At 67.6% G+C, this 56,293-nt stretch carries 56 protein-coding genes (1 of these 56 only partly in view); 34 read left to right on the forward strand and 22 right to left on the reverse strand.

Annotated features, from left to right (window positions below):
* Positions 1-89: 89 nt before the first annotated feature.
* Together rnr and AC07PU_RS13425 are read left to right on the forward strand one after the other, a co-directional pair.
* Positions 90-2,357 carry a ribonuclease R gene (gene rnr, locus AC07PU_RS13420; protein ID WP_495318053.1) on the forward strand — a complete coding sequence of 756 codons (2,268 nt, stop codon included), beginning with the start codon at positions 90-92 and terminating at the stop codon, positions 2,355-2,357.
* 65 nt (positions 2,358-2,422) lie between these two features.
* Positions 2,423-3,184, forward strand: coding sequence for an SDR family oxidoreductase (locus tag AC07PU_RS13425; protein ID WP_209541413.1), 762 nt, complete (start codon positions 2,423-2,425; stop codon positions 3,182-3,184).
* 7 nt (positions 3,185-3,191) lie between these two features.
* On the opposite strand, the gene AC07PU_RS13430 is transcribed toward AC07PU_RS13425, so the two are convergent.
* A complete protein-coding gene (locus AC07PU_RS13430) occupies positions 3,192-4,661 on the reverse strand; it encodes an NAD(P)H-hydrate dehydratase (protein WP_495318055.1) in 1,470 nt (489 codons plus the stop codon).
* Between the two features lie 32 nt (positions 4,662-4,693).
* Here AC07PU_RS13430 and AC07PU_RS13435 point away from each other — a divergent pair, with 32 nt between their 5' ends.
* Positions 4,694-5,125, forward strand: a complete 432-nt coding sequence (locus tag AC07PU_RS13435; RefSeq protein WP_495318057.1) for a hypothetical protein — start codon at positions 4,694-4,696, stop codon at positions 5,123-5,125.
* Positions 5,126-5,128: 3 nt separating this feature from the next.
* On the opposite strand, the gene AC07PU_RS13440 is transcribed toward AC07PU_RS13435, so the two are convergent.
* On the reverse strand, positions 5,129-6,382 hold the full coding sequence (locus tag AC07PU_RS13440) for a D-amino acid dehydrogenase (protein WP_495318059.1): 1,254 nt from the start codon (positions 6,380-6,382) through the stop codon (positions 5,129-5,131).
* Positions 6,383-6,827: 445 nt separating this feature from the next.
* Between AC07PU_RS13440 and rpsB the strand changes: the two genes are divergently transcribed.
* The 21 genes from rpsB to AC07PU_RS13545 all read left to right on the forward strand — a co-directional run bounded on the left by rpsB (position 6,828) and on the right by AC07PU_RS13545 (position 28,758).
* Positions 6,828-7,580: a 30S ribosomal protein S2 gene (gene rpsB, locus AC07PU_RS13445; protein ID WP_093342273.1), complete on the forward strand. Its 753-nt coding sequence runs from the start codon at positions 6,828-6,830 to the stop codon at positions 7,578-7,580.
* A gap of 79 nt (positions 7,581-7,659) precedes the next feature.
* Positions 7,660-8,583, forward strand: coding sequence for a translation elongation factor Ts (gene tsf, locus AC07PU_RS13450; RefSeq protein WP_093342272.1), 924 nt, complete (start codon positions 7,660-7,662; stop codon positions 8,581-8,583).
* Between the two features lie 102 nt (positions 8,584-8,685).
* Complete coding sequence (gene pyrH / locus AC07PU_RS13455) at positions 8,686-9,408, forward strand: UMP kinase (protein WP_057591659.1); 723 nt, start codon at positions 8,686-8,688, stop codon at positions 9,406-9,408.
* Between the two features lie 12 nt (positions 9,409-9,420).
* Complete coding sequence (frr, locus tag AC07PU_RS13460; RefSeq protein WP_093342271.1) at positions 9,421-9,981, forward strand: ribosome recycling factor; 561 nt, start codon at positions 9,421-9,423, stop codon at positions 9,979-9,981.
* Positions 9,982-9,989: 8 nt separating this feature from the next.
* Complete coding sequence (uppS, locus tag AC07PU_RS13465; protein WP_490878528.1) at positions 9,990-10,727, forward strand: polyprenyl diphosphate synthase; 738 nt, start codon at positions 9,990-9,992, stop codon at positions 10,725-10,727.
* A gap of 27 nt (positions 10,728-10,754) precedes the next feature.
* Positions 10,755-11,600, forward strand: coding sequence for a phosphatidate cytidylyltransferase (locus tag AC07PU_RS13470; protein WP_495318063.1), 846 nt, complete (start codon positions 10,755-10,757; stop codon positions 11,598-11,600).
* Positions 11,597-12,787: a 1-deoxy-D-xylulose-5-phosphate reductoisomerase gene (ispC, locus tag AC07PU_RS13475; RefSeq protein ID WP_398499079.1), complete on the forward strand. Its 1,191-nt coding sequence runs from the start codon at positions 11,597-11,599 to the stop codon at positions 12,785-12,787. The genes AC07PU_RS13470 and ispC overlap by 4 nt, the downstream gene beginning before the upstream one ends.
* Positions 12,788-12,826: 39 nt before the next feature.
* On the forward strand, positions 12,827-14,257 hold the full coding sequence (gene rseP / locus AC07PU_RS13480; protein ID WP_495318065.1) for an RIP metalloprotease RseP: 1,431 nt from the start codon (positions 12,827-12,829) through the stop codon (positions 14,255-14,257).
* Between the two features lie 39 nt (positions 14,258-14,296).
* A complete protein-coding gene (gene bamA / locus AC07PU_RS13485; protein WP_093342264.1) occupies positions 14,297-16,747 on the forward strand; it encodes an outer membrane protein assembly factor BamA in 2,451 nt (816 codons plus the stop codon).
* A complete protein-coding gene (locus AC07PU_RS13490) occupies positions 16,747-17,310 on the forward strand; it encodes an OmpH/Skp family outer membrane protein (protein WP_093342263.1) in 564 nt (187 codons plus the stop codon). The genes bamA and AC07PU_RS13490 overlap by 1 nt, the downstream gene beginning before the upstream one ends.
* A 14-nt stretch (positions 17,311-17,324) precedes the next feature.
* A complete protein-coding gene (gene lpxD / locus AC07PU_RS13495; RefSeq protein ID WP_495318067.1) occupies positions 17,325-18,302 on the forward strand; it encodes a UDP-3-O-(3-hydroxymyristoyl)glucosamine N-acyltransferase in 978 nt (325 codons plus the stop codon).
* A complete protein-coding gene (gene fabZ, locus AC07PU_RS13500) occupies positions 18,299-18,778 on the forward strand; it encodes a 3-hydroxyacyl-ACP dehydratase FabZ (protein ID WP_177239286.1) in 480 nt (159 codons plus the stop codon). The genes lpxD and fabZ overlap by 4 nt, the downstream gene beginning before the upstream one ends.
* A 10-nt stretch (positions 18,779-18,788) precedes the next feature.
* On the forward strand, positions 18,789-19,577 hold the full coding sequence (gene lpxA / locus AC07PU_RS13505) for an acyl-ACP--UDP-N-acetylglucosamine O-acyltransferase (protein WP_495318069.1): 789 nt from the start codon (positions 18,789-18,791) through the stop codon (positions 19,575-19,577).
* A 10-nt stretch (positions 19,578-19,587) separates the two neighbouring features.
* Positions 19,588-20,736 carry a lipid-A-disaccharide synthase gene (lpxB, locus tag AC07PU_RS13510; protein WP_203201197.1) on the forward strand — a complete coding sequence of 383 codons (1,149 nt, stop codon included), beginning with the start codon at positions 19,588-19,590 and terminating at the stop codon, positions 20,734-20,736.
* Positions 20,708-21,433, forward strand: a complete 726-nt coding sequence (gene rnhB / locus AC07PU_RS13515; protein WP_495318071.1) for a ribonuclease HII — start codon at positions 20,708-20,710, stop codon at positions 21,431-21,433. Before lpxB ends, rnhB begins: the two co-directional genes overlap by 29 nt.
* A gap of 4 nt (positions 21,434-21,437) precedes the next feature.
* A complete protein-coding gene (locus tag AC07PU_RS13520; protein WP_495318073.1) occupies positions 21,438-22,223 on the forward strand; it encodes a TrmH family RNA methyltransferase in 786 nt (261 codons plus the stop codon).
* Positions 22,224-22,455: 232 nt separating this feature from the next.
* The gene (carA, locus tag AC07PU_RS13525; RefSeq protein ID WP_093342253.1) at positions 22,456-23,664 is read left to right on the forward strand and encodes a glutamine-hydrolyzing carbamoyl-phosphate synthase small subunit; all 1,209 of its coding nucleotides are present in this window, start codon (positions 22,456-22,458) and stop codon (positions 23,662-23,664) included.
* Positions 23,657-26,905, forward strand: coding sequence for a carbamoyl-phosphate synthase large subunit (gene carB / locus AC07PU_RS13530; RefSeq protein WP_093342252.1), 3,249 nt, complete (start codon positions 23,657-23,659; stop codon positions 26,903-26,905). The genes carA and carB overlap by 8 nt, the downstream gene beginning before the upstream one ends.
* Positions 26,906-26,913: 8 nt before the next feature.
* The gene (gene kdoO, locus AC07PU_RS13535) at positions 26,914-27,783 is read left to right on the forward strand and encodes a Kdo hydroxylase KdoO (RefSeq protein ID WP_495318076.1); all 870 of its coding nucleotides are present in this window, start codon (positions 26,914-26,916) and stop codon (positions 27,781-27,783) included.
* A gap of 64 nt (positions 27,784-27,847) precedes the next feature.
* Positions 27,848-28,327 (forward strand): transcription elongation factor GreA, encoded by a 480-nt coding sequence (greA, locus tag AC07PU_RS13540; protein ID WP_057591673.1) that lies wholly within the window; start codon positions 27,848-27,850, stop codon positions 28,325-28,327.
* Positions 28,328-28,338: 11 nt separating this feature from the next.
* Positions 28,339-28,758 (forward strand): DUF4149 domain-containing protein, encoded by a 420-nt coding sequence (locus AC07PU_RS13545; RefSeq protein WP_093342249.1) that lies wholly within the window; start codon positions 28,339-28,341, stop codon positions 28,756-28,758.
* A gap of 13 nt (positions 28,759-28,771) precedes the next feature.
* Here the strand turns inward: AC07PU_RS13545 and AC07PU_RS13550 are convergent, their stop codons facing one another.
* Together AC07PU_RS13550 and AC07PU_RS13555 are read right to left on the reverse strand one after the other, a co-directional pair.
* Positions 28,772-29,491, reverse strand: a complete 720-nt coding sequence (locus AC07PU_RS13550) for a glycosyltransferase (protein ID WP_296801314.1) — start codon at positions 29,489-29,491, stop codon at positions 28,772-28,774.
* A gap of 41 nt (positions 29,492-29,532) precedes the next feature.
* Positions 29,533-30,012: a YhbY family RNA-binding protein gene (locus tag AC07PU_RS13555; RefSeq protein ID WP_093342246.1), complete on the reverse strand. Its 480-nt coding sequence runs from the start codon at positions 30,010-30,012 to the stop codon at positions 29,533-29,535.
* A gap of 87 nt (positions 30,013-30,099) precedes the next feature.
* On the opposite strand from AC07PU_RS13555, the gene AC07PU_RS13560 reads away from it, so the two are divergent.
* The 5 genes from AC07PU_RS13560 (at position 30,100) to AC07PU_RS13580 (ending at position 35,664) form a co-directional block, all read left to right on the forward strand.
* Complete coding sequence (locus AC07PU_RS13560) at positions 30,100-30,762, forward strand: RlmE family RNA methyltransferase (protein ID WP_093342245.1); 663 nt, start codon at positions 30,100-30,102, stop codon at positions 30,760-30,762.
* Positions 30,763-30,922: 160 nt separating this feature from the next.
* Positions 30,923-32,845, forward strand: coding sequence for an ATP-dependent zinc metalloprotease FtsH (ftsH, locus tag AC07PU_RS13565; RefSeq protein ID WP_057591678.1), 1,923 nt, complete (start codon positions 30,923-30,925; stop codon positions 32,843-32,845).
* Between the two features lie 71 nt (positions 32,846-32,916).
* Positions 32,917-33,771 (forward strand): dihydropteroate synthase, encoded by an 855-nt coding sequence (gene folP, locus AC07PU_RS13570; RefSeq protein WP_495318080.1) that lies wholly within the window; start codon positions 32,917-32,919, stop codon positions 33,769-33,771.
* 76 nt (positions 33,772-33,847) lie between these two features.
* Positions 33,848-35,185: a phosphoglucosamine mutase gene (glmM, locus tag AC07PU_RS13575; protein WP_495318082.1), complete on the forward strand. Its 1,338-nt coding sequence runs from the start codon at positions 33,848-33,850 to the stop codon at positions 35,183-35,185.
* On the forward strand, positions 35,182-35,664 hold the full coding sequence (locus tag AC07PU_RS13580; RefSeq protein WP_495318084.1) for a GNAT family N-acetyltransferase: 483 nt from the start codon (positions 35,182-35,184) through the stop codon (positions 35,662-35,664). Before glmM ends, AC07PU_RS13580 begins: the two co-directional genes overlap by 4 nt.
* Positions 35,665-35,734: 70 nt before the next feature.
* Here the strand turns inward: AC07PU_RS13580 and AC07PU_RS13585 are convergent, their stop codons facing one another.
* The 9 genes from AC07PU_RS13585 to lexA form a co-directional block, all read right to left on the reverse strand.
* A complete protein-coding gene (locus tag AC07PU_RS13585) occupies positions 35,735-37,006 on the reverse strand; it encodes an acyl-CoA dehydrogenase family protein (protein WP_093342238.1) in 1,272 nt (423 codons plus the stop codon).
* A gap of 172 nt (positions 37,007-37,178) precedes the next feature.
* Positions 37,179-38,267: a phosphotransferase gene (locus AC07PU_RS13590; protein WP_495318086.1), complete on the reverse strand. Its 1,089-nt coding sequence runs from the start codon at positions 38,265-38,267 to the stop codon at positions 37,179-37,181.
* A gap of 1 nt (position 38,268) precedes the next feature.
* Positions 38,269-38,988 carry a Crp/Fnr family transcriptional regulator gene (locus tag AC07PU_RS13595; protein WP_093342235.1) on the reverse strand — a complete coding sequence of 240 codons (720 nt, stop codon included), beginning with the start codon at positions 38,986-38,988 and terminating at the stop codon, positions 38,269-38,271.
* A gap of 77 nt (positions 38,989-39,065) precedes the next feature.
* A complete protein-coding gene (locus AC07PU_RS13600; RefSeq protein ID WP_203201183.1) occupies positions 39,066-39,845 on the reverse strand; it encodes an oxepin-CoA hydrolase, alternative type in 780 nt (259 codons plus the stop codon).
* An 8-nt stretch (positions 39,846-39,853) separates the two neighbouring features.
* Complete coding sequence (locus tag AC07PU_RS13605) at positions 39,854-41,374, reverse strand: 3-hydroxyacyl-CoA dehydrogenase (RefSeq protein WP_495318089.1); 1,521 nt, start codon at positions 41,372-41,374, stop codon at positions 39,854-39,856.
* Between the two features lie 168 nt (positions 41,375-41,542).
* Positions 41,543-42,700 carry an MFS transporter gene (locus tag AC07PU_RS13610; protein WP_296784624.1) on the reverse strand — a complete coding sequence of 386 codons (1,158 nt, stop codon included), beginning with the start codon at positions 42,698-42,700 and terminating at the stop codon, positions 41,543-41,545.
* Between the two features lie 4 nt (positions 42,701-42,704).
* Entirely contained in the window at positions 42,705-43,712 is a 1,008-nt protein-coding gene (locus AC07PU_RS13615) for a D-2-hydroxyacid dehydrogenase family protein (protein WP_093342231.1), read from the reverse strand.
* Positions 43,713-43,967: 255 nt separating this feature from the next.
* Positions 43,968-44,351, reverse strand: coding sequence for a hypothetical protein (locus AC07PU_RS13620; RefSeq protein ID WP_296784620.1), 384 nt, complete (start codon positions 44,349-44,351; stop codon positions 43,968-43,970).
* A gap of 177 nt (positions 44,352-44,528) precedes the next feature.
* Positions 44,529-45,203 carry a transcriptional repressor LexA gene (gene lexA, locus AC07PU_RS13625; RefSeq protein ID WP_057596370.1) on the reverse strand — a complete coding sequence of 225 codons (675 nt, stop codon included), beginning with the start codon at positions 45,201-45,203 and terminating at the stop codon, positions 44,529-44,531.
* Between the two features lie 72 nt (positions 45,204-45,275).
* On the opposite strand from lexA, the gene AC07PU_RS13630 reads away from it, so the two are divergent.
* Entirely contained in the window at positions 45,276-46,238 is a 963-nt protein-coding gene (locus AC07PU_RS13630; protein WP_495318093.1) for an asparaginase, read from the forward strand.
* A 73-nt stretch (positions 46,239-46,311) separates the two neighbouring features.
* On the opposite strand, the gene adk is transcribed toward AC07PU_RS13630, so the two are convergent.
* From adk to AC07PU_RS13660, 6 genes are all read right to left on the reverse strand, one after another.
* Positions 46,312-46,968: an adenylate kinase gene (adk, locus tag AC07PU_RS13635; RefSeq protein WP_093342226.1), complete on the reverse strand. Its 657-nt coding sequence runs from the start codon at positions 46,966-46,968 to the stop codon at positions 46,312-46,314.
* Positions 46,969-47,272: 304 nt separating this feature from the next.
* Entirely contained in the window at positions 47,273-48,040 is a 768-nt protein-coding gene (gene kdsB, locus AC07PU_RS13640) for a 3-deoxy-manno-octulosonate cytidylyltransferase (protein ID WP_495318095.1), read from the reverse strand.
* Entirely contained in the window at positions 48,037-48,219 is a 183-nt protein-coding gene (locus tag AC07PU_RS13645) for a Trm112 family protein (RefSeq protein WP_057596378.1), read from the reverse strand. Before AC07PU_RS13645 ends, kdsB begins: the two co-directional genes overlap by 4 nt.
* Positions 48,200-49,141, reverse strand: coding sequence for a tetraacyldisaccharide 4'-kinase (gene lpxK / locus AC07PU_RS13650; RefSeq protein ID WP_495318303.1), 942 nt, complete (start codon positions 49,139-49,141; stop codon positions 48,200-48,202). Before lpxK ends, AC07PU_RS13645 begins: the two co-directional genes overlap by 20 nt.
* Before the next feature lie 88 nt (positions 49,142-49,229).
* Positions 49,230-49,655, reverse strand: coding sequence for an ExbD/TolR family protein (locus AC07PU_RS13655; protein ID WP_490876803.1), 426 nt, complete (start codon positions 49,653-49,655; stop codon positions 49,230-49,232).
* A 55-nt stretch (positions 49,656-49,710) separates the two neighbouring features.
* Positions 49,711-50,343 carry a MotA/TolQ/ExbB proton channel family protein gene (locus AC07PU_RS13660; RefSeq protein WP_093342221.1) on the reverse strand — a complete coding sequence of 211 codons (633 nt, stop codon included), beginning with the start codon at positions 50,341-50,343 and terminating at the stop codon, positions 49,711-49,713.
* A 313-nt stretch (positions 50,344-50,656) separates the two neighbouring features.
* Between AC07PU_RS13660 and xseA the strand changes: the two genes are divergently transcribed.
* The gene (gene xseA / locus AC07PU_RS13665; protein WP_495318305.1) at positions 50,657-51,961 is read left to right on the forward strand and encodes an exodeoxyribonuclease VII large subunit; all 1,305 of its coding nucleotides are present in this window, start codon (positions 50,657-50,659) and stop codon (positions 51,959-51,961) included.
* Positions 51,962-52,020: 59 nt separating this feature from the next.
* Entirely contained in the window at positions 52,021-52,602 is a 582-nt protein-coding gene (locus AC07PU_RS13670; protein ID WP_208510907.1) for a superoxide dismutase, read from the forward strand.
* Positions 52,603-52,710: 108 nt separating this feature from the next.
* Here AC07PU_RS13670 and AC07PU_RS13675 read toward each other — a convergent pair whose 3' ends face one another.
* From AC07PU_RS13675 to AC07PU_RS13685, 3 genes are all read right to left on the reverse strand, one after another.
* Complete coding sequence (locus AC07PU_RS13675; RefSeq protein ID WP_093342217.1) at positions 52,711-53,181, reverse strand: DUF192 domain-containing protein; 471 nt, start codon at positions 53,179-53,181, stop codon at positions 52,711-52,713.
* Between the two features lie 104 nt (positions 53,182-53,285).
* Positions 53,286-53,480 carry a hypothetical protein gene (locus AC07PU_RS13680; RefSeq protein WP_093342215.1) on the reverse strand — a complete coding sequence of 65 codons (195 nt, stop codon included), beginning with the start codon at positions 53,478-53,480 and terminating at the stop codon, positions 53,286-53,288.
* Positions 53,481-53,648: 168 nt separating this feature from the next.
* A complete protein-coding gene (locus tag AC07PU_RS13685) occupies positions 53,649-53,972 on the reverse strand; it encodes a cell envelope biogenesis protein TolA (RefSeq protein ID WP_490876947.1) in 324 nt (107 codons plus the stop codon).
* 223 nt (positions 53,973-54,195) lie between these two features.
* Between AC07PU_RS13685 and icd the strand changes: the two genes are divergently transcribed.
* Together icd and tssH are read left to right on the forward strand one after the other, a co-directional pair.
* Positions 54,196-55,455: an NADP-dependent isocitrate dehydrogenase gene (gene icd, locus AC07PU_RS13690; protein WP_093342214.1), complete on the forward strand. Its 1,260-nt coding sequence runs from the start codon at positions 54,196-54,198 to the stop codon at positions 55,453-55,455.
* A 344-nt stretch (positions 55,456-55,799) separates the two neighbouring features.
* Positions 55,800-56,293 carry the beginning of a type VI secretion system ATPase TssH gene (tssH, locus tag AC07PU_RS13695; protein ID WP_495318099.1) on the forward strand. It continues 2,212 nt past the right edge of the window, so only the first 494 of its 2,706 coding nucleotides appear in the window; the start codon lies at positions 55,800-55,802; the stop codon falls past the right edge of the window.

A 56,293-nucleotide genomic window follows, 5' to 3' on the forward strand; every position in this document is an offset into this window, starting at 1 on the left:
ATCTGGGCCCGCATACTTGCCGAAGCAGGTACGCTTTGAATTTCAGGAAAGAAGGAGATCATATCAAAAATAATGTCACTTCCAGCGGCTTGCTGGATGAATTCGAAGGCTCGGTTCAGGGCCATCGCGACGGACATGGCTTCGTGCAACGCGACGACGGCGAAGCCGACATCTATCTGCCCCCCAACGAGATGCGCGCGGTCCTGCACAAGGACCGCGTCAAGGCGCGCGTGGTGCGGCTCGACCGCCGCGGTCGCCCCGAAGGGCGCGTGGTCGAGATCATCGAGCGCCCCGAGCAGCCGATCATCGGCCGCCTGCTTCACGAGGGCGGCATCTGGCTCGTGGCTCCGGAGGACAAGCGCTACGGCCAGGACGTGCTGATTCCCAAGGGCGCGACCGGTCCCGCCAAGGTGGGGCAGGTGGTCGTGGTGCAGCTCACCGAGCCGCCCGCGCTCTTCGGCCAGCCCGTGGGACGGGTGAAGGAAGTGCTCGGCGAGATCGACGACCCCGGCATGGAGATCGAGATCGCGGTGCGCAAGTACGGCGTGCCACACGAGTTCTCCGAAGCGTGCCTGGCCGAGGCCAAGGCGCTGCCCGAGAAGGTGCGTCCGGCCGACAAGAAGGGCCGCGTCGATCTCACCGACGTGCCGCTGGTCACGATCGACGGCGAGGACGCGCGCGACTTCGACGACGCCGTGTACTGCGAACCCGCGAAGGTCGGCCGCGGCAAGGGCTGGCGCCTCCTGGTTGCGATTGCGGACGTCAGCGCCTATGTGCGCACCGGCTCGGCGATCGACGTCGATGCCTACGACCGCGCCACCAGCGTGTACTTCCCGCGCCGCGTGATTCCCATGCTGCCCGAGAAGCTCTCGAACGGCTTGTGCTCGCTGAACCCCGAGGTCGAGCGCCTGTGCATGGTCTGCGACATGCTGGTCGCGGCCGATGGCGAGATCTACGCCTACCAGTTCTATCCGGCCGTGATGTTCAGCCACGCGCGATTCACGTACACCGAGGTAGCTGCCATCCTCGGCAACACGCGCGGCCCCGAGGCGGCCAAGCGCAAGGACCGCGTCAAGGACCTGCTGAACCTCGCCGACGTCTATAAGGCGCTGCTCAAGCAGCGCGGCAAGCGCGGCGCGGTCGACTTCGAGACCACCGAAACGCAGATCATCTGCGACGACGCCGGCCGCATCGAGAAGATCGTGCCGCGCACCCGCAACGAGGCGCACCGCCTGATCGAGGAAGCGATGCTCGCGGCCAATGTCTGCAGCGCCGATTTCATCGCCGAGGGCAAGCATCCGGGCCTGTACCGCGTGCACGAGGGCCCGACGCCCGAGAAGAAGGAAATCCTGCGTGGCTACCTGAAGGCGATGGGCGTGGGCCTGAGCATCACCGACGATCCGGCGCCCGGCGAGTTCCAGGCCATCGCCGAGGCGACCAAGGAGCGCCCCGACGCGCAGCAGATCCACACCATGCTGCTGCGCTCGATGCAGCAGGCGATCTACACGCCGATCAACAGCGGCCACTTCGGCCTGGCCTACGAGGCCTACACGCACTTCACGAGCCCGATCCGGCGCTATCCCGACCTGCTGGTGCACCGCGTGATCAAGGCCATCCTCGGCAAGACGCGCTACCAGCTGCCGATGCTGCCGACGCCGGGCGAGGCGCATGCCAAGCTCGCCAAGCGGCTGGCCTCGCGCGTGAAGGCGCCGACCACCAAGCCGCAGAAGGCCACGGTCGCACCGACCAAGGAAGTGCAGGCCTGGGAAGCCGCCGGGCTGCATTGCAGCGCCAACGAGCGCCGCGCCGACGAGGCCAGCCGCGACGTCGAGGCCTGGCTCAAGTGCAAGTACATGCGCGAGCACCTCGGCGAGGAATACGGCGGCGTGGTCACCGCGGCCACCACCTTCGGCATCTTCGTCACGCTCGATGCGATGTACGTCGAGGGCCTGGTCCACATCACCGAGCTCGGCGGCGAATACTTCAAGTTCGACGAGATGCGCCAGGAACTGCGCGGCGAGCGCACCGGCATCCGCTATGCCATCGGCACGCGGGTGCGGGTGCAGGTCAGCCGCGTCGACCTCGACGGCCGCAAGATCGATTTCCGCCTGGTGCGAGAGGGCGAGGAGCTCACCGCGCGCGCCATGAAGGACAAGGGTGCCGCGTCCGGCGGCGTGCCGGTCAAGGCCTCGGCCAAGCGCAGTTCGCGCCAGAAGGCCGAGGCACCGAGCGGCGGCACCCGCGCCGCCGGGCGGGAACCGGCCGCGGGCGGTCCGCAGTCCGCGATGCAGGCTTTCAAGTCGGCGGTCAAGAAGGCCGCCAACAAGATGAAGGGGCGCAAGACGCGCCGCGGCTGAGTGCCCCTTTCATCGACATCCATTCCATTCGAATCCATGAACACGCCGAGAAGGAGACAACGGGCATGAGTACAGACAAGAACAAGGGCATCGCGATCGTCACGGGGGCCGGCACCGGCATCGGCCGCGCCGCGGCGCTGGCCCTTTTGGGCGACGGCTGGAGCGTGGCCCTGGCGGGCCGCCGCCTCGAGCCGCTCGAGCAGGTGGCCGAGGAATCGGGCGCCGGTGCGCGCGCCTTCGCGGTGCCGACCGACGTGGCCAGCGCCGAGTCGGTGCAGGCGCTGTTCGGCGCCACCGTCGAGCGCTTCGGCCGCGTCGACCTGCTGTTCAACAACGCGGGCGTCGGCAATCCGCCCGGTTCCTTCGAGGACTGGACGCCCGAGCAATGGCGCGGCGTGGTCGACATCAACCTCAACGGGATGTTCTTCTGCATCCAGCAGGCCTTCCGCACGATGAAGGCGCAGACGCCCAAGGGCGGCCGCATCATCAACAACGGCTCGATCTCGGCCACCGCGCCACGGCCGAACTCGGCCGCCTACACGGCGACCAAGCATGCGGTCGAGGGCCTGACGAAGACGGCGTCGCTCGACGGGCGCAAGCACGACATCGCCGTGGGCCAGATCGACGTCGGCAACGCCATGACGGAGCTGGCTGCGCGCATGGCCAAGGGCGTGCCGCAGGCCAATGGCGAGCTCGCGGTGGAGCCGCTGATCGACGTGAAGATCGTCGGCCAGTCGGTGCTCTACATGGCGAATCTGCCGCTCGAGGCCAACGTGCTGTTCCACACGGTGATGGCGACGAAGATGCCCTTCGTCGGCCGCGGCTAGAAGCTGGTCAGCGGGGCGACTGGCGTGCGAGCGCGCCGGCCGTCAGCGGCGGCGCGTCGGCCGGCCAGCTGTCGGCCAGGTGACCGTGATGCCAGGCCGCTTCCCAGGCGGCGTCGAAGGCGCTGCGGCCCGCCGCCAATCCCGCCCCGACCATGCCGGCGAGCACGTCGCCGGTGCCGGCGCTCGCGAGGCGGGCATTGCCGGTCGGATTGAGGACGGGCGCCGTGCCCGCGTCGTCGGCGACGATCGTTCCTGACCCCTTGAGCACCACGACGGCGCCCGTCTGCGCCGCCAGCCGGCGCGCGGCCGCCAGGCGATCGGCCTGCACCTCGCCGGCCGTGCCGCCGAGCAGGCGCGCCGCCTCGAGCGGATGCGGCGTCAGTACCGTGGCGCGGCCGCGTTTCGTGCGCGCCTTCAACTGAGTCCGCAAGCCGTCGTCGCTCGCGATCGCGTTGAGCGCATCGGCATCGAGCACCAGCGCGCGGGCGGTCGACAGCGCGCGCGGCAGCAGCTCGCGCACCGCGGTGCCGCCGCCACAGCCGCAGACCACGGCCATCGCCGAGAGATCGAGCGAACGCGCGTCGCGCAGCATCAGTTCGGGCTGTGCGAAGTCGACCGGCGCCGCGCCCGGATCGAGCAGGCCGACGAAGGTGCGGCCCGCGCCCGCATGCAGCGCGGCGGAGCCCGCCAGCAACGCCGCGCCGGCCATGCCCGACGCGCCGCCGATCACGGCCACGTCGCCATAGCTGCCCTTGTGGGAGGCGTGGGCGCGCGGGGCGAGCGATGGGGCGCCCGGCAGGCGCGCCACGGGCGGTTCGCCTGTCACGCCGCAGCCGAGGTCGTCGAACCAGATCTCGCCGGCCGCGTCGCGGCCCTGGGCTGTGAAGAGGCCGGGCTTCAGGGTCAGCAGGCTCAGGCAGATGCGCCGCGATGCTACGCTTGGCGCCAGAAGATCGTCGCCGTGCGAAAGCGTGCCGGTGTCCGCATTCAGGCCCGATGGCACGTCCACCGCGAGCACGGGATGCGCCTCGCCATGCATGCGGCGCAGCCACTCGGCCATCGCGCCTTGCGGCGGGCGGGTGGCGCCGATGCCGAGCAGCGCGTCGATCGCGAGCTCGTAGCGCGTGGGCGGCTCCGAGGCGAAGACGACGCCCGCATCGCGAGCCCGCTGCAGCGAGGCTTTCGCGTCGGCCGGCAGGCGGGCCTCGTCGCCTGCGAAGCTGACGACGACCTCGACCCCGCGCTGCCGCAGCTGCGCGGCCGCCTCGAAGCCGTCACCGCCGTTGTTGCCCGGCCCGCAGGCCACCCAGACGGTGCGGGCGTGCGGCGCGATCGCCATCGCGAGCCGTGCCACGGCCAGCCCGGCGCGTTGCATCAGCGCGTGGGCGGGTAGGGCGGTCGCGGCGGCCTGTTCGATGCGGCGCGTGGCAGCGAGGTCGAACAGGTCGGCTGCGGTGGCGGAGGTGATGCGGTGCATCGGGCGATTCTGCCCCTGCCTATGATCGCGCGATGAAACGTCTGGGGCTCCTCGGCTGGCTGATCGCGCTGCTGCTTGCGTGGTTCGTGGCCTTCGTTGTCACCAGCATGGTGCTGGGCGAAGGCCTGGCTTGGGCGCTGGGGTGGCTGGCCATCGTCTGGGCCGTGTTCCTGCTGGCCGAATCGCTGCGATGGGTGCCGCTGCGCGACCTGGCCTGGGCCGCGAGCGTGGGCTGGGGCTTCGGGCTGATCCGCTGGCTCGATCCCATGATCGATGGCGCCGCGGGTGCGTGGCGCTGGCTGCTGATGGCGGCGGACCTGCTGTGCTTGGCCGTCTGCGTGCTGGTTGCGCCCGCATTGCTGTCCGGGCTGGCCCGGCGTCTGCGGCCGCCGGAGCCGCCACCCTTGCCAGTGGAGAGGCCGGCCGCCCATCCGCGGCAGTGGGGCCCGAAGGACGAGGCCTGAGCCTCAGCTTCCGAGTCGCTCGACGCCCAGCCCTTCGAGGTCGACGCCAGGGTCCTGCCCGGCGATCAGATCGGCCACCACGCGCGCGCTGCCGCACGACAGAGCCCAGCCGCTGGAGCCATGGCCGAGGTTGAGCCATACGCCTGGAATGCCGCTCGCGCCGAGCACTGGCGGCCCGTCGGGCAGCATCGGCCGTGCGCCTTTCCACTGCTGCACGCCCGATTGCAGGGTCGCCGCGCCCGGGAACCAGTCCTGCAGCACCTTGTAGAGCGTGAGGATCGCGGGCTGGCTCAAGGTGTCGGCCGAGCCGCCGATCTCGGCGCTGCCCGCCACGCGCACGCGCTGGCCGAGGCGCGAGATCGCGACTTTGTAGCGTTCGTCCATGATCGCGCTGCGCGGTGCGTTGAGCGGCTCGCGCACCGGCGCACTCACCGAATGGCCGTAGACCGGCGCCATCGGAATCCGCAGGCCGAGCGGGCGCAGCAGCGAGGCCGAGCCGAGCCCGGCGCAGACCACCACCGCATCGAAGTGCAGTGCATCGGAACCGCTGGCCAGCGACAGCGAGGTGGGCGCGGCGCGGCTCAGCGGCGCGATGTCGCAATTGAAGTGGAACTGCGCACCGAGCGATTCGGCCTCCCACTTGAGCAGCAGCGCGAACTGGCGGCAGTTGGCGACCTCGTCCTCGGGCAGGTGGATCGCGCCGGCCAGTGGCGTGTCGGGATTGAGGGCGGGCTCGATCAGCCGGGCCTCGTCGGCATCGACCTCACGGAACACGCTGCCTGCGCTGCGCAGCACCTCGAGACCGGGCTGGACCAGCTTGCGCTCGCGCTTGGAGCGCAGCAGCACCAGGTAGCCATCGCTGCGTTCGTAGTTGAGCTCGCGGGCCTCGCTGACCTCGTGCAGCCGTGTACGGCTGTAGAAGGCCAGGCGCTGCATGCGCGCGCGGTTCGCGAGGTAGGTCTCGAGCTTGCAGGCCTTCTGCCAGCGCGACATCCAGCCGAGGTCGCGCGAGGACAACGGCCAGCGCAGCTTGATGGCGCCGTGCGAGGACAGCAGCGAGCGCAGCACCTTCAGGCGCATGCCGGGCGCCGCCCAGGGCGTGACGTAGCCGGGCGCCACCACGCCGGCGTTGGCGAAGCTGGCCTCCTCGGCGGCGGCGCCCCGGCGTTCGAAAACGGTCACTTCATGGCCGTCGGACGCCAGCTCCCAGGCGGTGGTGACACCGATGATGCCGGCGCCCACGATCGCGATTTTCATTGAGATTCAGGATAAAAAAGAGTGCTGACGCCCATCTGACGAAGGTGCCTAGCTATTGTTTTTGCAGCAGCCATGCCGTCTCGTCGTGCAGCGCAGCATGCCAGAGCATTGGCACCCCGGGGCGTTCCCCGGGTACACGGCGGGGCATCGGGGGCGCGCATCCGTCGAACGGCGTCCGACGGGCGGCTGGAAGGTGGGGCTTCGGGATCTGGCAAGGCGTGCGGGGCAGGGGTGTCCGAGGTGCGTGCTATACTCTTTGGGTTTCGCTCACGCGGTACTTCATCTGTCAAGACGGAGCGCCACGCCGACGAAACACATTCGCAAACCAGCCCAATCAAGGTGTTGCGACCTCGCTGATGCAGCGTGGCCGGCCAAGCCGGCATGCAGTGTCCAGCGGAGTGCAAAAACGGGCTGGATTTTAGACCCAACCTTCGGAGTAACTTCAATGTCCGTCACCATGCGCGAAATGCTGGAAGCCGGTGTCCATTTCGGTCACCAAACCCGCTTCTGGAACCCCAAGATGGCCCCGTTCATCTTCGGTCATCGCAACAAGATCCACATCATCAACCTGGAAAAGTCGCTTCCGATGTTCCAGGATGCGGCCAAGTACGCCAAGCAGCTGACGGCCAATCGCGGCACGATTCTGATGGTCGGCACGAAGCGTCAGGCGCGCGAAATCGTCGCCGCCGAAGCCCGCCGCGCCGGCGTGCCCTTCGTCGACACCCGCTGGCTCGGCGGCATGCTGACCAACTTCAAGACCGTCAAGACCTCGATCAAGCGTCTGAAGGACATGAAGGCCCAGCAGGAAGCTGGCCTCGACAGCCTGAGCAAGAAAGAGCAGCTCACCTTCACCCGTGAAATCGAGAAGCTCGAAAAGGACATCGGCGGCATCCAGGACATGGCTGCGCTGCCCGACGCCATCTTCGTGATCGACGTGGGCTTCCACAAGATCGCCGTGGCCGAAGCCAAGAAGCTCGGCATTCCGCTGATCGGCGTGGTGGACTCCAACCACTCGCCCGAAGGCATCGACTACGTGATCCCCGGCAACGACGACTCGTCGAAGGCTGTCACGCTGTACGCCCGTGGCATCGCCGACGCGATCATCGAAGGCCGCAACAGCGCGACCAGCGACGTGGTCAAGGCCATCGCCGAAGGTAGCGACGAATTCGTCGAAGTCGAAGAAAGCGCTTCGGCCTGAGCTGCGCGTCCCCGCGCCTGAAGAAGGGGCTTCGTTGCCCCTTTTTTTTAATCTGATTTTCTGAATACGGAGAGAAACAATGGTTGCAATCACCGCAAGCATGGTCGGCGAACTGCGCGCCAAGACCGACGCGCCGATGATGGAGTGCAAGAAGGCTCTGACCGAGGCCGACGGCAACATGGAAAAGGCCGAAGAGCTGCTGCGCATCAAGCTCGGCAACAAGGCTGGCAAGGCCTCGAGCCGCATCACCGCCGAAGGCGTGGTGGCTGCCTATGTCGACGACGCCGCCGGCGCGATGATCGAGATCAACTGCGAAACCGACTTCGTCACCAAGAACGACAGCTTCCTGGCGCTGGCCAATGCCGCCGCCAAGCTGGTCGCGCAGAACAACCCGGCCGACATCGCCGCGCTGGGCGCGCTGGCCTACGAGCAGGACGGCTTCGGCCCCACGCTCGAGGACGTGCGCAAGGGCCTGGTCGGCAAGATCGGCGAGAACATGAGCTTCCGCCGCTTCAAGCGCTTCGCCGGCAACGGCAAGCTGGCTTCGTACCTGCACGGCACGCGCATCGGCGTGGTGGTCGAGTTCGAAGGTGACGACGCTGCCGCCAAGGATGTCGCGATGCACATCGCCGCCATGAAGCCGGTGTCGGTCGCTGCGTCGGACGTGCCGGCCGAGCTGATCGAGAAGGAACGCGCCGTGGCCGCGGGCAAGGCGGAAGAAGACCGCAAGACCGCCGAAGCCGAAGGCAAGAAGCCGCAACCCGCCGACATCGTTGCCAAGCGCATCGAGGGCGGCGTGCAGAAGTTCCTCAAGGAAGTCTCGCTGCACAACCAGCCGTTCGTGAAGAACGACAAGCAGACCGTCGAGCAGATGCTCAAGGCCGTCAACACCACCGTCAAGGGCTTCACCCTGTACGTGGTCGGCGAGGGCATCGAGAAGAAGGTCGACGACTTCGCTGCCGAAGTCGCGGCCCAGGTCGCAGCCGCCAAGGCCGCTGCCTGAGACCGTCCCCCGCCAGAAGGCGACAGCGTGCAGGTGCATGCTGTCGCCTTTTCACCGCCAAGCCCTACACTCGCCCCCGCTCACTCTTAAAGGAAATTGCCCATGTCTGATCCCCGCCCAGCCCACAAGCGAATCTTGTTGAAGCTGTCGGGAGAGGCACTGATGGGCGACGACGCCTTCGGCATCAACCGCGCCACCATCGTGCGCATGGTCGCGGAAGTGGCCGAGGTCGTGAACATGGGCGTCGAGGTGGCGGTCGTGATCGGCGGCGGCAACATCTTCCGCGGCGTCGCGGGCGGCTCGGTCGGCATGGACCGCGCCACGGCCGACTACATGGGCATGCTGGCCACGGTGATGAACTCGCTGGCGCTGGCCGATGCCATGAACAAGCAGGGGCTGGTGGCGCGCGTGATGTCCGCCATCGCCATCGAGCAGGTGGTCGAGCCCTATGTGCGGCCCAAGGCGCTGCAGTACCTCGAGGAAGGCAAGGTCGTGGTGTTCGCCGCGGGCACCGGCAACCCCTTCTTCACCACCGACACCGCCGCCGCGCTGCGCGGCGCCGAGATCGGCGCTGAGCTGGTGCTCAAGGCGACCAAGGTCGACGGCGTCTACAGCGCCGACCCGAAGACCCATCCCGACGCGACGCGCTACGCCAGCCTGACCTTCGATCAGGCCATCGCGCAGAATCTCGGCATCATGGACGCGGCAGCCTTCGCGCTGTGCCGCGACCAGAAGCTGCCGATCAAGGTGTTCTCGATCTTCAAGAACGGCGCGCTCAAGCGCGTCGTCATGGGCGAGGACGAGGGCACGCTGGTGCATGCCTAGGAGTATTTGAGAATGACCATTGCCGATATTCGCAGCACGACCGACGCGAAGATGAACCAGTCGATCGCTGCCTTCCAGAACAACCTCACCAAAATCCGCACCGGCCGTGCCAACGCCGCGCTGCTCGACTCGATCCATGTCGAGTACTACGGCTCGCAGGTGCCGCTGAGCCAGGTGGCCAACGTGTCGGTGCTCGACTCGCGCACGCTGAGCGTGCAGCCCTGGGAAAAGGGCATGGGCGCCAAGATCGAGAAAGCCATCCGCGAAAGCGACCTGGGTCTCAACCCGGCCTCGATGGGCGAGCTGATTCGCGTGCCGCTGCCGGCCATGAGCGAAGAGCGCCGCCGCGAGATGACCAAGCTGGTGCGCAACGAAGGCGAGAGCGCCAAGGTCGCGACGCGCAACCTGCGCCGCGATGCCAACGAGTCGGTCAAGAAGCTGGTCAAGGACAAGCTGGCTTCGGAAGACGACCAGAAGCGTGCCGAAGCCGAGATCCAGAAGGTGACCGACCGCCACATCGCGGAAATCGATCGCCTGATCGCGGCCAAGGAAGCGGAGATCATGGCCGTTTGAGGCTGCCCATGGCCGCCTCCAAGCCGCAGACCATTCCCCACCACATCGCCATCGTCATGGATGGCAATGGCCGCTGGGCCACGCGGCGGTTCCTGCCCCGCGTGGCAGGGCACAAGCAGGGCGTGGAGTCGCTGCGCCGCTGCGTCAAGGCCTGCGTCGACCGCGGCGTGCGGGTGCTGACCGTGTTCGCCTTCTCCTCGGAGAACTGGAACCGCCCGCCCGAGGAGGTCTCGGGCCTCATGGACCTGATGGTCGGCGCGCTGGCACGCGAAGTGCCCAAGCTCGGCCGCGACGGCGTGCAACTGCGCTTCGTCGGCGAGCGCGGCGGCCTGTCGCCGAAGATGGTCAAGGGCCTGATCGACGCCGAGAACGCCACGGCGATGAACGACCGCCTGGTGCTCAACGTGTGCTTCAACTACGGTGGCCGCTGGGACATCGCCCAGGCCGCCGCCAAGCTGGCCGAGCGCGGCGAGCCGCTGACCGAGCTCAACCTCGACCGCGCGATGGCGCTCGCCCACGTGCCCGATCCCGACCTGTTCATCCGCACCGGCGGCGAACAGCGGCTGTCGAACTTCCTGCTCTGGCAGAGCGCCTACGCCGAGCTGTTCTTCAGCGACAAGCTCTGGCCCGAGTTCGACGAGGCGGCGCTCGACGAGGGCATCGCCGCATTCCAAAACCGCGAGCGCCGCTTCGGCAAGACATCGGCACAGGTCACGACCAACGCCCGATCGCGCCAGACGGCCTGAACCTCTCTCCCCGGACGACCCCGCTGCATGCTCAAGCAACGCATCCTCACGGCGATCGTCCTGCTGGCGATCCTCCTGCCGGCGCTTTTCTATCCTTCCTACGTTCCCTTCGGCTGCGTGATGCTGGTGCTGATCGGCGCCGCGGCCTGGGAGTGGGGGCGCCTCAATGGCTATGGCCAGCGGGTGTCCGTGTTCCTCGGCCTCGAGATGGTGGTGTTGTGCGCGCTCTCGTGGTGGCTCGGACTGCTCGAGCGGCCGCTGCTGCTGCTGTGGACGCTCGCCAGCGCCGCCTGGGTGCTCGGCGGCGCGGCGCTGCTGCGCGCCGCGGTGCCGGGCTGGCCCAAGGTGCCGCGCGGCATCCGCCTCGTGGGCGGGCTGCTGGCGCTGTGGGTGGCCTGGCTGGCCGCGGTGCAGGCACGCCTGATCGGGATCAACTTCCTGCTCTCGATCCTGGTGCTGGTCTGGGTCGCCGACGTCTTCGCCTATTTCGCCGGCCGCGCCTTCGGCCTCAAGTTCACGCGGCGCAAGCTCGCGCCCGCGATCAGTCCCGGCAAGAGCTGGGAAGGCGTCTGGGGCGGCATGGCGGGCGTGGTGGTGCTGGCGCTGGCCTGGGTCTGGGCCGATGCCTCGGCGCAGGCCGCGGTGGCCAGCCTCTACAGCCGGCTGGCGACGCGCGGCTGGTGGCTGCTGCTGCTCGGCGTGGTCTTCCTGGCGGCGATGAGCGTGGTCGGCGACCTGGTCGAATCGCTGATCAAGCGCAGCGCGGGCGCCAAGGACAGCAGCCGGCTGCTGCCCGGCCACGGCGGGGTGCTCGATCGGGTGGATGCCCTCTTGCCCACGCTCCCCATTGCAATGATGCTGGCTTTTCTGTGAACACTTCCCCCAGACAACGCGTGACGGTGCTCGGCTCGACCGGTTCGGTCGGCGTCAGCACGCTCGACGTCATCGCGCGTCATCCCGAGCGCTTCGAGGTCTTCGCGCTCTCGGCCGCCACCAAGGTCGACGAGATGCTCGCGCAGTGCGCGCGCTTCTCGCCGCGCTTCGCGGTCATGGCGAGCGAGGCCCATGCGGCCGCGCTGGCCGAAAAGCTCCAGCAGAACAATCTGCCGACCCGGGTCCTGTCGGGTGCCGGTGCTATCGAAGAGATAGCGTCGCACGACGAGGTCGATGCCGTCATGGCGGCCATCGTCGGCGCCGCGGGCCTCGGCCCCTGCCTGGCGGCCGCGCGCGCCGGCAAGCGCCTGCTGCTCGCCAACAAGGAGGCGCTGGTGGTCGGCGGCGACCTGTTCATGCGCACGGTGCGCGAGGGCGGGGCGACGCTGCTGCCAATCGACAGCGAGCATTCGGCCATCTTCCAGTCGCTGCCCGAGGATCCCGCCACCTGGGCGCGGCGCATCGACAAGATCATCCTCACCGCCTCGGGCGGCCCGTTCCGCACCCGTGCGCCCGACACCCTCGGCAGCGTCACGCCCGAGCAGGCCTGCGCCCATCCCAACTGGGTCATGGGGCGCAAGATCTCGGTCGACTCGGCCACCATGATGAACAAGGCCCTCGAGGTGATCGAGGCGCGGCACCTGTTCGGCGTGGCACCCGAGCAGATCGAGGTGGTCATCCATCCGCAGAGCGTGGTCCATTCGATGGTGCAGTTCACTGACGCATCGATCCTCGCCCAGCTCGGCACGCCCGACATGCGGGTGCCGATCGCCGTCGGCCTGGCCTGGCCCGAGCGCATCGAGAGCGGTGCGGCGCGGCTGGATTTCCGCCAGTTGGCCGACCTGAGCTTCGATGCGCCCGACGCGGCGCTCTTCCCGGGCCTGGACCTGGCCTGGCAGGCGTTGCGCGCGGTGCCCGGCACCACGGCCGTGCTGAATGCCGCCAACGAGGTCGCGGTCGAGGCCTTCCTGGCGCGCCGGCTGCGCTTCGATCGCATTCATGCGGTCAACATGGAAACTTTGGAGGCGGTCGCGCCCTCCAAGCCGGCGTCGCTGGCCGATCTGCTGGCCATCGACGCCAGCGCCCGCGCTGCCGCGAATGCCGCGGCGCTGCGCCTTTCCGCCTGACGCCTCGCGCGTCACCGATTTCAAGAAGCAAGGTTCCGGATGCTCACCCTCGTTGCATTCATCGTCGCGCTCGGCCTGCTGATCACTGTTCATGAATACGGCCACTACCGGGTCGCGGTCGCCTGCGGGGTGAAGGTCAAGCGCTTCGGCGTGGCCACGCTGCCGTTCGGCAGCCCCGACAGCCCCTCGCTGCTCGGCCGCATCCTGTGGCGCGTCAGCAAGCCCGTCTACGCCTGGAAGCCGCGGCGCCAGCATCCGGGCCAGGACACCGAGTTCGCCATCGGCCTGTTTCCCTTTGGCGGCTACGTGCAGATGCTCGACGAGCGCGAGGGCCCGGTGGCGCCCGAGGAGCGGCATCGCGCCTTCAACACCCAGCCGCTGCGTTCGCGCGCGGCCATCGTCGCGGCCGGTCCGATCGCCAACCTGCTGATGGCGGTGGCGCTCTACACGGCCGTGAACTGGATCGGCGTGCAGGAGCCGGTCGCAACGCTGGCGCGGCCGGTCGCCGCTTCGCTGGCCGAGCAGGCCGGGCTGCGCGGCGGCGAGCACATCGCCCGCGCCGGCTTCGAGGGCGACGATCTGACCGAGGTCCAGTCCTTCGAGGACCTGCGCTGGCGCATGACCCGCGGCGCGCTCGACGGCCACGACCTGACGCTCGAGGTGGCGGGGCAGGGCGGCCAGCCGGCCCGCACGCTCGTGCTGCCGCTGAGCCGCATCGAGGCCAAGGACGCCGACGCCCAGATGTTCCGCAAGATCGGCGTGCTCGCGCCCATGACCCGTCCCGAGATCGGCGAGGTGATGGCCGGCGGCGCGGGCGAGCGCTCGGGCCTGCGCCGCGGCGATCTGGTGCGCGCCATCGGCGACACCGCCATCGTCGACGGCCAGCAGCTGCGCGAGGCGATCCGCGCTTCGGTCAAGGACGGCAAGGCGCTCGCGCTGCCCTGGCAGATCGAACGCGAAGGCCGCGTCCAGACGCTCGAAGTCACGCCCGAGGTGCGCGACGAGGGCGGCCTGAAGGTCGGCCGCATCGGCGCCTATGTGGGTGCGCCGCCCGACATGGTGACCGTGCGGCAGGGCCCGGTCGACGGCGTCTGGCGCGGCGTGGTCCGCACCTGGGAGGTGTCGGCGCTGACCGTGCGCATGATGGCCAAGATGGTCATCGGCCAGGCCTCGATCAAGAATCTCAGCGGCCCGATCACCATCGCCGACTACGCCGGCAAGTCCGCCAGCCTCGGTTTTACGCAGTACCTGGTGTTCCTCGCGCTCATCAGCGTGAGCCTGGGCGTGCTGAATCTGCTCCCGCTGCCGGTCCTCGATGGGGGGCACCTGATGTATTATCTTTGGGAGGGCCTGACCGGTAAAAGCGTCTCCGACGTCTGGATGGACTGGCTTGGGCGCGGTGGCGTTGCCCTGCTCCTGGTCATGATGTCGATTGCCTTGTTCAACGACACATCGCGGCTCTTTGGTTAACTATCTTGCCGGCCCTTTCCGCGCCGGATCAATTCACAGATGAACAAAAACTTCAGTCGCTTTCGCCTGCGTAGCGTTGCCGCACTGGTGGCCAGCACGCTCGCGGCCACGGCAGCCTGGGCCGTCGAGCCTTTCACCGTGCGCGACATCCGCGTTGAAGGCCTGCAACGCGTGGAGCCCGGAACCATCTTCGCGTCGCTGCCGCTGCGCGTGGGCGACACCTACAGCGACGATCGCGGTTCGGCCGCCATCCGTGCGCTGTTCGATCTGGGGTTGTTCAAGGACGTGCGCATCGACGTCAACGGCAATGTGCTGGTGGTGATCGTCGAGGAGCGCCCGACCATCGCCGACGTCGACTTCGTCGGCACCAAGGAATTCGACAAGGCCGCGCTGCAGAAGGCGCTGCGCGAAGTGGGCCTGACCGAAGGCCGGCCCTACGACAAGGCCCTGGCCGACCGCGCCGAGCAGGAGCTCAAGCGCCAGTACGTGAGCCGCAGCCTTTACAACGCGCAGGTCGTGACCACCGTCACGCCGATCGAGCGCAACCGCGTGAACCTGACCTTCACGGTCACCGAAGGCGATTCGGCGCGCATCCGCGAAGTGCACATCGTCGGCAACAAGGACTTCAGCGAGAGCACGCTGCTCGACCTGTTCGACCAGGACAGCGGCGGCTGGCTCAGCTGGTACACCAAGTCGAACCAGTACTCGCGCGCCAAGCTCAATGCCGACCTCGAGACGCTGAAGAGCTACTACATCACGCGCGGCTACCTCGAGTTCCGCGTCGACTCGACCCAGGTCGCGATCTCGCCCGACCGCCAGGACCTGACGGTCACGGTCAACATCACCGAAGGCGAGAAGTTCGTCGTCGCGGGCGTCAAGCTCGACGGCAACTTCCTCGGCCGCGACGAGGAATTCAAGACCCTGGTCACGATCAAGCCGGGCGAGCCCTACAACGGCGAGCAGGTCACGGCGACCACCAAGGCCTTCACCGACTACTTCGGCACCTTCGGCTACGCCTTCGCACGCGTGCAGGCCAAGCCCGAGATCGACCGCACCAACAACCGCGTGACGCTGGTGCTGCAGGGCGAGCCCTCGCGCCGTGTCTACGTGCGCCGCGTGAACGTTGGCGGCAACACCCGCACGCGCGACGAAGTGATCCGCCGCGAATTCCGCCAGTACGAGGCTTCCTGGTACGACGGCGACAAGATCAAGCTCTCGCGCGACCGCGTGGACCGCCTGGGCTACTTCACCGAGGTGAACGTCGAAACCCAGGAACTGCCGGGTTCGCCCGACCAGGTCGACCTGCTGATCACCGTGGCCGAGAAGCCCACCGGCTCGCTGCAGCTGGGCGCCGGCTACTCGAGCGCCGAGCGCGTCTCGCTGACTTTCGGCATCCAGCAGGAAAACGTGTTCGGTTCGGGCAACTACCTGGGCCTGCAGGTCAACACCAGCAAGTCGAACCGCACGATCTCGGTGACCACCACCGATCCTTACTTCACCAAGGACGGCATCTCGCGCACGATCAGCGTCTATCACAACACGACCCGCCCGTACAACACGGCGGTCGACGGCGACTACCAGCTGGTCAACCAGGGCGCCTCGATCCGCTTCGGCGTGCCGTTCAGCGAACTCGACACCGTGTTCTTCGGCATCGGCGTGGAGCGCTATGCCTTCAACGCCAAGAACACCTACGCGTTCCTGACCCCGAACTCCTACCGCAACTATTTCGGTTGCACGACGCGTCCCATCCCGAGCCTCGTGCCGGGCCTCAATTTCGACGTGATCGACGGCTGCTCGAACGACAGCGTCTGGGGCATCCCGTTGACCGTGGGCTGGGCGCGCGACGACCGCGACAGCGCGCTGGTCCCGACCAAGGGCCGCCTGCAACGTGCCAACCTCGAGGTCGGCATCGGCGGCGACATGCGGTACTTCAAGACCAACTATCAGTACCAGCAGTTCTTCCCGATCAACAAGCAGTACACCTTCGCGATCAACTCCGAAGTCGGCTACGGCAAGGCGCTCGGCGGCAAGGTCTACCCGATCTTCAAGAACTTCTACGCCGGTGGCCTGGGCTCGGTGCGCGGCTTCGAACAGAACTCGCTCGGCCCGCGCGACGTGCCGCTGCTCGGTCAGACCGAAGGCGCCGCGCTCGGCGGTACCAAGAAGGCCATCTTCAACGCCGAACTCAGCACGCCGTTCCCCGGTGCCGGCAACGACCGCACGCTGCGCCTGTACGGCTTCTTCGACGCCGGCAACGTGTTCGGCTCGCGCTCGGCCGGCCTCACCGACGAGCAGTGGAAGGCTTCGAAGAAGATCCGCGCGTCGGTCGGTCTCGGCATCAGCTGGATCTCCCCACTCGGCCCGCTGCGGATCGCCTATGCCGTTCCGGTGCGCCAGCAGAAGGAAGTGCAGGACCCGAATACGGGCGTCATCCTGATCCCGAAGGATAGAATCCAGCGCCTGCAATTCCAGATCGGAACCTCTTTCTAATGACGCATTTGATTCGCGCCGCGGCAGGCGCGTTGCTGATTCCCGCGATGACATGGATCGCGGCGCCCGCGTGGGCGCAGGCGCAGGAAACATTTCGTATCGGCTTTGTCAACCCCGACCGCGTGCTGCGCGAGGCGCAGCCCGCGAAGGCGGCGCAGGCCAAGCTCGAGGCTGAGTTCCTCAAGCGCGAGAAGGACCTGACCACGCAGGGCGATGCCCTGAAGGCCGCGTCCGAGAAGTTCGAGCGCGAGGCCGCGGCCCTGCCCGAGAGCCAGCGCAACGCACGCCAGCGCACGCTGATCGAGCAGGACCGCGACTTCCAGCGCCGCCGCCGCGAATTCCAGGAAGACCTCAACGCCCGCAAGAACGAAGAGCTCCAGCAGGTCTACGACCGCGCCAACCGCGTGGTGAAGCAGGTCGCCGAAGCCGAGAAGTACGACGCGATCCTGCAGGAAGCGATCTACATCAACCCGAAGCACGACATCACCGACAAGGTGATCAAGGCGCTCAACGCCTCGGTGAGCACGCCGTCGTCCGCTTCCTCGCCCACGGGCGGCAAGTAACGCCGCGTACCGGCGTGGCACTGCAGCTAGGAGCCATCGTTGACGCCCTCGGGGGCGAGCTTCGTGGCGATGCGACGCTGTCCATCGAGCGCTTGTCCCCGCTCCAGAATGCACAGCCCGATGCGCTCAGCTTCCTGAGCCATCCCAAATACCAGCAGGAACTCGCGGCCTCCAAGGCCGGCTGCGTGATCGTGTCGCCCGCGATGAGCGAGGCGGCGGCCGCGCGCGGCGCCTGCATCGTCACGCCCGACCCCTACCTGTACTTCGCGCGGCTCACGCAACTGTGGAAGGCGAGCCATGCGCGGCCCGAGGCCGAGCGCATCCATCCCTCGGCCGTGGTTCATCCCGAGGCACAGGTCGATCCCACGGCCCGCATCGGCGCGCTGTGCGTGATCGAGCGTGGTGCGCGCATCGGCGCCGGCACGGTGCTGAAGTCGCGCGTCACCGTGAGCGAGGACTGCACGATCGGCGAGCGCTGCCTGCTGCATCCGGGCGTGGTCATCGGTGCCGACGGCTTCGGCCTCGCGCCAAGCAAGGAAGGCTGGGTCAAGATCGAGCAGCTCGGTGCGGTGCGCATCGGCAACGACGTCGAGATCGGCGCCAACACCTGCATCGACCGCGGTGCGCTCGACGACACGGTGCTCGAGGACGGCGTGAAGCTCGACAACCTGATCCAGATCGGCCACAACGTGCGCGTCGGCCGCAACACCGCGATGGCGGGCTGCGTCGGCGTGGCCGGCAGCGCGACCATCGGCGCCAACTGCACCTTCGGCGGCGGCGCCATCGTGCTGGGCCACCTGAGCGTGGCCGACAACGTCCACGTGTCCGCCGCCACCGTGGTGACACGCTCCATCCGCAAGGCCGGCCAGTACACCGGCATGTTCCCCATCGATGACAATGCGACCTGGGAAAAGAACGCTGCAACGCTCAAGCAGTTGCACAGCCTGCGCGAACGACTGAAGGCGCTGGAGAAGGCTCCCTCCCAACAATGAAGACGATGCAGGAACAGACCACCATGACGACGACGCTCGACATCCATCAAATCCTCAAGCTGCTGCCGCACCGCTATCCTTTTCTGCTGGTCGACCGCGTGCTGGACATGGAGAAGGGCAAGCGCATCACGGCGCTCAAGAACGTGACCATGAACGAGCCGTTCTTCAACGGCCACTTCCCGCATCGCCCGGTGATGCCCGGCGTACTGATGCTCGAAGCCATGGCGCAGGCCGCGGCGCTGCTGTCGTTCCGTTCGCTCGACATCGTGCCCGACGACAACACCGTCTACTACTTTGCCGCGATCGACGGCGCGCGCTTCAAGCGCCCCGTGGAGCCGGGCGACCAGCTCACGCTGGAGGTCGAGATCGAGCGCATGAAGGCCGGCATCTCGAAGTTCAAGGGCCGGGCGCTGGTGGGCAGCGAGCTGGCCTGCGAGGCATCGCTGATGTGCGCGATGCGCCAGATCAACGCCTGACGATCGGCGCATGACGCAGGTTCATCCGACGGCCATCGTCGATCCCAAGGCCGAGCTCGACCCGTCGGTTTCGGTCGGTCCCTATACCGTGATCGGTCCGCATGTGCGGGTGGGCGCGGGCACGGTCATCGGCTCGCACTGCGTGATCGAGGGCCACACGACCCTCGGCCGCGACAACCGCATCTTCCAGTTCTCCTCGCTGGGCGCGGTACCGCAGGACAAGAAGCATGCGGGCGAGCCGACCGAGCTCACGATCGGCGATCGCAACACGGTGCGCGAGTTCTGCACTTTCAACGTCGGCACGGTGCAGGACGCGGGCGTTACCCGCATCGGCGACGACAACTGGATCATGGCCTACGTGCACATCGCGCACGACTGCCAGCTCGGCAACCAGATCACCATGGCCAACAACACCACGCTGGCCGGCCATGTCCAGATCGGCGACTGGGTCACCGTCGGCGGCCTGGTGGGCATCCTCCAGCGTATGCGCGTTGGCGCGCATTCGATGATCGGCTTCGGCACCCATGTCGCGATGGATGTGCCGCCCTACATGGTGGTCGACGGCACCCCGCTGGCGGTGCGCGGCGTGAACCTGGTCGGCCTGCGCCGGCGCGACTTCTCCGCCGGGCGCATCGCGGCCATCCGCGACATGCACAAGCTGCTGTACCGCCAGGGCAAGACGCTCGAGGAGGCGCGCGCCGGCATCGCCGCGCTGGCCGCCGAAACGCCCGATGCCGCCGCCGACGTGGCGCTGATGGACGGCTTCCTCGCCACCTCCACGCGCGGCATCGCGCGCTGAGCCTCCTGCGATGACATCCAACGGGCAGCGACGCTTCGCGCTGGTCGCCGGCGAAGCATCCGGCGACCTGCTGGCCGGGCTGTTGCTCGACGGCCTCACCGCGCGTTGGCCCGGCCTGCAAACCGCCGGCATCGGCGGCCCGCGCATGCTAGCGCACGGTTTCGAGAGCTGGTGGCCGCAGGAAAAGCTCGCGGTGCGCGGCTACATCGAAGTGCTGCGCCACTACGCCGAGATCGCCGGCATCCGGCGCCAGCTCAAGGCGCGGCTTTTGCGCGAATGGCCCGAGCTCTTCATTGGCGTCGACGCGCCCGATTTCAACCTCGACCTCGAGGCCGGCCTGCGCGGCCGCGGCATGAAGACGGTGCACTTCGTCTGCCCGTCGATCTGGGCCTGGCGGCCCGAGCGCATCGAGAAGATCCGCGCCGCGGCCGACCACGTGCTGTGCATCTTCCCGTTCGAGCCCGAGCTGCTGGCCTCGCAGGGCGTGCAGGCGAGCTACGTCGGGCATCCGCTGGCCAACGTGATTCCCATGACGGTCGACCGCGCGGCGGTGCGTGCCTCGCTGGGCCTCGCGCCCGACGCCCAGGTGGTGGCGCTGCTGCCGGGCAGTCGGCGCTCCGAGGTCCGCTACCTGGCGGCCCGCTTCTTCGAGGCCGCCGCGCTGATGCGCAAGGCGCGGCCCGCGCTGCGCTTCGTGGCGCCGATCCTGCCGGGCCTGCGCGCCGAGGTCGAGGCGCTGCTGAAGGCCAGCGGCCTGGGCGACGCGGTGACGCTGCTCGACGGCCAGTCGCATGCCGCGCTGTCCGCCTGCGACGTCACGCTGATCGCCAGCGGCACCGCCACGCTCGAGGCGGCGCTGTTCAAGCGGCCGATGGTCATCGCCTACAACATGAACAGCCTCTCGTGGCGGATGATGCAGCGCAAGCAGCTCCAGCCCTGGGTCGGGCTGCCCAACATCCTGTGCCGCGACTTCGTGGTGCCCGAATTGCTGCAGGAAGCCGCGTCACCCGAGGCGCTGGCCCAGGCCACGCTCGAATGGCTCGACGCGCCCGAGCGGGTGCGCGCGCTCGAGGCGCGTTTCGCCGAACTCCACGTGCAACTGCAGCGCGATACGCCGACACTGTGCGCCGATGCGATCCAGAAAGTTCTTGAAGGCTGAACAGGCGCCCCTGGCCTGGGACGCGCCCGGCCTGCTGGCGGGCGTGGACGAAGCGGGACGCGGTCCGCTGGCCGGGCCGGTGGTGGCCGCGGCCGTGATCCTCGACGACCAGCGCCCGATCCGCGGCCTGGCCGACTCCAAGACCCTGACCGCGCTGCAGCGCGAGCGCCTGCACGACCAGATCATGGCCCAGGCGCTGTGCTGCTCGATCGCGCAGGCCAGCGTGGAGGAGATCGACACCCACAACATCCTGCAGGCGACCATGCTGGCGATGCGCCGCGCGGTCGAGGGCCTGCGCCTGAAGCCGGCCAAGGTGCTGGTGGACGGCAACCGGCTGCCCCAGCTCGACGTGCTGGCCGAGGCCATCGTCAAGGGCGACGCGCGCGTGAAGGCGATCTCGGCCGCGTCGATCCTGGCCAAGGTGCACCGCGACCGGCTCTGCGAGCAGCTGCACCAGGAGTTTCCGCACTACGGCTTCGCGGGCCACAAGGGCTACGGCACGCCCGAGCATCTCGAGGCCCTGCTGCAGCATGGCGCCTGCGTGCACCACCGGCGCTCGTTCAGTCCGGTGGCGGCCGCGCTGGCGCGCATGGCGCCGGCGGTGCCGGTCGTTCAGGTCGCCCAGGTCGAATCGCCGCTGCCCGCTGTGTCGGTGCAGACCCAGGTCGTGGCCATCGAACTGCGTCCGGCGCCCTGATCCGATGACCACGCCCGCCGGCCCGAGCCGCATCAGCTCGCGCGACAACCCATTGCTCAAGGACCTGCGCAAGCTGGCGCAGGATCCGGGCGCCTACCGCAAGCTGGGCCGTATCTGGCTCGAAGGCGACCATCTGTGCCGCGCGGCGCTGGCGCGCGGCGTGACGCCGGCGCTGGCCGTGTTCTCGCTGTCGTTCTGGCCGCAGGCACCGGCCGAATGGTCGCGCGATGCCGCCAAGACCGTGGTCGTCGACGACGAGCTGCTGAAGGCGGCGAGCGGGCTGGAATCGCCGGCGCCGATGGGCTTCCTGCTTGACCTGCCCGAGCGGCCCGCGGTGCTGCCCGAGGCGCCGACCGTGGTGCTCGACCGGCTGCAGGACGCCGGCAACGTCGGCTCCGTGCTGCGCAGTGCCGCGGCCTTCGGTTTCCAGCAGGTGATCGCGCTCAAGGGCACGGCGGCGCTCTGGTCGCCCAAGGTGCTGCGCGCCGGCATGGGCGCCCATTTCGGCCTGCGGCTGATCGAGGGCGTCGATGCCGCCGCGCTCGAGGCGCTGGCGGTGCCGCTGGTCGCCACCAGCTCGCACCGCGGCGACTGGCTGCACGAGGCGAAACTGCCGCATCCCTGCGCCTGGCTGCTGGGCCATGAAGGGCAGGGCGTGTCGGCCGCGCTCGAGGCGCTGGCCACGCACCACATCCGCATCGCGCAGCCCGGGGGCGAGGAGTCGCTCAACGTGGCGGCGGCCGCCGCCATCTGCCTGCACGCCAGCGGCGCGGCCACCCTGAAAAGATAAGAAACATTCTCAGTTGCCCGCCGGGTTCATGCCATTGACGCATGGCTGGTGTACGGGCAAGCGAATCTTCATGCCCCGCGAGGCAAGAGGCGACGGCCGCCGGGCTACAATCGGGGGCTTACTCGCAAATCAGCGTCGCCCGGCCGCATTCCACGCCATCTTCCCCTTAAGCAGCAGTCCCAAGGCTTCAAAGCCCTGGATGCCGGGCGACCGTAACCATCCGGAGAACCCAGTGCTTTTGTCTCTCAAGGGAAGTTTCCCGCCCGCCATCCTGGCGCTCGCAGACGGCACGGTCTTTCAAGGCAACTCGATCGGAGCCACCGGCTCCACCGTCGGTGAAGTGGTGTTCAACACCGCGATGACCGGCTACCAGGAAATCCTCACCGACCCGAGCTACTGCCAGCAGATCGTGACGCTCACGTATCCGCACATCGGCAACTACGGCGTCAATCCCGAGGACATCGAAGCCGACAAGATCCATGCCGCGGGCCTCATCATTCGGGACCTGCCGCAGATCGCCTCCAACTTCCGCCATACCGCGACGCTGTCGCAGTACCTGGTGGAAGGCAAGACCGTCGCCATCGCCAACATCGATACCCGCAAGCTGACCCGCCACCTGCGTACGCATGGCGCGCAGAACGGCTGCATCCTGGGACTGGCCGAAGGGGAAGCGGTCACCCAGGCGCTGATCGACAAGGCCATCGCCGCCGCCAAGGCCGCGCCGAGCATGGCCGGCCTCGACCTCGCCAAGGTGGTGTCGGTGCAGCAGACCTACGAATGGACCGAGACCGAGTGGAAGCTCGCCAACTCGAACGGCAAGCCGGGCTACGGCGTGCAGATCACGCCGCGCTTCCACGTCGTGGCCTTCGACTACGGCGTCAAGAAGAACATCCTGCGCATGATCGCCCAGCGCGGCGCGCGCATCACCGTGGTGCCGGCCCAGACGCCCGCGGCCGATGTGCTCAAGCTCAAGCCCGATGGCATCTTCCTGGCCAACGGTCCCGGCGACCCGGAGCCCTGCGACTACGCGATCAGCGCGGTCAGGGAACTGATCGAGACCGGCATCCCGACCTTCGGCATCTGCCTGGGCCACCAGATCATGGCGCTGGCCTCGGGCGCGAAGACCTTCAAGATGAAGTTCGGCCACCACGGCGCGAACCACCCGGTCAAGGACCTCGACAGCGGCCGCGTCAGCATCACGAGCCAGAACCACGGCTTCGCGGTCGACGAGAAGTCGCTGCCGGCGAACCTGCGCCCCACGCACGTGAGCCTGTTCGACAACACGCTGCAGGGCCTGGCCCGCACCGACAAGCCGGCGTTCTGCTTCCAGGGCCACCCCGAAGCCTCGCCCGGCCCGCACGACATCGGCTACCTGTTCGATCGCTTCACGGCACTCATGGAAAAGAACAATACGGAAAAGACGGAGAAAGAGCATGCCTAAGCGCACAGACCTCAAATCGATCCTCATCATCGGCGCCGGCCCGATCATCATCGGCCAGGCCTGCGAGTTCGACTACTCCGGCGTGCAGGCGTGCAAGGCGCTGCGCGAGGAGGGCTACAAGGTCATCCTGATCAACAGCAACCCCGCGACGATCATGACCGACCCGGCCACGGCCGACGTCACCTACATCGAGCCGATCACCTGGCAGACGGTCGAGAAGATCATCGCCAAGGAACGCCCCGACGCGATCCTGCCGACCATGGGCGGCCAGACCGCGCTGAACTGCGCGCTCGACCTCTGGCGCAACGGCGTGCTCGACAAGTACCAGGGCGCGGCCACCGGCAAGCCGGTCGAGCTGATCGGCGCCACGCCCGAAGCCATCGACAAGGCCGAGGACCGTCTGAAGTTCAAGGACGCGATGACCAAGATCGGTCTCGGGTCGGCGCGCTCGGGCATCGCGCACACGATGGACGAAGCCTGGGCCGTGCAGAAGACGCTCGGCTTCCCGACCGTGATCCGTCCCAGCTTCACGCTCGGCGGCACCGGCGGCGGCATCGCCTACAACCCGGACGAGTTCGAGACCATCTGCAAGCGTGGCATCGAAGCCTCGCCGACCAACGAGCTGCTGATCGAGGAATCGCTGCTCGGCTGGAAAGAGTACGAGATGGAAGTCGTGCGCGACAAGGCCGACAACTGCATCATCGTCTGCTCGATCGAGAACCTCGACCCGATGGGCGTGCACACCGGCGACTCGATCACCGTGGCACCCGCGCAGACGCTGTCCGACAAGGAATACCAGATCCTGCGCAACGCCTCGCTGGCCGTGCTGCGCGAGATCGGCGTCGACACCGGCGGCTCGAACGTGCAGTTCTCCATCAATCCGAAGGACGGCCGCATGGTCGTCATCGAGATGAATCCGCGCGTGTCGCGTTCGTCGGCGCTGGCCTCCAAGGCCACCGGCTTCCCGATCGCCAAGGTCGCGGCCAAGCTGGCCGTGGGCTACACGCTCGACGAACTGCGCAACGAGATCACCGGTGGTGCCACGCCCGCGTCGTTCGAGCCCTCGATCGACTACGTGGTCACCAAGATCCCGCGTTTCGCCTTCGAGAAATTCCCGCAGGCCGATTCGCGCCTGACGACGCAGATGAAGTCGGTGGGCGAGGTGATGGCCATGGGCCGCACCTTCCAGGAATCGTTCCAGAAAGCCCTGCGCGGCCTCGAGGTGGGCGTCGACGGCCTGAACGAGAAGACGCAGGACCGTGAAGTGCTCGAGAAGGAACTGGGCGAGCCCGGACCCGAGCGCATCTGGTATGTGGGCGATGCCTTCGCGATGGGCCTGAGCGTGGACGAAGTGTTCGCGCTGACCAAGATCGACCCGTGGTTCCTGGTGCAGATCGAGGAGATCGTGAAGATCGAGCTCGAGCTGGAAACCAAGTCGCTCGACGACATCGACAAGGACACGCTGCTCGCGCTGAAGAAGAAGGGCTTCTCCGACCGCCGGCTCGCCAAGCAGCTGAAGACCACGGACACGGCCATTCGCGAGAAGCGCCGCGCCCTGGGCGTGCGCCCGGTCTACAAGCGCGTCGACACCTGCGCGGCCGAGTTCGCGACCAATACCGCCTACATGTACTCGACCTACGAGGACGAGTGCGAGGCCGATCCGACGGACAAGAAGAAGATCATGGTGCTCGGCGGCGGTCCGAACCGCATCGGCCAGGGCATCGAGTTCGACTACTGCTGCGTGCATGCCGCGCTCGCGATGCGCGAGGATGGCTACGAGACCATCATGGTCAACTGCAATCCCGAGACCGTGTCGACCGACTACGACACCTCGGACCGCCTGTACTTCGAGCCGCTCACGCTCGAGGACGTGCTCGAGATCGTCGACAAGGAAAAGCCGGTCGGCGTGATCGTGCAGTACGGCGGCCAGACGCCGCTGAAGCTCGCGCTCGACCTCGAGGCCAACGGCGTGCCGATCATCGGTACCTCGCCCGACATGATCGACGCGGCCGAAGACCGCGAGCGCTTCCAGAAGCTGCTGCACGAACTGCAGCTGCTGCAGCCGCCGAACGCCACCGCGCGCACCGAAGCCGAAGCCCTCGAGAAGGCCGCGGCCCTCGGCTATCCGCTGGTGGTGCGCCCGAGCTACGTGCTCGGCGGCCGTGCGATGGAAATCGTGCACGAGCAGCGCGACCTCGAGCGCTACATGCGCGAGGCGGTCAAGGTCAGCAACGACTCGCCGGTGCTGCTCGACCGCTTCCTCAACGACGCCGTCGAGTGCGACGTCGACTGCCTGCGCGACGCCGAGGGCCAGACCCTGATCGGCGGCGTGATGGAGCACATCGAACAGGCGGGCGTGCACTCGGGCGACTCCGCCTGCTCGCTGCCGCCCTACAGCCTGTCGGCCGAGACCGTGGCCGAGCTCAAGCGCCAGAGCGCCGCGATGGCCAAGGCGCTGAACGTGGTCGGCCTGATGAACGTGCAGTTCGCGATCCAGCAGAAGGACGGCAAGGACGCGATCTACGTGCTCGAAGTCAACCCGCGCGCCTCGCGCACCGTGCCCTACGTCAGCAAGGCCACCGGCATTCAGCTCGCCAAGGTGGCGGCCCGCTGCATGGCCGGCCAGTCGCTCGCGTCGCAGGGCGTGACGAAGGAAGTCACGCCGCCGTACTTCAGCGTGAAGGAGGCCGTGTTCCCGTTCGTCAAGTTCCCAGGCGTGGACACCATCCTCGGCCCCGAGATGAAGTCGACCGGCGAGGTGATGGGCGTGGGCAAGACCTTCGGCGAGGCCTTCGTGAAGTCGCAGCTCGGCGCCGGCACGCACCTGCCGAAGTCGGGCAAGGTCTTCATCTCGGTGAAGAACAACGACAAGACGCGCGCGGTCGAAGTCGCGCGCGGCCTGTCGCAGCTCGGCTTCGTGCTGATCGCGACCAAGGGCACGGCCGCGGCCATCAATGCCGCGGGCATCGAATGCGCGACGGTGAACAAGGTGACCGAAGGCCGCCCGCACATCGTGGACATGATCAAGAACAACGAGATCGCGCTGGTCATCAACACGGTCGAGGAACGCCGCAACGCGATCACCGACTCGCGCCAGATCCGCACCTCGGCGCTGTTGGCGCGCGTGACCACCTTCACCACGATCTTCGGCGCCGAAGCCGCGGTCGAAGGCATGCGCTACATGGACGACCTCGACGTGATCTCGGTGCAGGAGATGCACGCGCAGCTGGCCACGGCCTGAGCCTCGCCATGGAAACGCAGCTCGTCGAACTGGCACTGAACGACTGGAACGCGGCCACGCCCAACGAGGCGTGGATCGCGGAACTCGAGGCCGGCAAGGTGCTGTACTTTCCGCGGTTGGGCTTCGAGCTGCTGCCGCCGGAACGCGCGCTGCTCACGCCCGCGCTGCTGTCGCCCGACGTGCGCAACATCAGCCTCGACGCCAACGGCAAGCTCAAGGGCGCCGTGGGCGACGAGGCGGTGCAACGGCTCGCGGCCGGCATGGTCGGGCGCTTTCGCGCGCAGGCGCAGCAGCTCATCCATGGGCTGCTGCCGCACTACACGCCCGCGCTGCGGCTCGCGCCCACCAGCTACCGCCCGGCGCAGGTCGAGACGCGCGTGCAGTCGTGGCGCGCCGACGACCGGCGGCTGCATGTCGACGCCTTTCCCTCGCGGCCCAACTACGGCGAGCGCATCCTGCGCGTGTTCACCAACGTCAATCCCGACGGCGCGCCGCGCGTGTGGCGCGTGGGCGAGCCCTTCGAGGACATCGCGCGCCGCTTCCTGCCGCGCGCCAAGCCCTATGCGCGCTGGCAGGCCAGGCTGCTGCAGGCGCTGCACGTGACCAAGTCCTTCCGCAGCGAATACGACCACCTCATGCTGCAGCTGCACGACGGCATGAAGTCGGACCTCGACTACCAGAAGACCTCGCCGCAGGAGAACGCCGAATTCCCGCCAGGCTCGGTCTGGGTGTGCTTCTCCGACCAGACCTCGCACGCGGTGATGGCCGGGCAGTACATGCTCGAACAGACCCTGCACCTGGACGCGGCGAAGCAATACAATCCCGCTTCGAGCCCGCTCGCCATCCTGAGCCGGCTGACCGGACGACCTCTCGTTTGAGAGCCTTCCCCCATCGACCGCCGAACGGCAGCGTTCGGCGGTTTCGCTTTATGGAGAACGATATATGGCGACAACCATCCCCATCACCAAGCGCGGCGCGGAGAAGCTGCGCGACGAACTGCGCCGTCTCAAGACGGTGGAGCGGCCCGCGATCATCAATGCCATCGCCGAGGCACGCGCCCAGGGCGACATCAGCGAAAACGCCGAGTACGAAGTCGCCAAGGACCGCCAGGGCTTCATCGAGGGCCGCATCATCGAGATCGAGGGCAAGCTCTCGGCCGCGCAGGTGATCGACCCGACCGAGCTCGATGCCGGCGGCAAGGTGGTGTTCGCCTCCACGGTCGAGCTCGAGGAAGAGGACAGCGGCGATCCGGTCAAGTACCAGATCGTGGGCGAGGACGAAGCCGACCTGAAGCAGGGCCTGATCAACGTGTCGAGCCCGATCGCGCGCGCGCTGATCGGCAAGGAAGAGGGCGACAGCGTCGAGGTGCAGACGCCCGGCGGCCTCAAGCGCTACGAGATCGTGGCGGTCAGCTACCTCTGAGCGGCATCGCGATGAAAGACCGTGTCGCGCTGATGCTGGCAGCCCTCTGGTGGGGCAGCCTCACGACCATCGGTTTTCTCGTCGTGCCGATGCTGTTCGCGCGGCTCGGCAATCCCTCGGTGGCCGGCAACTTCGCGGCGCAATTGTTCGAGGCCCAGAGCTGGATCGCGCTGCTGTGCGGGCTCATCCTGCTGATCCATTTCCGCGCCAAAGCCGACGACGGCATGACCCCGCCGGTGCTGACGGCCCTGTTCCTGGTGCTGGCCGCCATGCTGCTCGCGCTGCTGCAGCAGTACGCCGTGGCGCCGCGCATCGTGGCGCGCGACAACCTCAAGCTCTGGCACTCGGTGGGCAGCGGGATGTACCTGGTGCAGTGGCTGTGTACCAGCGTGCTGCTCTGGCGCATGAGCGGCGGCCAGCGGCCGCGCTGAAGCCGGGAAAGACCTATTCGGTCCAGTGCTCGGCGACCCAGTGCGCCGGGCGGATGTAGCGAAAGCGCCGGTTGCGCCGGCCGGCGAGCGCATCGGGCGGGTTGACCTCGCCGTGAAACACCATGATCCGCGCGTCCTGCGGCACGAACGGCGCCTTCCAGTAGTTGGAGGGCCAGGCCGGGATGCCGTGGTACTTGAAGCTCGGGCACCAGCCGTCGGGCCAGTAGGCCAGCTTGCCCTGCTTGTGCAGCACGTCGGACAGGTAGGTCTGTTCGTTGCGGTACTGGGCCTGCACCTCGTCGAGATGATCGCGGAAATAGCCGAGCACGTCGGCATGCGCACCGAGTTCGAAGCGGTAGACCGAGGAGTTGCCGGTGATGCGGCCGCGCCGCCAGAAGCGGTCGTAGTCGCGGATGATCAGGAAGTCGCCGGGGTGCTCGAAGAAGGCATCGAGGCTGCCGACGATCACCACGTCGAGATCGAGGAAGAGGGCGGTGCCGCGCAGGCCATGCAGGTCGGCCTCGAAGGTCGTCAGCTTCTTCCAGGCGCCGTCGCGCTGGCCCGGCGCCAGGTGCAGGTTCAGCGGCGGGATCGGCAGGCAGCTGACCTCGGGCCGCACGCCCTGGCCGTCGTCGGTCAGGCAGACGAAGCGGAAATCGCCGCTCAGGTGGCGGCGCACCATGGCGTAGAGGCGGTTGACGTACTCGGGGCCGTACTTGGTGCCCCACTTCATGCAGAGGATATGGCGCGTGGCGCCCTGTGCTGGCGCCAAGCTCAGTCCGCCTGGTTGCGCTTCTTGGCCGACAACGGGCGCTTGGCCTTGGCGCGCTTGATCGTGCCGCCGGGCGTGAGCCGCTGGTTGCCGAGCACGCGCAGGGTCTTGATCTCGGGGCGCTGGCCGCCGCGCTTGCTGTACTTGACGATCTTCACGTCGCGCGGGCCGGGCATGCGGTCCTCGTCGACGACGCGTTCCTTCTCGGGCTTGGGACGCCACAGCACCAGCAGCTTGCCGATGTGCTGGATCGGGGCGGCATCGAGCTCGTCGGCCAGCTCCTGCAGCATCGCTTCGCGCGCGGCGCGGTCGTCGGAGAAGACGCGCACCTTGATGAGGCCGTGGGCCTTGAGGGCCGCATCGGCCTCTTTCTTCACGGCAGGGGTGAGCCCGTCGCCACCGACCATGACGATCGGATCCAGGTGGTGAGCTTCGGCGCGGTGCACCTTGCGCTCGGCAGGGGTAAGTTGAATGGCGGGCATCCCCGTATTATCGGACGTAGATCAGCACCTCCACGAGCCGAGCCGCCGGCCCCCGAAGAAACCGGGGCCCGGCACCCAGGCCAATCCATGAGCACCAAGGCGAAGCCCAACAAAGTCAACAAGGCGTGGTTGCACGACCACATCAACGATCCCTACGTGAAACTGGCCACGAAGGAGGGCTACCGCGCCCGCGCGGCCTACAAGCTCAAGGAAATCGACGAGGCGCTGGGCCTCATCAAGCCCGGCCAATTGGTGGTCGACCTCGGGTCGGCGCCCGGCGCCTGGAGCCAGTACGTGCGCCGGCGCATGTCGCCGGGCGGGGCCGCCACGGGGGCGCTCGAGGGCACCATCGTGGCGATCGACATCCTGCCGATGGAGCCGATCGAGGACGTGAACTTCCTGCAGGGCGACTTCCGCGAGGACAGCGTGCTGGCGCAGCTCACCGAGGCGCTGGGCGGCCGCAAGGCCGACGTGGTGGTGTCGGACATGGCGCCCAACCTCTCGGGCATCGAGTCGGCCGACGCGGCGCGGATCGCCCACCTGATCGAGCTGGCCATCGATTTCTCGCAGCACCACCTCAAGCCCGAGGGCGCGCTGGTGGCCAAGCTGTTCCACGGCAGCGGCTACGACCAGCTCGTGAAGCTCTTCAAGGCCCATTTCCGCATCGTGAAGCCGTTCAAACCGAAGGCTTCGCGCGACCGATCGTCCGAGACCTTTATGGTCGGAATCGGCCTGAAAACCGGCGTCTGATACGCGTTGATACCGAAAACCGCCCAAACCCTTGTCAGGCTATGGCTGCTTTAGGGAAATCCGAGCTTTTCGCAGCTTGAAAAGCCTAAAATGGGGCGCAACTGCGTACCCAAGCGCGTATTTTCATCTTCCCGTCACGCGCTTTCGACTGGAGCTTCGTTTGAACAATCAGTGGTTTTCCAAGGTTGCCGTCTGGCTTGTCATCGCGATGGTGTTGTTCACTGTGTTCAAGCAGTTCGACACCCGCGGCGCCGCCGGCGCAGGCAATATCGGTTATTCGGACTTCCTTGAGGAAGTTCGCGGCAACCGCATCAAGAGCGCCACGATCCAGGAAGGCCAGGGCGGCAGCGAGATCGTCGCGATCACCAACGACGACCGCAAGATCCGCACCACGGCCACCTACCTCGACCGCGGCCTGGTCGGCGACCTGATCGCCAACAACGTCAAGTTCGACGTCAAGCCGCGCGAGGAGGGCTCCCTGCTCATGACCTTGCTGGTCAGCTGGGGCCCGATGCTGCTGCTGATCGGCGTGTGGGTCTACTTCATGCGACAGATGCAGGGCGGCGGCAAGGGCGGTGCCTTCAGCTTCGGCAAGAGCAAGGCGCGCATGATGGACGAGAACAACAACACCGTCACCTTCGCCGACGTCGCGGGCTGCGACGAGGCCAAGGAAGAGGTGCGCGAAGTCGTCGACTTCCTCAAGGATCCGCAGCGCTTCCAGAAACTCGGCGGCCGCATTCCGCGCGGCCTGCTGCTGGTCGGCCCACCCGGCACCGGCAAGACCCTGCTGGCCAAGTCGATCGCCGGCGAAGCCAAGGTTCCGTTCTTCTCGATCTCGGGTTCCGACTTCGTCGAAATGTTCGTCGGCGTGGGTGCGGCCCGCGTGCGCGACATGTTCGAGAACGCCAAGAAGAACGCGCCCTGCATCATCTTCATCGACGAAATCGACGCGGTGGGCCGCCAGCGCGGCGCCGGCCTCGGCGGCGGCAACGACGAGCGCGAGCAGACCCTCAACCAGATGCTGGTCGAGATGGACGGCTTCGAAACCAACCTCGGCGTGATCGTCGTGGCCGCGACCAACCGCCCCGACATCCTCGACGCCGCGCTGCTGCGTCCGGGCCGTTTCGACCGCCAGGTCTATGTCACGCTGCCCGACATCCGCGGCCGCGAACAGATCCTCGGCGTGCACATGCGCAAGGTCCCGCTGGGCCAGGACGTGAACCCGAGCGTGATCGCGCGCGGCACGCCCGGCATGTCGGGTGCCGACCTGGCCAACCTCTGCAATGAAGCCGCCCTGATGGCCGCCCGCCGCAATGCGCGCGTGGTCGAGATGCAGGACTTCGAGAAGGCCAAGGACAAGATCTTCATGGGCCCCGAGCGCAAGAGCATGGTCATGCCCGAGGAAGAGCGCCGCAACACGGCCTACCACGAGTCTGGCCACGCCCTCATCGGCAAGCTGCTGCCCAAGTGCGACCCGGTCCACAAGGTCACGATCATTCCGCGCGGCCGCGCCCTCGGCGTGACCATGAGCCTGCCGGCGCAGGACCGCTACAGCTACGACCGCGAATACATGCTGAACCAGATCAGCATGCTGTTCGGCGGCCGCATCGCCGAGGAAGTGTTCATGCACCAGATGACCACCGGCGCGAGCAACGACTTCGAACGTGCCACCAACCTGGCGCGTGACATGGTCATGAAGTACGGCATGAGTGATGCGCTCGGCCCGATGGTCTACGCCGAAAACGAAGGCGAAGTGTTCCTGGGCCGCTCGGTCACCAAGACCACGAACATGAGCGAGCAGACCATGGAAAAGGTCGACTCCGAGGTGCGCCGCATCATCGACGACCAGTACGCGCTGGCGCGTCGCCTGATCGAAGAGAACAGCGACAAGATGCACGCCATGGCCAAGGCCTTGCTCGAATGGGAAACCATCGACTCCGAGCAGCTCGACGACATCATGGCCGGCAAGGAGCCGCGCCCGCCCAAGGACTGGACGCCGCGCACGCCCCCCTCGGGCAGCAACGGTGGCGGCAACGGCGGCACGCCGGCCGTGAATCCGGAACCTTCGCCGACCGCCGCCTGAGAAGTGCGTCTGGCATCAAACAGCAACGGGGCCTCAGGCCCCGTTTTCCATGTTCGGGCCGTCGCAGCCGCATGACGATGCTTCCGACCATGTCCGTCTGGCAGACCTCCCGCTTCACGATCGACCTCGCGCAGCCGCGCGTGATGGGCATCGTGAACGTCACGCCCGACTCTTTCTCCGACGGCGGCGCCCACGCCTCCACCGCGGCCGCGCTGCGCCATTGCGAGCAACTGCTGGAGGAGGGCGCCGACATCCTCGACATCGGCGGGGAATCCACCCGGCCTGGCAGTCCTGCCGTGCCGCTCGAAGCCGAGCTGGCGCGCGTGCTGCCGGTGGTGCGCGAGGCGGTGAAGCTCGACGTACCGATCTCCATCGATACCTACAAGCCCGAGGTCATGCGCGCGGTGCTCGATCTCGGCGCGGACATCGTCAACGACATCTGGGCGCTGCGCCAGCCGGGCGCGCGCGAGGCGGTCGCCGCGCATCCCTCGTGCGGCATCTGCCTGATGCACATGCACCGCGATCCGCAGACCATGCAGGCCGCGCCGATGGACGGCGAGGTCGTGCCGCAGGTGCTGGACTTCTGGCGCGTGCAGCTCGACGCCCTGGGCGCGCTCGGCATTGCGCCCGAACGCATCACGCTCGACCCCGGCATCGGCTTCGGCAAGACCGTGGCGCAGAATTTCGCGCTGCTCGCCCGGCAGCGCGAGCTGCTCGGCGCGGGCCATCCGCTGCTGCTGGGCTGGTCGCGCAAGTCCTCGATCGGTGCCGTCACCGGGATCGAGCAGGCCGCGCAGCGTGTGGTGCCCAGCGTGGCCGCCGCCCTGCTCGCGGTCGATCATGGTGCTGCCATCGTGCGCGTGCACGATGTGCGCGACACGGTCGCCGCGCTCGCGGTCTGGCGCGCGATGAAGGCCGCCGCATAGCCATCGGATCGCCACGGCAGCCGGGCCAGGTTTCCCCAGAAATATTCCTTCAAACATCCAAAGCAAAGACAAGAACATGACTCGCAAGTACTTCGGCACCGATGGCATCCGTGGCACCGTCGGTCGTTCGCCGATCACCGCCGACTTCGTGCTGCGCCTCGCGCATGCGGTGGGGCGCGTGCTCAAGAAGACCGAGGCCCGGCCCACCGTGCTGATCGGCAAGGACACCCGCATCTCGGGCTACATGCTCGAGTCGGCGCTCGAATCGGGCTTCAACTCGGCCGGCGTCGACGTGGTGCTGCTCGGCCCGCTGCCGACCCCGGGCGTGGCCTATCTCACGCGCGCGCAGCGCGCCAGCCTCGGCGTGGTGATCAGCGCGAGCCACAACGCCTACCCCGACAACGGCATCAAGTTCTTCAGCGCGCAGGGCACCAAGCTCAGCGACGAATGGGAGCTCGCGGTGGAAGCCGCGCTCGAGGAAGACCCGGTCTGGGCCGAGTCGGCCGGCCTTGGCAAGGCGCGCCGCCTCAACGACGCGGCCGGCCGCTACATCGAGTTCTGCAAGAGCACCTTCTCCAACGACCTCACCTTGCGCGGCCTGAAGCTGGTGATCGACGCGGCCCATGGCGCGGCCTACCAGGTGGCGCCCGACGTGTTCCACGAGCTGGGCGCCGAGGTACAGAGCATCGGTTGCACGCCCGACGGCCTCAACATCAACGACGGCTTCGGTGCCACGCACCCCGAGGCTCTGATCGCCGCCGTGACGGCCCAGAAGGCCGACTACGGCATCGCGCTCGATGGCGATGCCGACCGGCTTCAGCTTGTCGATGCCAGCGGTCGCCTCTTCAACGGCGACGAGCTGCTCTACCTGATGGTGGCCGAGCGCATCGCGCGCGGCAACAAGCCGGCCGGCGTGGTCGGCACGCTAATGACTAACAAGGCGGTCGAGGTGGCGCTGCGCGGGCAGGGCATCGAGTTCGTGCGCGCCAAGGTCGGCGACCGCTACGTGCTCGAAGAACTCGAGAAACACGGCTGGCTGCTGGGTGGCGAGGGCTCGGGCCATCTGCTGGCACTCGACTGCCACACCACCGGCGACGGCATCGTGAGCGCGCTGCAGGTGCTGCAGGCCTGCGTGCGCAGCGGCAAGAGCGTGGCGCAGCTGCTCGAAGGCGTGACGCTGTTCCCGCAGACGCTGATCAACGTGCGCCTTTCGCCTGGCCAGAACTGGAAGGACAACGCGGCCCTGGCCAGCGAAACGAAGCGCATCGAGGCGGAGCTCGGCGACGCCGGCCGCGTGCTGATCCGTGCCAGCGGCACCGAGCCGCTGCTGCGCGTGATGGTCGAGGCACGCGACGCGCAGGTGGCCGAGGCCAGCGCCAGGCGCCTCGTGGCCACGGTGGAAGGCGCGAAGTGACGATCGAGGTCGTGCTCGCCGACTACCGCGATGCCGCGCAGGCCGCGGCGCTGGTCGAACTGCTCGATGGCTATGCGCGCGATCCGGCCGGTGGCGGCACGCCCCTGAGCGCGCAGGTGCGCGCCGACCTGCCGGCCGCGCTCGCGGCCCGGCCGCAGGCCTTCAGCGTGCTTGCCTACGACAACGGCCAACCGGTCGGACTGATCAACTGCGTGGAAGGCTTCTCGACCTTCGCCTGCCGTCCACTGGTGAACGTGCACGACGTGGTCGTGGCGCCCAGCCACCGCGGCCAGCGGCTCGCGCAGCGCATGCTCGAAAAGGTGGAGCACGAGGCCCGCGCGCGCGGCGCCTGCAAGCTCACGCTCGAGGTGCTGTCGGGCAACGTGTCCGCGCGCAAGGCCTACGAGCGCGAAGGCTTCGCCGACTACCAGCTCGACCCGGCCTTCGGCAGCGCGATGTTCATGCAGAAGAAACTCTGAGTTTTCTTCACGGGCGGCAGAAAAAAAAGGGCGCGAAGATCGCGCCCTTTGCTTTTGGGAAAGCGCTCGCTCAGAAGCGCGTGACTGGCATCTCGGCCTCGGCTTTGCCCGGGGCGTACTTGCCCAGCTCCCACTTGGCGATCGCGTTGCGGTGCACCTCGTCCGGACCGTCGGCGAAGCGCAGCGTGCGCGCGCCGGCATAGGCGTAGGCGAGCGGGAAGTCGTCGCACATGCCGCCGCCGCCATGCACCTGCATGGCCCAGTCGATCACCTGGCAGGCCATCGAGGGCGCCACCACCTTGATCATCGCGATCTCGTTCTTCGCGACCTTGTTGCCGGCCACGTCCATGAGCCAGGCGGCCTTGAGCGTGAGCAGGCGGGCCATGTCGATCTTGCAGCGCGCCTCGGCGATGCGTTCCTGCGTCACGGTCTGCGAAGCCACGGTCTTGCCGAAGGCCACGCGCGACGAAGCGCGGCGGCACATCAGCTCGAGCGCGCGCTCGGCCAGGCCGATCAGGCGCATGCAGTGGTGGATGCGTCCGGGGCCGAGGCGGCCCTGGGCGATCTCGAAGCCGCGGCCTTCGCCGAGCAGGATGTTGTCCACCGGCACGCGCACGTTCTCGAAGTACATCTCGACGTGGCCGTGCGGCGCGTCGTCGTAGCCCATCACGTTGAGCGGGCGCACGATGCGGATGCCCTTGGCGTCGGCCGGCACGATCACCATGCTTTGCTGCGAGTGCTTGGGCGCCTCGGGATCGCTCTTGCCCATCGTGATGAACACGGCGCAGCGCGGATCGGCGGCGCCCGAGATCCACCACTTGTGGCCGTTGATGACGTACTCGTCGCCCTCGCGCGTGATGCGCGTCGAGATGTTGGTCGCGTCGCTCGAGGCCACGTCGGGCTCGGTCATCGCGAAGGCCGAGCGGATCTGGCCTTCGAGCAGCGGCTTGAGCCAGCGTGCCTTGATGGCGTCGGAGCCGTAGCGAGCGATGGTCTCCATGTTGCCGGTGTCAGGCGCGGAGCAGTTGAAGGCTTCAGACGCCCATGGCACCCGGCCCATGATCTCGGCCAGCGGCGCGTATTCCTGGTTGGTGAGGCCGGCGCCGTCGTAGCCCGAGGCGGCCGCGCTGTCGACCGGCAGGAACAGGTTCCACAGGCCCTGGGCCTTGGCCTTGTCCTTGAGCTTCTCGACGGTCTTGAGCGCGGTCCAGCGCTTGCCGGCTGCCGTGTTGGCCGCGAGTTCGGCGCTGTATTCGGCTTCGGCGGGATAGATGTGCTCGTCCATGAAGGCGCTAACGCGCTTCTGGAGGTCTTTGGTCTTGGCCGAGTATTCGAAATCCATGGGGGTCTCCGTTGGGGGTGAAGGGCGGGCGGCTTGGGTGGTGCCTAGCCGCCGGTACGGCCGTGTGCGCACAGGGTGCGTTGTGCGTTTCGTGAGCGCACGAGCGGGCCGGGCCTCCCCCGCGAGGGGCGGCGGATCACATGCCGGGGGGCGACGTGAAAGGCCGGGAGGCTCATGCTCGCTGCGCGAATTGCCAGGCCATTTCGGCCATGGGACGGGCACCGCGGCCCGAGGCCACGGCTTGCTCGCTCGATGCGGTGCCGGCCTCGACCCGCTTGGCAATGCCTTGCAGGATCGCGGCCATGCGGAACAGGTTGTAGGCCTGGTAGAAGTTCCAGTCGGGCGCCAGCGCCTCGGGCGTGGTGAGGCCGGTGCGCTCGCAGTACTTGCGGATGTATTCGCTCTCGGTCGGGATGCCCAGGCTCGCGTGGTCGAGGCCCGCGATGCCGCGGAAGGTCGCGCCCGAGATGTGCCAGGACATGCAGTGGTAGCTGAAGTCGGCCAGCGGATGGCCCAGCGTCGACAGCTCCCAGTCGAGCACCGCGATCGCGCGCGGCTCGGTGGCGTGGAACATCAGGTTGTCGAGCCGGAAGTCGCCGTGCACGATCGAGGTCATGTTCTCGTCGCGCGCGCTCGCGGGCATGTGCGCCGGCAGCCATTCCATGAGCTTGTCCATCTCGGGGATGGGCTGCGTGATCGAGGCCACATACTGCTTGCTCCAGCGGCCGATCTGGCGCTCGAAGTAGTTGCCGGGCTTGCCGTAGTCGGCGAGACCGCGCTCGGCGTACTTGACCGTGTGCAGCGCCGCGATCACGCGGTTCATCTCGTCGTAGATGGCGCTGCGCTCGGCATTGCCCATGCCCGGCAGCGACTGGTCCCAGAGCACGCGGCCCTGCATGAACTCCATCACGTAGAAGGCGCGGCCGATCACGGCCTCGTCCTCGCACAGGCAGTGCATGCGCGGCACGGGCACGTCGGTGCCCGCCAGGCCGCTCATCACCTTGAACTCGCGCTCCACCGCATGCGCGGAGGGCAGCAGCTTGGCGACCGGGCCGGGCTTGGCGCGCATCACGTAGCTCTGCGTGGGCGTGACCAGCTTGTAGGTCGGGTTGGACTGGCCGCCCTTGAACATCTCGACCGTGAGCGGACCTTTGAAGCCCTCGAGGTTCTTCTCGAGCCAGGCCGACAGTGCGTCGACGTCGAAGGCGTGCTGCTGCGACACCGCGCGGGTGCCGACGAAGTTCGAAAAATCCTGGCTCATGCTATCGATCCGATTCCGAGACGCGCATCAGTGCCGCGCGATCGAGCACCACCAGTCCGGCCGGCTCGATGCGGATGATGTCCTCGCGTTCCATGGTCTTGAGTTCCTGATTCACGCGCTGGCGCGAGGCGCCCAGCAGCTGCGCGAGTTCTTCCTGCGCCAGCTGCAGGCCGATGCGCATCTGGCTGCCGTCGTCCAGGTTGGGCACGCCGTAGCTGCGCACCAGGTGGATGAGCTGCTTGGCGAGCCGCGCGCGCAGCGGCAATGTGTTGAGGTCTTCCACCAGCCCGAACAGCGTGCGGATGCGCCGTGCCTGCAGGCGCATCAGCGCCTCGTAGAGCTCGACGTGCGCGGCCAGGATCTTCTGGAAGTCGGCGCGCGCCACGCACAGGATGGTGCTGTCGCCATGCGCATAGGCATCGTGCGTGCGCCGGTCCCCGTCGAACATCGCCACGTCGCCGAACCAGATGCCCGGCTCCACGTAGGTCAGCGTCACCTGCTTGCCCGAGACGGCCGTGGAGCTCACGCGCACCGCGCCCCTGGCACAGGCGATCCAGTGCTCGGGCGGATCGCCGCGCGCGGCGATCAGGTCGCCGTCCTTGTACCGTCTGACGAATGCGCATCGGAGGATGTCGTGCCTGAGCGAAGGGGAGAGGGAAGAGAACCAGCGACCACTGTTGATCGCTTCACGTTCTTCGATGGTAAGAATGGGGTCGTCCATGGTCTGTCCTGTCGGCGACTGAAAGGCGTAGGGTTGTCACGGGAGCGACGCGAAGCGCCGCTGCCCGTCACGCGTACTCACTCGTACTGGGGCTTCTTCTTCTCGAGGAATGCGGCGATGCCGATGCCGGCATTGGCGTGGTGCAGGTTGCGCACGAAGTGGTCGCGCTCCTGGCTCAGCTGCGACGAGAGCGTGGCGCCGCGGCCTTCGCTCAGCAGTTCCTTGATGCTCGCGAGCGAGTTGGGCGCGCGCTCGTCGAGCTTGGCCGCCAGCGCGAGCGCACCGGCCAGCGCCTGGCCCGGATCGCTCAGCGTGTTCACCAGGCCCAGCGCATGCAGGCGCTCGGCGCCGATGCGTTCGCCGTTCATCAGCCATTCGCTCGCGAGCTGGCGCGGCAGCATCTGCGCCAGATGCCAGCTCAGCCCGCCATCGGGCGACAGCGCGACGTTGCTGTACGAGGCGGCGAACACCGCGTCGCGCGCGGCCACCACGAAGTCGCAGGCCAGCGCGAGCGAGAAGCCCGCGCCCGCGGCCGGTCCCTCGACGGCCGCGATCACCGGCTTCGGAAAGGTGCGGATCGAATCGATCCAGTTGTGCAGCCCCTCGATGCTCTCGGCCTGCACCGAGCGCTCGCGCTGCCGGTTGGCCTGCAGCCGCTGCAGCGAACCGCCGGCGCAGAACCACGGGCCTTCGCCCACGATGACCACGCTGCGGATCTCGCTGCTGTTCTCGGCGCCGTTGAGCGCCTCGATGCCGGCGGCATAGATCTCGGGACCGAGCGCGTTGCGCTGGCTGGGGTTGGCGATCGTCAGCACCATGGTGCGACCTTCGCTCGTGCTCTTGAGTTCGGCGGTCATGTCGCGGCTCACTCTTCCTCGTGCAGCAGGCTCAGGCCCAGCGCGCCGCGGCGACGCAGCCACGGGCTCGGGCGATAGCGCGGATCGCCGTAGACGGTCTGCATGTTGAACAGCACCTCGAGCATGTTGGTCGGTCCGTAGAGGTTGCCCATGGCCAGCGGGCCGCGCGGATAGCCGAGGCCGAGCTGCACCGCGGTCTCGAGGTCGCCCGGCGTGCACACGCGCTGCTGGCACATGTCGGCCGCGATGTTGACGATGGTGCCGATCACGCGCTGCGTGACGAAGCCGCCGCTGTCGCGGATCACGCTCACGGCCTTGCCGTCGCGCGCGAAGAGGGCATGCGCGGCGTCGCGCATGTCGCGCCGGGTGGCTGGGTTGGTGGCGAGCACGCGGCGCTTGCTGGCGGCGTCGTCGATCAGCATGTCGATGCCGACGGTGCGCGTGGCATCGAGGCGATCGACGGCCGCGACCGTGGTGACGTCGAAGCCCAGCGGCGCGACCAGGATCAGCGATTGCGGCGCGGCGGAGGCGCCACTGTCGATCTGGGCGCCCAGCGTGTTGACCAGGCGCAGCAGTTCGGCGCGGCGCGCGGCGCGCGGCGAGACCCACACGGCGGGCAGCGTATCGAGCTTCGGCGCCGGTGCCTCAGGGGTCTGCTGCATCGCGCCGTCCTCGTAGCGGTAGAAACCTTCGCCGGTCTTGCGGCCCAGCGCGCCGGCCGCGAGGCGCTGCGCGGTGATCACGCTCGGGCGGTAGCGCGGCTCGTCGTAGTACTGGCGGTAGATCGATTCCATCACCGGGTGCGAGACGTCGAGCGCGGTCAGGTCGAGCAGCTCGAAGGGGCCGAGGCGGAAGCCCGCCTGCTCGCGCAGGATGCGGTCGACGGTCACGAAGTCGGCCACGCCTTCGCCCACGATGCGCAGCGCCTCGGTGCCGTAGCCGCGGCCGGCGTGGTTGACGATGAAGCCGGGCGTGTCCTGCGCCTGCACCGCGCTATGGCCCATCCGCGTGGCATAGCCCGCGAGCCGGCTGCAGACCTCGGGCGCGGTCTTGAAGCCGGCCACCACCTCGACCACCTTCATCAGCGGCACCGGGTTGAAGAAGTGGAAGCCCGCGAAGCGTTCGGGGTGCTTGAGGCCGGCCGCGATCGCGGTCACGGAGAGCGAGGAAGTGTTGGTGGCCAGCGTGGCGCCGGGCGCGACGATGGCTTCGAGCTCGGCGAACAGCTTGCGCTTGACCTCGAGGTTCTCGACCACGGCCTCGATCACGAGGTCGCAGCCGGCCAGTGCCTGCGCCGACTCGGCGATCCGTACGCGCGCGATCTGGGCGTCGCGCGTGGCCTCGTCGATGCGGCCTTTCTCGTGCAGCTTGTTCCATTGGGCGACGATGGCTTCGCGCCCGCGCGCCGCGGCGCCCTCGAAGCTGTCGAGCAGCAGTACCTCGCTGCCGGCCTGGGCCGCGATCTGGGCGATGCCGCGCCCCATGGCACCGGCGCCGACGACGCCGATCCGGGTGTAGTTCACTGTCATGTGTGGCTGGGGTTTTTCAAAGGTTGAGAGGTATCGGGCGGGCCGCCCGCGCGTGCGCGCACGCCGGCCGCTGCAGCAGCGATTTTGCAGTCTGGCGGGAGAAGGGTTTCCCCGGTGTTTCTCGGGGAGGCATGCGGGCGCCGGCGCGACGGGGTTTTGCCGCGCCGTTCAGGCTGGCCGGCGGCTGCGGTCGATGCTCACGCTGAGCACGATGGCGACCAGCAGCAGCGCGAGCCCGACCCAGCTCATCCAGTGCATGGCGTCGCGCGCCAGCAGCCAGCCACCGAGCGCGGCGCCGAAGGCCTGGCCGATGTAGATGCCCGAGCTGTTGAGCGCCACCGAGCCCGGCGCCAGCGCGGGCGCGAGGCCCACCAGCCGCGCCTGCTGGGCCGAGTTGGTCGAGAAGCAGCCCAGGCCCCAGGGCGAGACCACCACCGCGATCCAGAACAGGCTGTCCGCCAGCGGCCAGAGCGCCAGGCTCAATGCGATCAGGCCCGTGGTCGCCAGCACCATGCGACCGGCGCCCGCGCGGTCGATGATGCGGCTCACGACCATGTTGCCCAGCAGGCCGCAGACGCCGAACCAGCCCCACATCAGGCTCAGCGCCGTGGCATCGGCGCCGAAGCGCTGCTTGAGGATCGGGCCGAAGTAGCTGAACAGCACGAACTGGCCCGCGCCCTGCAACGCGGTGATCGACACGATGCCCATCAGCACCGGGCTGCGCAGCACGCGGGCCCAGGCCGCGGCCGTGAGCGCCGCCGGCCGGATACCGCCGGGCAGCGTGAGCCATACCGAGACCGCGCTCACGACGCTGAGCGCCGAGATCGCGAGGAAGGCCGCGCGCCAGCCGAAATGGCCGCCGATCAGCGCGCCGATGGGCAGGCCCAGCACCGAGGCCATCGACCAGCCGAGGAAGACGAAGGTGACCGCGCGCCCGCGCTGCTCGGGCGGCACCAGCATGCCGGCGCAGGCGGCGGCCTGGGGGGTGAAGATGGCCGGTGCGATCACCGCGAGCATGCGCACGGGCAGCAGGGCGCCGAAGCTGGGCATGAAGACCGACACCGCGTGCCAGGCCGCGTACCAGAGCATCGTGAGGGCCAGCAGCCGACGCCGGTCCCAGCCGGCCACCGCGGCCGCGAGCAACGGTGCGCCGAGGCAGGTGACGAAGGCTGCGGCCGTGATCAGTTGGCCCGCGGTGGCGGCACTGACCTCGAGCGAAACACTGATTTCGTTGAGCGTGCCCGGCACCACCATCACCCCGGTGCCGATCACGAAGTTGCCTGCGAGCAGCGCCCAGAGTGCGCCCCGTGGCGCCGGCTGGCTCACGGCTTCACCGCCGGACCTGCAACGCGCCGGGGTTGACGATGTTGGTGGGGTTGCCCTTGATGAAGCTCACGACGTTGTCGAAGGCCTGGCCGAAGTACATCTCGTAGCTCTCCTGCTCCACGTAGCCGATGTGCGGCGTGCAGATGCAGTTCTCGAGGCGCAGCAGCGCATGGCCCTGCAGCGGCGGTTCGCTCTCGAACACGTCGATCGCCGCCAGGCCGGGGCGGCCGCGGTTGAGCGCGGCGAGCAGCGCATCGGGCTCGACCAGCTCGGCACGCGAGGTGTTGACGAACAGCGAGGTCGGCTTCATGCGCGAGAGGTCCTCGAGCGTGATCAGACCGGTGGTTTCGTCGTTGAGCCGCAGGTGCACGGACAGCACATCGGCCATCGCGAAGAACTCCTGGCGGCTCTGCGCCACCTGGAAGCCGTCGGAGCGCGCCTTGGCGCAACTCGCCTCGCGGCCCCAGATCACGACCTGCATGCCGAAGGCTTGGCCATAGCGCGCCACGAGCTGGCCGATGCGGCCATAGCCCCAGACGCAGAGCGTCTTGCCCTTGAGCACCGAGCCGAGCCCGAAATTGGGTGGCATCGAGGCCGACTTGAGTCCCGACTGCTGCCAGGCGCCATGCTTGAGGTTGCTGATGTACTGGGGCAGTCGGCGCATCGCCGACATGATCAGTGCCCAGGTCAGTTCGGCCGGCGCCTGCGGCGAGCCCGAGCCCTCGGCCACCGCCACGCCACGCTCGGTGCACGCGGCCACGTCGATGTGGCTGCTGACGCGGCCCGTCTGCGAGATCAGCTTGAGCTTGGGGAGTTTCTCGATCAGCTGGCGCGAGATCTGGCTACGCTCGCGGATCAGGACGATCACATCGGCGTCCTTGAGTCGCACCGAGAGTTGACCGATGCCCTTGACGGTGTTGGTGTAGACCTTGGCTGCGTAGGCATCGAGCTTCGAAGCACAGTGCAGCTTGCGCACCGCATCCTGGTAATCGTCGAGGATCACAATATTCATGGCATGCCATTGTGCCTCGCAGCATGGAATCGGCGCGCCGTTGAACGTTTGGATACGGCCCCTGGGCCCCGAAAGAGGTGAAAACGGGGGCAAAGGCAGGAGAAGCAGGGGCAAAGGCGGGCAAAGGGGCGAGGTCGGCACTGCCTTCCCGACAGGGTTGAACAAACCGGCTGCTATGGTTTCTTCACACCCCTGAGCCTAGACCTTGCGCGTTCACGTGATCGAGCGACTGCGTGAAACGCTGGGCCGATGCTCTCAGTGCAGGTGCACGGGGCGGGGCGCCACGGCGGCGGCTTCGAGTGCCTCGAGCGCAGCGAGGCGGTCGAGCTCGGCGCACACATCCGCCATCCGGCCCGAAATCACGACGCGGTTGCTGTTGCGCGCGCCGCCCTGCTGGCGGTCGACGACGCGCACCACCCGCAGCGGACGCGAAGGCGCCTGCGCGACGGCTGCGGCCGTGACGGCGTTATGTCCGCTGTCACCGCGTGCCGTGCACGACGGCCGTACCGACACATAGCGCAGCTCGCTGGCGCACAGGTCGTCATCGCGACGGTGTGCGGGGCGGGCGGGCAACCAGCGGCTCGCGAGCGACTGCAGCGGCATCCAAAGATCGACGAAGGTGAGGAGGGCGATTCCCATGTGAACTCCAAGAAGGTTTGAGGTTGAACACAGGCAGGATTCGTTGTCATCGGGCGCAGCAGGGTGATGGCGACAAAGCGCCATACGCCCGCCACCTGCAGCGACCGGATGGGGGATGCGTGATGCGGATCCGCGAAACGGCTCGGCGATGCAGACCGCCGGGCCGGCTCGGCAGGCCTACATCAGCATGGTGTTTCGGATCAGGCCGACCGCGAGGCCTTCGATTTCGAAGGGCTCGCCGGGTTGGACCACGATGGTCGGGTAGTCGGGGTTCTCGGCATGGAGCTCGATCACCTGCTTGTTGCGCTTGAGGCGCTTGACGGTCACTTCGTCGCCGAGGCGCGCCACCACGATCTGGCCGTTGCGCGCTTCCTTGGTGGCCTGCACGGCGAGCAGGTCGCCGTCCATGATGCCGGCGTCGCGCATCGACATGCCACGCACCTTGAGCAGGTAGTCGGGCTGGCGCTGGAACAGCGTGTTCTCGACGTAGTAGGTCTGGTCGACATGCTCTTGCGCGAGGATCGGCGAGCCGGCCGCGACGCGGCCGATGAGCGGCAGCGCGAGTTGCGCCATACCGGGCAGCGACAGAGAGAACTGGCTGTTGCGCGATTCGGCGAGCGAGCGCAGGGCATCGCCCTTCAGGCGGATGCCGCGCGAGGTGCCGCTCACGAGTTCGATGACGCCCTTGCGGGCCAGCGCCTGCAGATGCTCCTCGGCGGCATTGGCGGAGCGAAAGCCCAGCTCGCTCGCGATTTCGGCACGAGTGGGCGGCGCCCCGGTACGGGCAATGGCGCTCTGGATCAGATCGAGGATCTGCTGCTGGCGGGCGGTAAGCTTCACGGCGAACTGCATGGTGGTTCCTTGCGGCACTGGCTGAACATCCAGTACCTGTATTTTTAACCAGTTTTTCAAAGTTGGCAAGCCATGGTGAATTCATCCCTCTCGAATCCGCGGTGCGTGGTGGTGCTCGGCACCGGCGGCACCATCTCGGGCCGCGCGGCGAACAGTGGCGACAACATCGGCTACACCGCCGGCGAGGTGGGCGTGGCCGACCTGCTCGGCGGCATCGAGGCGCCCGCTGGCGTGACGCTGGCGGCGGAGCAGGTGGCGCAGGTCGACAGCAAGGACATGTCCTTCGCGATCTGGCGCGCGCTGGCGCTGCGCTGCGCCCACTGGCTGGCGCAGCCCGACGTGGCCGGCGTGGTGGTCACCCATGGCACCGACACGCTCGAGGAGACCGCCTTCTTCCTCCAGTCGGTGCTGGCGCCGCGCAAGCCCATCGTGCTGACCTGCGCCATGCGCCCGGCCTCCGCGCTGTCGCCCGACGGTCCGCAGAACGTGCGCGATGCGATCGCCGTGGCCGCGACACCGGGCGCGCAGGGCGTGACCGCGGTATGCGCGGGCACGGTGCTCGGTGCCTTCGACGTGCAGAAGGTGCACACCTATCGGCTCGATGCCTTCGACGCGGGCGACGCGGGGCCGGTGGGCTACGTGGAGGAGGGCGAGGTACGGCGCATGCGTGACTGGCCGGCTTCGGAAGCAGGCGCAGCCCTCGACCGTCTTCCCGAGGACGAGGCCGCATGGCCGCGCGTGGAGATCGTGATGAGCCACGCGGGCGCGAGCGGCGCGTTGATTCATGCGCTGCGTGCCGATGGCACCGCCACCTCGCCGCTACGCGGCCTCGTGCTGGCGACCACCGGCAACGGCACGCTGCACCATGCGCTCGAGGCGGCGGCGCTCGAGGCGCAGGAGGCCGGCATCGCGGTGCTGCGCGCCACCCGCTGCACGCAAGGGCGCATCCTGCCCAAGTCGGGCGACCGCCTGCGCGATGCGGGCGCGCTGACGCCCGTCAAGGCGCGCATAGCGCTGACGCTCGAGCTGCTCTGAAGTCGGGACGCCAAAGAAAAAGCCGCGTCGCGGGCCTCGAGGCCCGCACGCGGCTTGCGATTCGAGTCGGGGATCAGCTGCTCAGTGCGGCCAGTGCACGTTGCGTGATCTCTTCGACCGTGCCCACGCCCTGGATGGCGCGGTACTTCGGCGCGGCGGCTGGATCGGTCTTGGCCCAGGCCGAGTAGTAGTCGACCAGCGGACGCGTCTGCTGACTGTAGACGTCGAGCCGCGTGCGCACGGTCTCTTCCTCGTCGTCCTTGCGCTGGATCAGTTCCTCGCCGGTCAGGTCGTCCTTGCCTTCGACCTTGGGCGGGTTGAACTTGAGGTGGTAGGTGCGTCCCGAGGCCGGGTGCGAGCGCCGGCCGCTCATGCGTTCGATGATGTCGCTGAAGGGCACGTCGATCTCGAGCACGTAGTCGAGCTTGACGCCCGCGGCCTTCATCGCGTCGGCTTGCGGAATGGTGCGTGGGAAGCCGTCGAACAGGAAGCCTTCGGCGCAGTCGGGCTGGGCGATGCGTTCCTTCACGAGATTGATGATGAGGTCGTCGCTGACCAGCGCGCCCGCATCCATCACGGCCTTGGCCTGCAGGCCCAGCGGGGTGCCGGCCTTGACGGCGGCGCGCAGCATGTCGCCGGTGGAAATCTGCGGAATGCCGTACTTCTGGCAAATGAAGGCCGCCTGCGTGCCTTTGCCCGCCCCGGGCGCGCCCAACAAAATCAGTCTCATGGTGTCCTCGGAGGGTTCTTGGATTTGTGTCACGTCGCGCAGGCACCCTTCGATGAAGACAAGGTGCCACGGACGGAGTTGCGTCGAGGATAGCACGCGGCCCCGTGAACAATTTCGCCAGGCACCCGCGATGGCGATGGCCCGAAAGCGATGATCGAGACGCCTTGCGCTCCGAAGCCGGCTCTTCGTGGATGGATCGGGCAAGTTGGCCGAAGATTGGACTGCCGTTCGAAGCCTGGAACTTCCAGGCCTGGATGGCATCCGCGTGACTGATCGCAGCGGCCGGCCGCCGCTAGGCCAGCGCTCAGTTCGCGGCGCCGAACAGTGCTCGCACCCGTGCCAAGTCTTCCAGCGTGTCCACGCCCGGTCCCGGCGCCGCATCGCTCACATGCACCGCGATGCGATGCCCATGCCACAGCGCGCGCAGTTGCTCGAGCGCCTCGATGGTTTCGAGCGGCGAGGGCGGCAGCGAGGGAAACCGGCGCACGAACCCCGCGCGGTAGCCGTAGATGCCGATGTGGCGCAGTGGCGCGGGCGAAGGCAGTTGCGTCGGAGGCACGCCCGGCGCGGCACCATCGCGCCACCAGGGAATCGGCGCGCGGCTGAAATAGAGCGCATTGCCCTGCGCGTCGAGCACGGCCTTCACGACGTTCGGATTGAGATAGTCGGCCACCGAATCGATCGCATGCACCGCGGTACTCATGGCGGCGTCGGGCCGTGCGAGGAGCGCCGCGGCCACGGCGTCGATCAACGCCGGGTCGATGAGCGGCTCGTCGCCCTGCACGTTGACCACCACCGCGTCGCCGTCGAGGCCGAGCTGTTCGCAGGCTTCGGCGAGGCGGTCGCTGCCGCTCGGGTGGTCCTGACGGGTGAGAATCGCCTCCACCCCGTGGGTCTGGCAGGCCGCGAGGATCGAGGCATGGTCCGCCGCCACCACCACGCGCGCCGCGCCGGACTGCGCCGCTCGCTGCGCCACACGCGCCACCATCGGTACGCCCGCGATGTCGGCCAGCGGCTTGTCGGGCAACCGCGTCGACGCCAGCCGGGCCGGCACCAGAACCGTGAAGCTCACAGCCCGAGCTCGTCGTCGGACAGGGTGCGGGCCTCGTTCTCGAGCAGCACCGGAATGCCGTCGCGCACCGGATAGGCCAGGCGCGCGCTGCGCGAACAGAGTTCCTGCTTCTCCGGATTCCAGGTCAGGGGGCCCTTGGTGACGGGGCAGACGAGCAGTTCAAGCAGCTTGGTGTCCATCGGTCGATGATAGCTTTGCGTCGAGCGCCGCAAGGAAGGCTTCGGAGGGCGCGAACAGCAGCGGCACGGCCAGCGCACCAGGCTCCTTGCGCCAGAGCTTGACCGCGTCCTTCTCTGTGCAGAGCAGCAGATGGCCGGCCGGCACGTCGTTATGCCAGTCGGCGAAATCGTGGTGATCGGGCAGGGCGATGGTTCGTTCGGGTTCGATGCCTTGCGCGCGCAGCATCTCGAAGAAGGCTTCGGGCCGCGCTATCGCCGCCAGCGCCGTGATGGGGCGCGAAGCCAGCGAGGCCAGCGGCGTCCGGGCGCCGTCGCTGGCCATCGCGTAGGTCGCCAGTTGACGGGTGGCGGTGAAGCCGCTGGGGAATGCGGGGTGCTCGCCGCTGTGCAGCACCAGGTCGCAATCGCGCGGCCAGGGTTCGCGCAAGGGGCCGGCCGGCAGCAGCCAGCCGTTGCCGATGCCGTGGTCGTCGAACACGCAGATTTCGATATCGCGCGCCAGCGCCAGATGCTGCAGGCCGTCGTCGCTGACGACGACCTGCGTGGCGGGGTGGGCGGCGAGCAACGCGCGCGCGGCCTCGGCGCGACGCCTCGCCACGAACACTGGCGCGCCGGTGCTGCGCCGGATCAGTGCCGGCTCGTCGCCGACCTCGCGCGGATCGCTGTCGGGCAGGACTTCGCGGCAGTCGTCCGTGTGCCGGCCGTAGCCGCGCGACACCACGCCGACCTGCCAGCCGCGCGCGCGCAGATGCTGCACCACGGCCATCACCACCGGCGTCTTGCCCGCGCCGCCGGCGATCACATTGCCGACGATCACCACCGGCACCGGTACACGTTCGGTGCGCAGCCAGCCGAGGCGATAAAGCAGCGCGCGCAGCGCCACCAGCGTGCGAAAGAGCAGGGACAGCGGCCACAGCAACATCGCCAGCGGACCGCGCGACAGCCAGGCGCGCCGAAGCCGCGAGGCGGTTGCGCCGGCGTGGGTGCCGTTGCGCCCCTGCGACGGCAACTCAGTGCCCGGCTTGCGCCGTCGACTGGGCGGCGAAGGTGATCTGCATCAGGCCCGCGCGGCGCGCGGCCTCCATCACCGTGACCACGGCCTGGTGCGGGCTGCTGGCATCGGCGCTGATGATCACCACGCTGTCCTTGCCGCCAGTGGCGGCCGCGGCGAGCGCCGCCGCCACGGTGTCCACGCTGCGGTCGGGCACGGGTGTCTTGTTGACCGAATAGCGCCCGTCGGCCGACACGCCGACGATCACTTCCTTCGGGTAGTCGCGCTGCGCGTCCACGTCCGCCGTCGGCAGCCGCAGCTGCATCTCGGTGAACTTGCTGTAGGTGGTCGACAGCATCAGGAAGATCAGCACCACCAGCAGCACGTCGATGAACGGGATCAGGTTGATCTCGGGCTCGTCGCGCGCGCCATGGCGAAACTGCATGCGGCCGCGGCTCACCGGGCGCTCCCGGTGGCGGCCATGAAGGCGGGGGGCGCCCTCATTTGCGCATCGCGTTGAGATGGCGCGCGAAGCGCTCGCCCGAGAGTTCCAGGTTCAGCAGGTACTCGTCGACGCGGCTGCGGAAGTAGCGCCAGAAGATCAGGGTCGGGATCGCGACGATCAGGCCGAAGGCCGTGTTGTAGAGCGCGATCGAAATGCCGTGCGCGAGCTGCGCCGGGTTGCCCGAGCCGACCGCGCCGCTGGTCGGCGACTGCGAGCCGAAGATCTCGATCATGCCGATCACCGTGCCCAGCAGCCCGAGCAGCGGGGCGGCCGAGGCGATGGTGGCGAGGGCGGGCAGGTAGCGTTCCAGCCGGTGCGCCACGGTGCGGCCCGAGGCTTCCATGGCGGCGCGCAGGTCGTCCTCGGTGCAGCGCGGATTGGCGTTCAGCGCCCGCAAGCCGGCGGCCAGCACCTGGCCGAGCATCGAGTTGTTCTCCAGCTTGGTCACCACATCGGGGCCGGGTACCGCGTTGTGCGACACGGTGATGGTTTCGTCGAGCAGCTTGGGCGGAAGCACCTTCACTGTCTTGAGACTTGTGAAACGTTCTATAACGAGTGCGAGTGCAATCACCGAGCAAGCGAGCAGCGGCCAGATGGGCCAACCTGCAGCAACTATGATGGAAAACAAGGAATCCTCCGGCCCCGTAGGCTGTCAATGCGCGGCGATTATCCACTGAGCCCACCATCGCCACACGGCTTGTTTGCGTGTCGGCCAAGACGCACAGATTCTGTGGATAACTTTGTGATTAACCCGCTGCGCAAGTCGCCGCGAGCCGCGCCAACTGGGCTTTCCATTAGATCGATTGAATTTTGGGCACCGCTTTTTTAAATGAAATCAACAACTTGCACGAGAAACCGTGCAATTGTCCGACCCCAGGGGCCTGGCGCCCGAGCCACGGCACCCGTTGTGGAAGAGTGCCAAATCACGATTCGGCGGTTTTGTGAACTTGCGTGACCCCAATCCGGTTTCCGGACCGCGCGTCTGGGCCGTCGGCGCGTTGTGCCGCGCGGTCGCCGATGCGCTCGATGCCCGCTTCAATCCGGTGTCCGTGCGCGGCGAAATCTCCGGTTTTTCGCGTGCGGCGAGTGGACATTGTTACTTCTCGCTCAAGGACGAGTCGGGCCAACTGCGCTGCGCCATGTTCCGCCGTGCGGCCGGCCTGCTCGATTTCTCGCCGCGCGACGGCGACCAGGTCGAGGTGCGCGGGCGTCTCGCGGTCTACGAGCCGCGCGGCGATCTGCAACTGGTGGTCGAAAGCCTGCGCCGGGCCGGGCAGGGCGCCCTGTTCGAGCAGTTCCTCCAGCGGAAGGCGCGTCTCGAGGCCGAGGGGCTGTTCGACCCGGCGCGCAAGCGCGCGCTGCCGGTGATGCCGCGCGCGATCGGCGTCGTCACCTCGCTGGGCGCCGCGGCGCTCCATGACGTGGTGACCGCGTTGCGCCGGCGTGTGCCCCACATTCCCGTGACGGTGGCGCCCGCGGCGGTGCAGGGCGCCGCTGCACCCGGCGAACTGGTGCGCGCGCTGCAATCGCTCTACGCGATGCAACCGGCGGTCGACGTCATCCTGCTGGTGCGCGGCGGTGGATCGATCGAGGACCTCTGGGCCTTCAACGACGAGAGCCTGGCCCGCACCATCGTGCAGAGCCCGGTGCCGCTGATCAGCGGCGTGGGCCACGAGACCGACTTCACCATCGCCGATTTCTGCGCCGACCTGCGCGCGCCGACGCCTACCGCCGCGGCCGAGCTGGTCAGCGCGCCGCAGGCGCTGTGGCTCGATGCCCTGACCTTGCTCGAGGAGCGGCTCGACGACGCCATCGGCGCGCGGCTTGACGTGCTGGGCCAGCGGCTCGACCAGGCCGCGGGCCGGCTCGGCCGTCCTTCGTCGCTGGTGGCTCGGCAGCAGTTGCGGCTCGCGCACCATGCGCAGCGCCTGCACTACGCGGTGCTGTCGAGGACGCAGCGGCATTCGCAGGCGGCGCAGACGCTGGCCAACGATTTCCCTTCGAAGTTCGAGCGCGCGCTGGTGCAGCGCCGCGAGCGCCTGGAGCGTGTCGCGCTGCGGCTGCGCCTGCTCGATCCCGCGCTCGTGCTGCAGCGCGGCTATGCCTGGATCACCGACGCCGACGGGCGCGCCGTGGTCAGCGCGAAGGCGCTCTCACCCGGCGATGCCGTCGTTGCCCGCCTGGCCGATGGCTCCGTCGATCTGACCGTCGGGTCACGCGGCGCGACGGGAACGCGTCCGACGTGAGTGCCACGATTCCTTTCTAGAATCATTGATTCCCCACAACCAACCCACGAGAAAAAACCATGGAACATGTGCTCCCCCCCCTGCCGTACGCCCTCGACGCGCTGGCACCCGAGTACTCGAAGGAGACCCTCGAGTACCACTACGGCAAGCACCACAACGCCTATGTGGTGAACCTCAACAACCTGCAGAAGGGCACCGAGTTCGAGTCGCTCACGCTCGAAGAGATCGTCAAGAAGTCCAGCGGCGGCATCTACAACAACTCGGCCCAGATCTGGAACCACACCTTCTTCTGGAACTGCATGAAGCCGCAAGGCGGCGGTGCTCCCAGCGGCGCGCTGGCCAAGGCCATCGATGCCAAGTGGGGCAGCTTCGACGCTTTCAAGGAAGCCTTCGTGAAGTCGGCCGTGGGCAACTTCGGCTCGGGCTGGACCTGGCTGGTGAAGAAGCCCGACGGCAGCGTGGACATCGTGAACACCGGCGCCGCCGGCACGCCGCTGACGACCGCCGACACGGCGCTGCTGACGGTCGACGTCTGGGAACACGCCTACTACATCGACTACCGCAACCTGCGTCCCAAGTTCGTCGAGACCTTCCTGGCCAAGCTGGTCAACTGGGACTTCGCCGAAAAGAACTTCGGCTGAGATCGACGAGGGGCACCATCGCGGTGCCTTCATGAAAAAGCCCCGCGACGCGGGGCTTTTTGTTGGGCCAACCGAAATCGGTCGGCGGTGTGCGGCCAGCGAGGGGACTCAGCGCTTGCCCGCGGCGAACAGCTCGCCGGTGATCTTCGCGCCCTTCTTGATGTTCTTCTTCTTGAACCAGCCCTGGTTCATTTCGAGCACGTACTTCACCGGCTCCTCGGAGCAATGCGAGTCGTCGGTCTGCGGCTTCATGTCGGCCAGGTTGACGATGCGGCCGTCCTCGGCCACGAAGGCGGCGGTCAACGGCAGCAGCGTGTTGCGCATCCAGAAGCACTGGGTGGCCGGCTGCTCGAACACGAAGATCATGCCTTCGGCCTGCGGCATCTCCTTGCGGAACATCAGGCCGACCTGACGCTCGACCGGCGCCTGGGCGATCTGCGCATCGATGGTGTACAGGCCGATCGACAGCTTGGTGCGGGCGAGGTTGGTTTGGGGTTCCTGCTGGGCGTGGGCCGGAGCGAGCAGGGCGGCGGAAGCGGCGACGGAGAAGGCCAACAGGGCGGCAAAACGCTGGAGCATCGGGGTTCTTTCAGACTCTTCCATACAAAGAAGGCCGTGCCCGGCCCCATGAAAAAAGCCCGCGGAAGCGGGCCTGGCGGGCATGGCCTGTGAAGGCGGCTAGCTTACGCCTTCTTGGTGGCGACGTGGGCCTTGGCGACCTTGCGAGCCTTGTGCTTCTTGGCGGCGGCGTGCTTCTTGGCCGGCGCCTTGGCCTTGGTGGCGGCAGCGGCGGGAGCTGCTGCGGCGGGTTCGGGTTGTTGGGCAAAGGCACCGAATGCGACAAGACCGGCGACCAGGGCAGCGAACAGCTTCTTCATGACAAATCCTTTGAGATTGTTAGATATGGACCACCTCCCTGTGGAGGTGCATGTTCAACGAAAAGCATTCGTTGCGGTTGACAGTGCGGGCCCCCGAAGAATGAGCAAAAAATGAGGGGCGAAAAAAAAGCGCCCCGATGGAGCGCTTTCTTTCAAGAGGACGAATCCTTAGTTGGGCGTGCCGCCTTGGGTCGACTTGCGCTTCACGCTGCCGTCCTTGTTGCGACGACGTTGGTCGCGGCTTTCAGCGCGCTTCTCGCCGGAGGTAGCAGCCTTGTCGGTGCCGATGGCGCCGCCTTCGGGCGTCTTGGCGATGTCGCCAGCGGGAGCGGCCACCTTGCCAGCGGGACGTGCGTCCTTGCGGGCTTCAGCGCGTTGCTGCGCCTTGCTGTTGCTGGCGTTCCCTTGCTCGGGGGTGGTGCCAGCCGGGTTTTGGGCATAGGCGCCGGCTGCGAACAGGCCAGCGATCATGACTGCGAGAAGTTTGCTCATTGATGGATTCCTCTATCGAGAATTGGTTGGAAACGCCTCCCGGCGAGCAGAAGGTCAGGCACTAACGAGGCCGGCGGCCCGCAGGTTGACAAACGCCCACTGATGGGTTGCGTCTAAAATGTACAGCGATTTGTTCGCGGGCTGTACAGCGAATCCCCCTCGCTGTCTGAATTCGCAGACAGTCGTCACCGAATTACTTCCACTCCGGAGTCTTCCTCCCCTCATGTCCAGCTACCAGCACATCAAAGTCCCGACCGAAGGCCAGAAGATCACGGTCAACGCCGACAACTCGCTCAATGTGCCCGACCAGCCGATCATTCCCTTCATCGAAGGCGACGGCACTGGACTGGACATCACGCCCGTGATGCTGAAGGTGGTGGATGCTGCGGTGGCCAAGGCCTACGGCGGCAAGAAGAAGATCCACTGGATGGAAGTCTATGCCGGCGAAAAGTCGACCAAGGTCTACGGTCCCGATGTCTGGCTCCCCGAGGAAACGCTGCACGCCGTGCGCGACTACGTCGTTTCGATCAAGGGCCCGCTGACCACCCCCGTCGGCGGCGGCATCCGTTCGCTGAACGTCGCGCTGCGCCAGGAACTCGACCTCTACGTCTGCCTGCGCCCCATCCAGTACTTCGAAGGCGTGCCCAGCCCGGTTCGCGAGCCGCACAAGACCAACATGGTCATCTTCCGCGAGAACTCGGAAGACATCTACGCCGGCATCGAGTTCGAAGCCGAGAGCGACAAGGCCAAGAAGCTCATCAAGTTCCTGCAAGAGGAAATGGGCGTCAAGAAGATCCGTTTCCCCGACACCTCGGGCATCGGCGTCAAGCCGGTGTCGAGGGAAGGCACCGAGCGCCTGGTGCGCAAGGCGCTGCAATACGCGATCGACAACGACAAGTCGAGCGTCACGCTGGTGCACAAGGGCAACATCATGAAGTTCACCGAAGGTGGCTTCCGTGACTGGGGCTACGCCCTGGCCCAGAAGGAATTCGGCGCGGAACTCATCGACGGCGGCCCGTGGATGAAGTTCAAGAGCCCGAAGAGCGGCAAGGACATCACCGTCAAGGACAGCATCGCCGACGCGTTCCTGCAGCAGATCCTGCTGCGTCCCGCCGAGTACAGCGTCATCGCCACGCTCAACCTCAACGGCGACTACGTGTCCGACGCGCTGGCCGCGCAGGTCGGTGGCATCGGCATCGCCCCGGGCGCGAACCTGAGCGACACCGTCGCCATGTTCGAAGCCACCCACGGCACCGCGCCCAAGTACGCCGGCAAGGACTACGTGAACCCCGGTTCCGAAATCCTCTCGGCCGAAATGATGCTGCGCCACATGGGCTGGAAGGAAGCCGCCGACCTGATCATCAGCGCGATGGAAAAGTCGATTGCCAGCAAGAAGGTCACCTATGACTTCGCCCGCCTGATGGACGGTGCCACGCAGGTGAGCTGCTCGGGCTTCGGCCAGGTGATGATCGACAACATGTGATCCCGCCCTTGGCGTCCTCGAACGCCGAAGCGACAGTCACAAGCCCCCGAGGTTCTCACGAGCCTCGGGGGCTTTTTCTTTGCCGCGCGGGTCTCTTTTGACGGTCCGGAAAGACTCGTTGGGGGCAAAGATCACGGACGAGGTGATGCCTGTGCGCATTTAACTATTGCTGAAAACTGGGGACGAAAAAACACGCTACTGCCTCGACAGAATCGTGCGCATCGAGGATCAGGGGAGTGCACGATGAGGGGCAGGAAGAAGTCGCGATCGATGCCGCCATGCGCGCAAGCCGTGCATCGCTTCGCGCAGGCATGCATGCAGCGTGAGCGAGGGGATGGCCAGCCATGATCTTGTCTCGGCGAGCACTGTTCCTGAAGCTCGACCCCACGCTGTTTCGCGCGATCGAATCGGCGACGGCGTTCGCGAAGCTGCGCGGCAATCCGCATGTCGAACTCGTGCACTGGCTGCATCAGCTCCGGCAGGCCGGCGATGGCGACCTGCATCGCCTGTGCCATCACCATCGCATCAGCCTGCAGCTGCTCGACAAGGGTTTTGCTGCAGCTTTGTCGTGCCTGCCCGCCGGCACTTCGTCGTTGAGCGACTTCTCGCACCACATCGAAGCGGCGATCGAGCGCGCCTGGCTCTTGTCCAGTCTCGAGTTTGGCAGCCGTTGCATCCGCGGAGTGCAACTGATGAGCGCGCTGTTGCAGACCCCGGAGCTCCGGCGTGTGCTGTTCGAGATCTCGCCCGCATTTCGCGCCCTGGCGATCGAACGGCGGCCCGATGAACTGCTCGCGCTCGTGAAGGGGTCACCCGAAGAAGCGGAAGGACCTCGCGA

This window comes from Variovorax sp. GW821-FHT10D07 (assembly GCF_059415325.1).

Coding starts and splice junctions, on each gene's coding strand:
- AC07PU_RS13425 (WP_209541413.1), top strand. CDS start 2,423: ATGAGTACAGACAAGAACAAGGGCATCGCGATCGTCACGGGGGCCGGC.
- AC07PU_RS13430 (WP_495318055.1), bottom strand. CDS start 4,661: ATGCACCGCATCACCTCCGCCACCGCAGCCGACCTGTTCGACCTCGCT.
- AC07PU_RS13435 (WP_495318057.1), top strand. CDS start 4,694: ATGAAACGTCTGGGGCTCCTCGGCTGGCTGATCGCGCTGCTGCTTGCG.
- AC07PU_RS13440 (WP_495318059.1), bottom strand. CDS start 6,382: ATGAAAATCGCGATCGTGGGCGCCGGCATCATCGGTGTCACCACCGCC.
- rpsB (WP_093342273.1), top strand. CDS start 6,828: ATGTCCGTCACCATGCGCGAAATGCTGGAAGCCGGTGTCCATTTCGGT.
- tsf (WP_093342272.1), top strand. CDS start 7,660: ATGGTTGCAATCACCGCAAGCATGGTCGGCGAACTGCGCGCCAAGACC.
- pyrH (WP_057591659.1), top strand. CDS start 8,686: ATGTCTGATCCCCGCCCAGCCCACAAGCGAATCTTGTTGAAGCTGTCG.
- frr (WP_093342271.1), top strand. CDS start 9,421: ATGACCATTGCCGATATTCGCAGCACGACCGACGCGAAGATGAACCAG.
- uppS (WP_490878528.1), top strand. CDS start 9,990: ATGGCCGCCTCCAAGCCGCAGACCATTCCCCACCACATCGCCATCGTC.
- AC07PU_RS13470 (WP_495318063.1), top strand. CDS start 10,755: ATGCTCAAGCAACGCATCCTCACGGCGATCGTCCTGCTGGCGATCCTC.
- rseP (WP_495318065.1), top strand. CDS start 12,827: ATGCTCACCCTCGTTGCATTCATCGTCGCGCTCGGCCTGCTGATCACT.
- bamA (WP_093342264.1), top strand. CDS start 14,297: ATGAACAAAAACTTCAGTCGCTTTCGCCTGCGTAGCGTTGCCGCACTG.
- AC07PU_RS13490 (WP_093342263.1), top strand. CDS start 16,747: ATGACGCATTTGATTCGCGCCGCGGCAGGCGCGTTGCTGATTCCCGCG.
- fabZ (WP_177239286.1), top strand. CDS start 18,299: ATGAAGACGATGCAGGAACAGACCACCATGACGACGACGCTCGACATC.
- lpxA (WP_495318069.1), top strand. CDS start 18,789: ATGACGCAGGTTCATCCGACGGCCATCGTCGATCCCAAGGCCGAGCTC.
- lpxB (WP_203201197.1), top strand. CDS start 19,588: ATGACATCCAACGGGCAGCGACGCTTCGCGCTGGTCGCCGGCGAAGCA.
- rnhB (WP_495318071.1), top strand. CDS start 20,708: ATGCGATCCAGAAAGTTCTTGAAGGCTGAACAGGCGCCCCTGGCCTGG.
- AC07PU_RS13520 (WP_495318073.1), top strand. CDS start 21,438: ATGACCACGCCCGCCGGCCCGAGCCGCATCAGCTCGCGCGACAACCCA.
- carB (WP_093342252.1), top strand. CDS start 23,657: ATGCCTAAGCGCACAGACCTCAAATCGATCCTCATCATCGGCGCCGGC.
- kdoO (WP_495318076.1), top strand. CDS start 26,914: ATGGAAACGCAGCTCGTCGAACTGGCACTGAACGACTGGAACGCGGCC.
- greA (WP_057591673.1), top strand. CDS start 27,848: ATGGCGACAACCATCCCCATCACCAAGCGCGGCGCGGAGAAGCTGCGC.
- AC07PU_RS13545 (WP_093342249.1), top strand. CDS start 28,339: ATGAAAGACCGTGTCGCGCTGATGCTGGCAGCCCTCTGGTGGGGCAGC.
- AC07PU_RS13550 (WP_296801314.1), bottom strand. CDS start 29,491: ATGAAGTGGGGCACCAAGTACGGCCCCGAGTACGTCAACCGCCTCTAC.
- AC07PU_RS13555 (WP_093342246.1), bottom strand. CDS start 30,012: ATGCCCGCCATTCAACTTACCCCTGCCGAGCGCAAGGTGCACCGCGCC.
- AC07PU_RS13560 (WP_093342245.1), top strand. CDS start 30,100: ATGAGCACCAAGGCGAAGCCCAACAAAGTCAACAAGGCGTGGTTGCAC.
- folP (WP_495318080.1), top strand. CDS start 32,917: ATGACGATGCTTCCGACCATGTCCGTCTGGCAGACCTCCCGCTTCACG.
- glmM (WP_495318082.1), top strand. CDS start 33,848: ATGACTCGCAAGTACTTCGGCACCGATGGCATCCGTGGCACCGTCGGT.
- AC07PU_RS13585 (WP_093342238.1), bottom strand. CDS start 37,006: ATGGATTTCGAATACTCGGCCAAGACCAAAGACCTCCAGAAGCGCGTT.
- AC07PU_RS13590 (WP_495318086.1), bottom strand. CDS start 38,267: ATGAGCCAGGATTTTTCGAACTTCGTCGGCACCCGCGCGGTGTCGCAG.
- AC07PU_RS13595 (WP_093342235.1), bottom strand. CDS start 38,988: ATGGACGACCCCATTCTTACCATCGAAGAACGTGAAGCGATCAACAGT.
- AC07PU_RS13600 (WP_203201183.1), bottom strand. CDS start 39,845: ATGACCGCCGAACTCAAGAGCACGAGCGAAGGTCGCACCATGGTGCTG.
- AC07PU_RS13605 (WP_495318089.1), bottom strand. CDS start 41,374: ATGACAGTGAACTACACCCGGATCGGCGTCGTCGGCGCCGGTGCCATG.
- AC07PU_RS13615 (WP_093342231.1), bottom strand. CDS start 43,712: ATGAATATTGTGATCCTCGACGATTACCAGGATGCGGTGCGCAAGCTG.
- AC07PU_RS13620 (WP_296784620.1), bottom strand. CDS start 44,351: ATGGGAATCGCCCTCCTCACCTTCGTCGATCTTTGGATGCCGCTGCAG.
- lexA (WP_057596370.1), bottom strand. CDS start 45,203: ATGCAGTTCGCCGTGAAGCTTACCGCCCGCCAGCAGCAGATCCTCGAT.
- AC07PU_RS13630 (WP_495318093.1), top strand. CDS start 45,276: ATGGTGAATTCATCCCTCTCGAATCCGCGGTGCGTGGTGGTGCTCGGC.
- adk (WP_093342226.1), bottom strand. CDS start 46,968: ATGAGACTGATTTTGTTGGGCGCGCCCGGGGCGGGCAAAGGCACGCAG.
- AC07PU_RS13645 (WP_057596378.1), bottom strand. CDS start 48,219: ATGGACACCAAGCTGCTTGAACTGCTCGTCTGCCCCGTCACCAAGGGC.
- lpxK (WP_495318303.1), bottom strand. CDS start 49,141: ATGTTGCTGTGGCCGCTGTCCCTGCTCTTTCGCACGCTGGTGGCGCTG.
- AC07PU_RS13655 (WP_490876803.1), bottom strand. CDS start 49,655: ATGCAGTTTCGCCATGGCGCGCGCGACGAGCCCGAGATCAACCTGATC.
- AC07PU_RS13670 (WP_208510907.1), top strand. CDS start 52,021: ATGGAACATGTGCTCCCCCCCCTGCCGTACGCCCTCGACGCGCTGGCA.
- AC07PU_RS13675 (WP_093342217.1), bottom strand. CDS start 53,181: ATGCTCCAGCGTTTTGCCGCCCTGTTGGCCTTCTCCGTCGCCGCTTCC.
- AC07PU_RS13680 (WP_093342215.1), bottom strand. CDS start 53,480: ATGAAGAAGCTGTTCGCTGCCCTGGTCGCCGGTCTTGTCGCATTCGGT.
- AC07PU_RS13685 (WP_490876947.1), bottom strand. CDS start 53,972: ATGAGCAAACTTCTCGCAGTCATGATCGCTGGCCTGTTCGCAGCCGGC.
- icd (WP_093342214.1), top strand. CDS start 54,196: ATGTCCAGCTACCAGCACATCAAAGTCCCGACCGAAGGCCAGAAGATC.